Here is a 57,671-nt window from a genome sequence, read left to right as displayed (position 1 = left end):
GAGCAGCGACACCGAGCTTGATCTGCTTCGCCGGGAGATCGTTGCGCAGAAAGAGGCGCTGAGCGTCACGCGGCGCAAGCTGGAAACGCTGACCGATATTGAGCGCCAGCTCTCTTCACGACGCTCGCCGGAGGGGGCTGATAACAGCCATACGGAAAACCACGACGAACAACCTGAAGCGGCGTCGTCAGGCTCCACGACCACAACAGCGGAGAGCCAGCCATGATAAAAAAATCAGCCAGCCTGCTGCTGGTGGATGACGATCCCAGCCTGCTTAAACTGCTGGGAATGCGGCTCACCAGCGAGGGATTCAGCGTGCTGACGGCGGCAAGCGGTCCGGAAGCGCTGAAAACGCTGCTCAGAGAGAAAGTGGATCTGGTGATAAGCGATCTGCGTATGGATGAAATGGACGGGATGGCGCTGTTTAGCGAGATCCAGCAGCAGCAGCCGGGCATGCCCGTCATCATCCTGACCGCGCATGGCTCTATCCCGGATGCCGTCTGGGCCACGCAGCAGGGCGTTTTCAGCTTCCTGACCAAGCCCGTTGACCGGGACGCGCTTTACAACGCGATCGATCAGGCGCTGGCCCACCGTGCGCCGGTCAGTGATGATGCCTGGCGTGAAAGCATCGTTACCCGCAACCCGCTCATGCTTCGTCTGCTGGAACAGGCGCGGATGGTGGCACAATCAGACGTCAGCGTACTGATTAACGGCCAGAGCGGCACCGGTAAAGAGATCCTGGCGCAGGCGATCCATGCTGCCAGCCCGCGCGCCGCCAAACCTTTTATCGCCATCAACTGCGGTGCGCTTCCGGAACAGTTGCTTGAGTCGGAGCTGTTTGGTCATGCCAGAGGCGCCTTTACCGGCGCGGTCAGCAGCCGTGAAGGGCTGTTTCAGGCGGCGGAGGGCGGAACGCTTTTTCTGGATGAAATCGGCGATATGCCGCCGGCGCTCCAGGTAAAACTGCTGAGGGTCCTGCAGGAACGCAAGGTGCGTCCGCTGGGCAGCAACCACGATCGGGAGATCAACGTCAGGATTATTTCGGCCACCCATCGGGATCTGCCTGAAGCGATGGAAAAGCAGGCGTTTCGCGAAGATCTTTTCTACCGGCTTAATGTGGTGAATCTTAAAATTCCCACGCTGCAGCAGCGCGCCGAGGATATTCCGCTGCTGGCAAACCATTTGCTGAAGCAGTCAGCGGAACGTCATAAGCCGTTTGTCCGGCGCTTTTCCACCGATGCGATGAATCGTCTGATGGCGGCGAGCTGGCCGGGCAACGTACGGCAACTGGTTAACGTCATTGAGCAGTGCGTGGCGCTCACCTCCGCGCCGGTGATAAGCGAAGCGCTGGTGGAGCAGGCGCTGGCAGGTGAAAACAGCGTACTGCCCACTTTTGCCGAAGCGCGGAATCAGTTTGAACTGAATTATTTACGTAAACTGCTGCAGATGACCAATGGCAATGTGACGCATGCGGCACGGCTGGCCGGACGTAACCGGACCGAGTTCTATAAGCTGCTTTCCCGCCATGAACTCGATGCCTCAGATTTCAAAGCGTAATTTTCAGTGCCGCTTCGCCGCCGGGATATGATAGCGTAGCAACCTGAAAAAGAGACGGGCCGCGCGGCGTGACCTGTCCGCTGCACTTATACTGAACGCAGGATTACCCTCCACAAGGGGGGAAAGAAAAGGGTCTGACATGAAAAAGATTGATGCAATTATCAAACCATTCAAACTTGATGACGTGCGTGAAGCGCTGGCGGAAGTCGGCATCACAGGCATGACCGTTACCGAAGTGAAAGGTTTTGGCCGTCAGAAAGGTCACACGGAGCTGTACCGCGGCGCGGAATATATGGTGGATTTTCTGCCTAAGGTAAAAATTGAGATCGTCATTTCCGACGATATTGTGGATACCTGCGTGGATACCATTATGCGCACCGCGCAGACCGGCAAAATCGGCGATGGTAAAATTTTCGTTTTCGACGTGGCGCGGGTCGTGCGGATCCGTACCGGCGAGGAAGACGAAGAGGCGATCTGAGTCCGCCTTCCCGCCAGCCACATCGCCGTCTGTTCTGGACGGCGATGGCGTTTTTGCGCGATCAGAGCACTTTGTGTGGTCCGAATACCTCGTAATGAATGCGCGCGTTATCAATGCCCAGTCCAGTAAGCTGCTTTGCGACATATTGCATAAAGGCGACCGGCCCGCAGAGATAATACTGCATGGCAGGGTCGCTCAGCTGACTTTCCAGCGGCGCTAAATTCATCAGGCCGGCGCTGTCATAATGCCCCTCATCCTGCGGCAGCGGCCGGTTATACCAGATATGCTGTGAAAACGCCGCCAGCTTGCTGCCGGATAGCGCCACTTCATCACGGAAGGCGTGGCGCTGACCGTTATCCGCCGCATGAAACCACTGAACGGCGGAAGGGTGTGCCTGAGCCGCCAGCACGTCAAGCATAGCCAGCATCGGCGTCTGCCCGACGCCCGCAGAAATCAGCGTGACCGGCGTTTCGGCAGGAACCTGCAGGAAGAAATCACCCGCCGGGGCCGCCAGCAGGAGCTCATCACCCTGACGGGCGTGCTGATGCAGCCAGCCGGAGACAGTGCCGCCTGGCTCATGGCGCACAGCAATACGGTAATCACGGCCGTTGGGTGCGCGGGTCAGTGAGTACTGACGAATTTCCTGATTGGCGAAGCTTTTATGCTGTACCCAGACGCCGAGATACTGGCCTGGCTGGTAATCCGCTACCGGCTTTCCATCCGTTGGCGTCAGCAGAAAACTTTTGATGATCTCACTTTCCGTAGTGATTTCTGCAATGCGGAAAGCTCTGGGCTTCCGCCAGCCGCCCACCTTATTCTCCGCTTCCTGATAAAGCTGCTCTTCCCGCTGAATAAATACGCCGGCCAGCACGCCATACGCTTTTCCCCACGCATCAAGCACTTCCTGACCCGGACTCAATAGCTCATCAAGGGTTGCCAGCAGGTGCGTCCCGACAATCTGATACTGCGCCGGCTGAATCGCGAAGCTGGTGTGCTTCTGGGCAATTTTTTCAACCGCAGGCAGCAGCGCCGGTAAATTCTCGATGTTTCCCGCATAGGCGCAAATGGCGTTAAACAGCGCCTCGCGCTGGTTGCCGTTGCGCTGATTGCTCATATTGAAAATCTCTTTCAGCTCGGGATTATGGGCAAACATCCGGTCATAAAAGTGGGCGGTCAGGCGCGGGCCGGTTGCCAGCAGGGCAGGGATGGTGGCTTTTACGGTAGCAATAGTCTGGGCGTCAAGCATAGGTGGCTCCTGCAAGGAATGTTATAAGTTGCATTTTAAATGCATCTTATAATTTTCAGCCCGGTTTTGTAAATACACCTTTTTCCAGCAGGGGAATATTTTGCTGTATCGTGCGCGTTAACATGAAGGATCGACAGGCTGGTGATGAAAAAATACCCGGTAAATAATGCATGTTAAAAAGGGAATAAACCCTTGCTGCGTCACAAGCCAATCGTTTGCGTAAAAAGCGCGCGTTGTGGCTATCCCCCGGCGGGTAAAACAGTTTACACTGTGGGTCTTCGCCCAAGCGGGCCGTTCAATGCCGATAGAAGTTAGCTGAGTCAGGAGATGCGGATGTTAAAGCGTGATATGAATATTGCTGATTATGATGCCGAGTTGTGGCAGGCAATGGAACAGGAAAAAGTACGTCAGGAAGAGCATATTGAACTGATTGCTTCTGAAAACTATACCAGTCCGCGTGTCATGCAGGCACAGGGATCTCAGCTGACCAACAAGTATGCGGAAGGCTATCCCGGCAAGCGCTACTATGGCGGCTGCGAATATGTGGATATTGTTGAGCAGCTGGCGATTGACCGGGCAAAAGCGCTGTTCGGTGCCGATTATGCTAACGTCCAGCCTCATTCAGGCTCACAGGCGAACTTCGCCGTTTATACCGCGCTGCTGCAGCCGGGCGATACCATTCTGGGGATGAACCTTGCCCACGGTGGTCACCTGACGCACGGTTCGCCGGTCAACCTTTCCGGTAAGCTTTACAACGTGGTGCCTTATGGCATCGACGCAACCGGCCAGATCGATTACGACGATCTGGCAGCACAGGCTCAGAAACATAAGCCGAAAATGATTATCGGCGGCTTCTCAGCCTACTCCGGTATCTGCGACTGGGCGAAAATGCGTGAAATCGCCGACAGCATCGGCGCTTACCTGTTCGTCGACATGGCGCACGTCGCTGGCCTGATTGCCGCAGGCGTTTACCCTAACCCGGTTCCCCATGCGCATATCGTGACTACCACCACGCATAAAACGCTGGCCGGGCCGCGTGGCGGCCTGATCCTGGCACAGGGTGGCGATGAAGAGCTCTACAAAAAGCTGAACTCTGCGGTCTTCCCTGGCGGCCAGGGCGGCCCGCTGATGCACGTCATTGCCGGTAAAGCGGTGGCGCTGAAAGAAGCGATGGAGCCTGAGTTCAAGATCTACCAGCAGCAGGTGGCGAAAAATGCTAAGGCGATGGTCGAAGTGATCCTGGAGCGTGGCTATAAAATCGTCTCCGGTGGCACCCATAACCACCTGTTCTTAATCGATCTCGTTGACAAAAACCTGACCGGTAAAGAAGCTGACGCTGCGCTGGGCCGTGCCAACATTACCGTGAATAAAAACAGCGTCCCTGACGATCCGAAAAGCCCGTTTGTTACCTCCGGTATTCGCATCGGTACGCCAGCCGTTACCCGCCGCGGCTTCAAAGAAGCGGAAGTGCGTGAGCTGGCTGGCTGGATCTGCGACATCCTGGACAGCATTGGCGACGAAAGCACGCAGGAGCGCGTTAAGAAGCAGGTGCTGGAAATCTGCGCCCGCTACCCTGTCTACGCTTAAGGCGAAATAGCCGCGCTTCATCGCGGTGGAAAGCGGTACGGGAAAAGATTAACGGGACGAATGCGTCCCGTTAATTGATCTTAACCCCATCCTCTGAGAAAGTACGGCACACTTTGTCGGAGGGATCATGGTTATTCGTTCTGCATACTGGCTCGGCCTGGGCTACTTTACCTACTTTTTCGCCTATGGCGTCTGGCTGCCTTTCTGGGCCGTCTGGCTGAAGGGCGCTGGCCTTGAGCCGGAAAAGATAGGTCTGCTGCTGGGCTGCGGTATGATTGCCCGCTTTGCCGGTAGCCTGCTTATTGCCTCCCGCGTGACCCGTCCTTCCCAACTCGTTATCGCACTTCGCCTGCTGGCGCTGCTCTCACTGCTTTTTGTCCTTGGCTTCTGGCTCTCCACCTTCTGGATATGGCTGCTGCTGGTGATGATTGGCTTCAATCTTTTCTTCTCACCGTTAGTGCCGCTCAGCGATGCACTGGCAGCGACATGGCAAAATCAGATTGGCATGCCCTACGGACCGGTCAGGCTGTGGGGATCGCTGGCTTTTGTGATCAGCTCCGCGCTGACGGGTGTACTGGTGAGTGCCTACTCTTTTCAGGCCATATTGTGGATGCTTTGCCTCGGCGTGGCGGCGATGCTGGCGGGTATGCTGCTGCGTCCCGCTGTGATGCCTGAAGGCAGTGCAAAGCAGAGCGATAAGGCGGGCTGGTCGCAGTGGAAACAGCTGCTGCAGGAGAACGCCGTCTGGCGTTTTTTACTCTGTGTAACGCTGATGCAGGGCGCACATGCTGCCTATTACGGCTTCAGCGCCATTTACTGGCAGGAGGCGGGGTATTCCGCCAGCGTAGTGGGCTACCTCTGGTCGCTTGGCGTGGTGGCCGAGATTATCGTCTTTGCCGCCAGTAACCGCTTATTCAGACGCTGGAGCGCGCGCGATCTGTTATTGCTCTCAGGCGTCTGCGCTATCCTGCGCTGGAGCCTGCTCGGTTCAACCACCGCCTTGCCCTGGCTGATTGTGGCGCAAATCCTTCACTGCGGCAGTTTCACCGTTTGCCATCTGGCGGCCATGCGGTTTATTGCGGCGAGGAAAGGCGCAGAAGTTATCCGTCTGCAATCCATCTATTCCGCGCTGGCAATGGGAGGCGGCATTGCACTGATGACGATAGTGTGTGGCGTGCTGTTCCAGCATCTGCAGGGCAATGTCTTCTGGGTAATGGCACTTCTGGTGGTGCCGGCCCTGTTTCTGCGCCCGCGACCGGTTGCTGCGCAGAACCGCGTAACAGACAGCGTCGAGTGAAAGCGACTGACGTCGCCTTCCGCTAAGACTCCAGCAGCGCACGGATGCGCTGCTGCTGGTGCGTCTGCAACGGCAGTTCCGCATGGATCAGCGGAGGGGAATAGAGCGGCAAGGGCGTGGCGTAAGGGGTTATCACCAGGGCAATGCCCTCAGGGGCGCCGTTCACCTGATATTCACTGACGTGCAGATATTTAATATTGAGCGGCAGCAGCGTCAGTTCCCGCAGTTGCTGTTCAACTTGCTGTTCCAGCGCAGGATCGTTGCTGGTCAGCAGCAGCACCTGTTTTTCCTGTAGCGCACTCTCCTGCATCAGCCAGGCGCCAAAAATAATGGCAATCAACCCCATCTCTTCCTGTGAAAAGTGCAGACGATAACGTTGCTCAAAACCGGCAATGGCGGCCTGGGTCGTGCGCAGCAGCCGCGGATAGAGCCGGGCGACCTCATCGGTCAGCGTATTATCGATACCGATACCAAACAGGCTCCGCTCCAGCGCCTGCGCCAGATGGGTATATAACTGCCCGCATATCGCTTCCTCATTACTGAAGTGCATACCGGAAAGGCGCTGAAAGTTTGCCGTCAGCTCTCTGACCGCCTCCAGTAACGCCTGCTCATGCTGGTGGGTCACGCTGGCGGTGGTGGGGGTATATATCTGGCTGAACAGTAAGGATAGAAGATAGACTTCGCTGGGTGCCGGCGGCATTTTGCTGCGTTTCTGCCAGTGACGGATGACTTCTTCGGCTACCCGATGTTCCGCTCTGGCGATCAGCCACTGGCACTGGGATTCAGTGAAATCAGTACAGACCTGGCGGCATAAAGAATATTGCATAAAAAGCTGCAAAAACTGGCAGTCTCTGCCGCTGTAAGAGCGATTAAGCTGATGGCTGCAGTGCTGAACCAGCGCCGCGAGGTTGCGCTCGTCGAAAAGCGCTTTTTCTATCTGTAACGTCTTCAGTTGTTGCTTAACGGCGCTGGCAAACTGGTTCTGTACAAAGTCGGGGGAAAGGCGCAGCGACCGGCGCAGCCAGTGGAGCAGGCAGAGGCGTTGATCCAGTTCTGCGCCGTCGATCCGGTAGCTATCTTCTGCATCCTGAATAAGACGAAGCCGGTGATAGCGCTGGATTTCTGAGCTTACCTCCGCTATATCTTGCCGGGCAATCGCATGACTCACCCTGTTAAGCTGGCAAAGGGTATCGAGTGTGACCACGGCTTCCGGAATATAGAGCAGTAAAAGCAGGTGACAGTGACGCTGTGAACTGGTGAAAACAGAAGGTTCAGGTGAGGGTGAACTCATCGACTGTAATCCCGGTAAAAAAGTGACAAGGGTAAGAATAGCCCGCCGGTTCCCTGACGAAGCGTTGAAGGCCAGTTTTTTTTATAGCTTTAAAGGTGGGTCACAAAATTTTGGTGCGAAAAGAGAAAGGAATTGTAATTGTTACATTATAACGTGTCTGTTAAGGTGGCGCTGCTGTTGGTGGTGCTGTTCACCTCTTTTGCCTGGGCTCATCCGCACAGCTTCATCGATATGCAGGCGACGCTCGTGCATAAAGACGATCGGATCACCGGTTTGAAAATGCACTGGGTGATGGATGAAATTACCTCAGCCGACCTGCTTTATGATGCCGGCGAGTCTAAACCCGATTCTGAAACCTGGAAAAAACTGGCGGCGGAGGTGATGGCGAATGTGCTGGGGCAGCACTACTTTAGCGAATTCTGGCACGAGGGTAAAAAGGTGAAGTTCGGCAACCTTCCGCCGTTCTATCAGCTTTCCCGGCAGGGGCATCGCGCCGTACTCGATTTTATATTACCGCTGGGTGAACCTCAGCCGTTAACGGGGCAGCGTTACGTTTTTTCAACCTTTGATCCGACCTACTTTGTGGATATGTCCTACGTCTCTGAAAAATCACTGCACATTCCCGCTGAACTGGCTGACCGGTGCGCTTTTACCTTAAAAACGCCTACGCCGGACGCCTCCCTGCAGGCCTACGCGCTGTCGCTGGATAAAGCTGATTCGCCTGCGGAGGATCTTGCACTTGGTCAGCAATTTGCCCAGACGGTGACGCTGCAATGTCAGTAAGCGCGATGCCAGCCCGAAAGGGGCGCCGCTGGCTGCACGTCTGGCCGCTTGCCGTGCTGGCGGCGGTTTTTGCGCTGGCCGGGTTTCTCGCCTGGCACTACTGGCCGCAGATCCTGCTGCAAAGCGTGCTGTGGCAAAAATCCCTTCATCAGGAAATGACGGCGCTGCTGCAGCAGGTGGCTGTTCATCCTCATCAGGCAGGCGTGACGCTGATGGGGTTCAGCCTGCTCTATGGCGTGCTGCATGCGCTGGGGCCGGGGCACGGCAAAGTCGTGATAACCACCTTTCTGGCGACGCACCCGACCAAAGTCAGAACCAGCCTCCGCTTAACCCTGGCTGCCTCGCTGCTTCAGGGGGGCGTCGCCATTGCGCTGGTCACGGTGATGCTGGTGATGCTGAAACTTTCCTCGCGCCAGCTTCATCTCAGCAGCTACTGGCTGGAGAAGGGGAGTTATCTGCTGGTCGCCGGACTGGGTGTCTGGCTCTGCTGGCGGGCTGCCGGCAGGATAAGGCGTACGCTTGCCGCGCCTGCCGCACCGGTATTCCGCAGAATTGTTCCTGCCGATCATCACCATCATGCAGCGTGCGGCTGCGGGCATCAGCACGTACCGGATGCGGCTATGCTGGATAAGGCCGTCAGCCTTAGAACTCAGGCGATGGTTGTGCTCTCTATGGGAATGCGTCCCTGCTCGGGCGCGATTATGATGCTGCTGTTTTCAAAGGTTATCGGCGTTTACGGCTGGGGTATTTTTTCAGCGATGGCGATGGCCGCTGGCACGGCGGTTACCGTCTCCGCGATGGCGCTGCTGGTGCAGGTGTCGCGTGCGCTGGCGGTAAAGCTGAGCAGAAATGCGCCTGCAGCGAGCTGGCAAAAAATCGGCTGGTCCTCGCTTTCTCTGGCGGGCGGCATTTTACTGGTGGCGGCGGGTGTGATGCTGTGGCTGAGTGCGCAACCGGCGATGTCCGGCGGCATTCGTCCGCTGTTTCTGCGGTAATTAACGGCCAGGCATGCAGGGCGCATGCCTGGCTGGGTAACTTAGCGCTTCAGCGCTTCGCTCAGCTCTTCACGCATGTTGGACAGCATTGCTTTAACCACGCGTGGATTACCGGCGACGATGTTACCGGAAGTGAGATAACCGTGCGCACCCACAAAGTCCGTCACCAGACCGCCCGCTTCACGCACCAGCAGTTCGCCAGCAGCAAAATCCCACGGCTTAAGGCCAATCTCAAAGTAGCCATCCACGCGGCCTGCCGCGGTGTAAGCCAGATCCAGCGCGGCAGAGCCGGTACGGCGGAAATCGGCGCACAGCGTGAACAGTTTGCCCACGATATTCATGTAAGGTTTGGCGTGCTGCTTCAGTTTGAAAGGGAAACCGGTCGCCAGAATAGTGCCGTCGAGGTCGCGAGCGGTGCCGCCGCGCAGACGGTAACCGTTCAGCTGGGCGCCCTGACCGCGAACGGCGGTGAACAGCTCATTACGCATCGGATCGTAAACCACCGCCACTTCGGTACGGCCTTTAATGCGTACGGCGATAGAGACGGCGAAATGAGGAAGGCGTTTGATAAAGTTAGTGGTGCCATCCAGTGGATCGATAACCCATTGTACATCCTTATCTTCACCGGCCAGCTCACCGCTTTCTTCGGTGATGATAGTGTGCTGCGGATAAGATTTGCGAATCACCTCAATAATCAGGCGCTCAGCGTCGCGATCAACATTGGTAACGAAGTCGTTGCTGCCTTTCTGGCTGGCCTCGACGGCGTCCGGGGTTTCATAGTTCTTGGCAATTAAATTTCCGGCCTTGCGCGCAGCGCGCACGGCGATGTTGAGCATCGGATGCATCGGTATCTCTCACTGGATGTTAAAGAACGGGAAAACGGCGCGGATTATAGCAGGGAGATCGTCAAATGTCCTGAAAATATGTTAGCATCGTCAAATAATCTCACAGGCCTGAATTTCTATGCTGCAAAACATTCGTATCGTGCTGGTGGAAACCTCTCACACCGGCAACATGGGATCCGTCGCCCGCGCGATGAAGACCATGGGCTTAACAAACCTCTATCTCGTTAACCCGCTCGTCAAACCCGATTCCCAGGCCATTGCGCTGGCGGCAGGTGCCAGCGACGTGATTGGCGAAGCGCGCATCGTGGATACCCTGGATGAAGCGCTGACTGGCTGTAGCCTGGTGGTCGGCACCAGTGCCCGCTCCCGTTCACTGCCGTGGCCGATGCTCGATCCCCGCGAATGTGGCATGAAAAGCGTGGCTGAAGGCCAGCAGGCGCCGGTAGCGCTGGTATTTGGTCGCGAGCGCGTCGGCCTGACCAATGAAGAGCTGCAAAAATGCCACTATCATGTGGCGATTGCAGCGAACCCCGATTACAGCTCGCTTAATCTGGCGATGGCAGTACAGATTATCGCTTATGAAGTCCGCATGGCGTATCTGCAGTCGCAGGAAACCGCGCAGCCGGACTATGCGGAGTCGCCTTATCCTCTGGTCGACGATCTTGAGCGCTTTTATCAGCATATGGAACAGATGATGGTCAACAGCGGGTTTATCCGCGAAGGCAATCCGGGTCAGGTGATGAGCAAGATGCGCCGTCTTTATACCCGGGCGCGTCCTGAGCGGGATGAGCTGAATATTCTGCGCGGCATGCTCTCTTCGCTGGAAAAGCCAAAGGGCGAATAGTAAGCCGGTGAGAGGCGGTAAAACGGCATGACGGGGGCCGGAATAGTTGAGTGATTTACCAGGTTAAATACTTGAGTGTTTTACTAGGTTAAATAGTTGACCAAATCACTCAGGAATGTCAGACTTGCGACCATCTACTGTGAAACCCTGACTGGGTACTATTGAGGTCGATTACGCCATGAGACTGACATCCAAAGGCCGTTATGCCGTTACCGCTATGCTTGACGTTGCGCTGCATTCTCACGAAGGCCCGGTGCCTTTAGCGGATATTTCCGAGCGTCAGGGCATCTCTCTCTCCTATCTGGAGCAGCTGTTCTCGCGCCTGCGTAAAAACGGTCTGGTTGCCAGCGTTCGTGGTCCGGGCGGCGGCTATCTGCTAGGAAAAGAGTCCAGCGCCATTGCCGTTGGCGCGGTCATTACTGCCGTCGATGAGTCCGTTGACGCCACCAAGTGTCAGGGTAAAGAAGGGTGCCAGGGCGGTGAACGCTGTCTGACCCACGTTCTGTGGCGCGATCTTAGCGAGCGCATCAGCGACTTCCTGAATAACATTACGCTCGCCGAACTGGTCAATAACCAGGATATCCTGGAAGTGGCTGACCGACAGAATCATACCGAAAAAAATCGCGCGCCAGCAGGCCGCGTGCATGAGACTATCAACGTCAATCTTCGTGCCTGATAGCGTCCGGGTGCGTGCCGCCAGCCTGTAGCTTAAAGCAGGCGGCGGATAACACGCCGGCGTTCTGAAGGCGTTGAGTGACGTATCAGAACGATGTACGGAGCATAAAGAGCAATGAAATTACCGATCTACCTGGATTACTCAGCCACAACGCCTGCCGATCCTCGCGTTGCAGAAAAGATGGTGCAGTATCTGACTAAGGATGGCATCTTCGGTAATCCGGCTTCCCGTTCTCACCGCTTCGGCTGGCAAGCAGAAGAAGCCGTTGATATAGCCCGTAACCAGGTGGCCGATCTTATCGGTGCCGACCCCCGCGAGATCGTCTTTACTTCCGGCGCAACCGAATCCGACAACCTGGCCATCAAAGGCGCTGCTCAGATCTGTCAGGATAAAGGCAGGCACATCATCACCAGCCAGACCGAGCACAAAGCGGTGCTGGATACCTGTCAGCAGCTTGAGAAAGAGGGCTTCGAGGTAACTTACCTTGCGCCACAGCGAAACGGCATCATCGATTTGCAAATGCTGGAAGCCGCCCTGCGTGACGACACTATTCTGGTTTCCATCATGCAGGTGAATAATGAAACCGGTGTGGTCCAGGACATCGCCGCAATCGGTGAACTCTGCCAGGCGCGTGGCATCCTGTTTCACGTGGATGCCACCCAGAGCGTTGGCAAATTGCCGATCGATGTAGCGCATCTTGCTGTTGATCTGATGTCTTTCTCCGCGCATAAAATCTATGGGCCGAAAGGGATTGGCGCGCTTTATGTTCGTCGTAAACCGCGTATCCGCATCGCCGCACAGATTCACGGCGGTGGGCATGAGCGCGGTATGCGTTCGGGAACGCTACCCGTGCATCAGATCGTGGGAATGGGCGAGGCGTGCCGCATCGCAAAAGAGGAAATGGCGCAGGAGATGGCCCGCCTGGGCCAGCTGCGACATCGCTTCTGGGAAGGTATCCGTGATATGGAAGAGGTTTACCTGAACGGCGATTTTGAACAGGGTGCACCGACTATTCTGAATGTCAGCTTTAATCACGTCGATGGTGAGTCCCTGATTATGGCGCTGAAAGATCTCGCTGTCTCAACTGGCTCCGCCTGTACTTCCGCCAGTCTTGAGCCATCCTATGTGCTTCGCGCGCTGGGCCTGCCGGATGAGCTGGCCCACAGTTCCGTGCGTTTTTCGCTGGGGCGTTTCACCACGGAAGAAGAGATCGATTACGCCGTGGCGCTGCTCCATAAGGCGCTCGGACGCCTGCGTGAAGTTTCGCCGCAGTGGGCGGAGTACAAGGCGAACCAGGGTGAACTGCCCGCCCATTAATGCCCTGTGCATCGCCAGAAAGTGCCGTTTTATCCGCGGGCCGAATAGAAAATTCGGCCCGTTTTGCGTTTAATTCTGCGATCGGGTTAGACGAACGCGGAGAAAGGGTTATTGTAGTGACCGACCGTTTTTACGACGGACCAAACTGAACAGTTTATAAGGAGCCATGCGGTGACAACCACGCCAATGAATATCACACTGTCAACGACAGTGGCGGACGAACGCTGGGGCGAGAAAGCGATCCTGACCAGCAATGACAGCGGAATGACCATCCATCTGACCAGCGGCGATGCGCTGGCCACCATTCAGCGTGCGGCGCGTAAAATTGACGCGCAGGGCATCCGCCATGTCAGCCTGAAAGGTGACTGGGATCTGGAAAAAAGCTGGGCTTTCTGGCAGGGATATCGCGGCCCGAAAGGGGAACGCAAAGTGGAATGGGCCACGTTGAAGGCAGAAGACCGTGCAGAATTCGACAACCGCCTGAAAATTATTGACTGGGTACGTCACACCATCAACCTGCCTGCGGAAGAGCTCAGCCCGGAACAGCTGGCTCAGCGGGCGGTTGACCTGCTGAGCGGCCTGGCGGGCGACAGCGTCAGCTACCGCATCACCAAGGGCGAAGATCTCCGTCAGCAGGGCTATATGGGGCTGCATACCGTAGGCCGTGGCTCCACACGCAGCCCGGCGCTGCTGGCACTTGACTACAACCCGACCGGCGATGCCAACGCGCCTGTCTATGCCTGCCTGGTGGGTAAAGGGATCACCTTTGATACCGGCGGCTACAGCCTGAAGCCAAGCGGCTCAATGGATTCCATGAAGTCCGATATGGGCGGCGCCGCCACTTTAAGCGGCTCACTGGCGCTGGCGATCACCCGCGGACTGAAAAAGCGCGTTAAGCTTTATCTCTGCTGCGCGGATAATATGGTGAGCGGTAACGCATTCCGCCTCGGCGATATCATTCGCTACCGCAATGGCAAAACGGTGGAAGTGATGAATACCGATGCCGAAGGGCGTCTGGTACTGGCTGATGGCCTGATTGACGCCAGCGAGCAGGCACCAGAGCTGCTGATTGATGCGGCGACGCTCACTGGCGCGGCGAAAACGGCGCTGGGGAACGACTATCACGCGCTGTTCACCTTTGATGATGCGCTGGCGGCGTCGCTGCTTGAGAGCGCACAAGGTGAAAACGAACCTTTCTGGCGTCTGCCTCTGGCTGAATTCCACCGCAGTTATCTGCCGTCAAATTTTGCCGATCTGAATAACATCGCCGCCCCTGCTCATACCGCAGGGGCGAGTTCCGCCGCCGCGTTCCTCTCCTATTTTGTGAAAAACTATCAGCAAGGCTGGCTGCACATTGACTGTTCAGCCACCTACCGCAAGGGAGGCGTGGAGCAGTGGTCTGCCGGCGCAACAGGGCTGGGTGTACGCACCGTCGCTAACCTGCTGTTAAAATAGCGCTATTTGTCTGACGGCCACGGCGTGTGCCTTTTCGCGCCGGGGATTAGCAAGCGATCTGGCGGGGCGACCTCTGTCAGATCGCGTTTACTGGATTGATGTGATGAACGAAACTAATCAGCGCCTTGAAGAGGTGCTTAAGCTGGCCGCCACCGAGCCGGCACACCGTCCCGAATTTTTCTCTCTGTTGCTGGAGGCCAGCGTCTGGGTGCCGGGTGAAAGCGCCGGCGAACAGGAAAACATCACCGCCACCACGCCGGTCGATCTGCAACACTGGGAAAAAGAAGAGGGGGGCAGCGTCATTCCTTTCTTCACCTCACTCTCAGCGATGGAGCAGGCGATATCCACCGATCAGCCTTTTGTGGTGATGCCGGTACGCACGCTGTTTGAAATGACGCTGGGCGAAACGCTGTTTCTGAATCCGAAGCTGCCTTCAGGAAAGGAGTTCTCGCCACTGGAGATCACCAGCCTGCTGGGCAATGCCGGTAACGCGCTAAGCCAGCAAACCGTACTGGAAGGTGGGCACGCACTGCTGCTTTCGGAAATTGCCGAACCGCCCGCGCAGGTGATTGAATCACTGAGTCAGCTCTTCAGTAAATATAAGCAGGTTCGTCGTGCTTATGTCGCTCATATTAAAGAGTCAGTGGAACAGAGTCCTAATTTGCTGATAGGCATTGAAGCTGACAGCGATATTGATGCCATCATCCAGGCTGCCGGTAGCGTGGCGATGGATACGTTACTGGATGATGAGCCTGTTGATATCTGTGAGGTTGTGGAAAATGAAAAAGGCATCAGCCACTTTTTCACTGCCCACATCCCGCCTTTCTATGAAAGACGCTGGGGCAGCTTCCTGCGCGACTTTAAAACCGTTAACAAGCCTGCTTAGCCAGCGGCCCGCAGGCATTTAGACATTAATCCGTAGTGATGGGGAGATCGTTTCTGCTTCCCCATTCTGACCATGAGCCGTCATACAGGCGCACATCGTTCACCCCCAGGCTGTTCAGCGCCAGAATGACGACCACGGCAGTCACGCCTGAGCCGCAGCTGGTGACGACAGGTTTGGTGAGATCAACGCCCTGCTGCTCAAAAATCGCCTTCAGCGCTTCTGCTGATTTAAGCTCGCCGTTTTCTGTCAGCGCATTCCAGGGCACGTTCAGGCTGCCGGGAATGTGCCCGCGATGCAGGCCTGGCCGCGGCTCATCAACTTCACCTTTAAAACGGTTAGCCGGTCTTGCATCAACCAGCTGTGCGCCACCTTCATGACTAATCAGCAGTACGTCTGTCAGGCGCAGCACCACGTCAGGATCGAAGCTGGCGTCAAATATCCCTTCAGGCAGGCTCACTTCCCCTTGCTCCAGCGGTAGCTCTGCCGCTTTCCAGGCTTGCAGGCCGCCCGCTAAAATGGACACGCGATCCACCCCAAACTGTTTCAGCATCCACCAGGCGCGCGGCGCCGAAAAGAGATTGCCTTCATCATAAACGACAAGGTGTTTATCGCTGCTGACGCCCAGTTCGCGCATGGCAACCGCAAAGTTTTCCGGGCGCGGCAGCATGTGAGGGTAGGGGCTGGTGCGATCGGAGAGCGCCTCGATGTCAAAAAAAGGGGCTGAAGGCAGATGCCCGGCCCGATATTCGGCATGAATGTCACGCACATTTTCCATGCCCGGCGGCAGCATGCGGGCATCAATTACCTGGAGGGTGTCTTCAGAAAGATGTTCTGCCAGCCAGTCGGCAGTCACAAAGAAAGAGCTGGTCATAGCGGCCTCGCTGTAAGTGTGGAGGCGGTCAGTGTCAATCATCTCAGCAGGCTTCACAAGAGGGAGTGGCTGCGCAACCCGGCAATTTCTCCTTTTGAGTGATGGAATTTCTCCTTCTTAAACCCACTGTAGTCCCGATGAGCCAGGGAAAAAATAGCCCCCCGCCGGGTGGCAGACTGGCCTGGATGGTCATGATAAGCAACAAAGCGTAAAAATTGGGCGAAAGGCGTTAAAAAAACAGGGGATTACCGATCGTTTTTTTAATGAATTGTTGATTCTCCGATAGGCAAGCCTGGCGATGCCCCCTATAATCGGCGCCATTTTCCGGACCGGGGAACCTTTTCACCGGCTACACTCGACATCAACAGAGGTCCATATGACTATTGAACGTACTTTTTCCATTGTAAAACCAAACGCGGTGGCAAAAAACGTGATTGGTGCCATCTTTAACCGTTTTGAAAGCGCAGGCTTCAAAATTGTTGGCTGCAAAATGCTGCACCTGAGCAAAGAGCAGGCTGAAGGTTTCTACGCTGAGCACCAGGGCAAGCCTTTCTTTGACGGCCTGGTTGAATTTATGACCTCCGGCCCGGTTGTGGTTTCTGTTCTGGAAGGCGAAAGCGCCGTTCAGCGTCACCGCGATCTGATGGGCGCAACCAACCCGGCTAACGCGCTGGCGGGTACCCTGCGTGCCGATTACGCTGACAGCTTCACCGAAAATGCAACCCACGGTTCAGACTCTGCGGAATCTGCGGCCCGTGAAATCGCCTATTTCTTCGGCGAAGGCGAAATTTGCCCACGCACCCGCTAAGTTTGTTGTATCAGGCGAATCGCGCCGGGCGTTTACAAATTATTTCGGTAACGCGCTTTAACCTGTAGCGACACGCTTGTACAATAATGCGCCCCTGATGAGAGCATACTCAGCAGGGGCGTTTCATTTATAGCCTTTTAGTCTCCGTTTGCAGCGAGCGCGTCAACCGCGCGGCCAGGCTGGATGCGCCCTGTGGCTGCACCATAACCCGGCGTTCTGCAAAAAAAGATCTGAGCGGTATAATTTATCTATCCCCAGCGCCATAACGTGTAATAACGAGGCCAGAGAATATTATGTCTGAACAAAATGTGAATCCGTCATCTGTCGATCCCATCGTCATCGCCACACCTGCAAAAGAAAAAATCAACCTGCTCGATCTCAACCGCCAACAGATGCGGGAATTTTTCGCCAGCCTGGGTGAAAAGCCCTTCAGAGCCGATCAGGTAATGAAGTGGATTTATCACTACTGCTGTGATGATTTCGATCAGATGACCGACATTAACAAAGTCTTTCGCGGCAAGCTGAAAGCGCTGGCGGAAATCCGTGCGCCGGAAGTGGCGGAAGAACAGCGTTCGGCTGATGGCACCATCAAGTGGGCGATCACCGTTGGTGGTCAGCAGGTCGAGACGGTCTACATCCCGGAGAAAGATCGCGCGACGCTGTGCGTTTCCTCTCAGGTGGGTTGTGCGCTGGAATGCAAATTCTGCTCAACGGCCCAGCAGGGCTTTAACCGCAACCTGCGCGTTTCTGAAATCATCGGACAGGTCTGGCGCGCGGCGAAAATCATCGGCGCCTCCAAAGTGACCGGACAGCGTCCGATCACCAATGTGGTGATGATGGGCATGGGCGAACCGCTGCTTAACCTGAACAACGTTGTTCCTGCAATGGAAATTATGCTGGATGACTTCGGCTTCGGGCTCTCCAAACGCCGCGTCACCCTCTCCACCTCAGGCGTGGTGCCGGCGCTGGATAAGCTGGGTGATATGATTGATGTGGCGCTGGCCATCTCGCTGCATGCGCCAAATGACACAATTCGTGACGAAATTGTTCCCATCAATAAAAAGTACAATATTGAGACTTTCCTGGACGCGGTCAGCCGCTATATTGCCAAGTCGAATGCCAATCAGGGCCGGGTAACAATTGAGTACGTTATGCTCGATCATGTCAACGACAGCACGGACAACGCGCATGAGCTGGCTGCCCTGTTGAAGGACACGCCATGCAAAATCAACCTGATCCCCTGGAACCCCTTCCCGGGCGCGCCTTATGGTCGCAGTTCGAACAGTCGCATCGATCGCTTCTCTAAAGTGTTGATGGAATATGGATTTACCACTATTGTGCGTAAGACCCGCGGCGATGACATTGATGCTGCCTGCGGTCAGCTGGCCGGTGAGGTGATTGACCGCACCAAACGCACGCTGCGTAAGAAAATGGCGGGTGAAGCCATTTCTGTGAAAGCGCTCTGAAACTCACGCATCCGCGTTGAGGACGACTGTCAGCCCTGAAATGATTGGCGTACTATTATTCGCCAGTTAACACAGGAGGCAGTATGCACAAGGGATTCGTGCCGGGGGTGATTATGCTGGTACTGACGGGCTGCGGTCCGTCAGCACCGCGCAGCGAACTGGCGCAGACGCGTCTACAGTTAGGTCTCAGCTATCTGGCGCTTGACGAGCTTGCGGCGGCAAAGCGGAATTTGCACCAGGCGGTAGCGCTGGCCCCCGAAGATTATCGTACGCGGCTGGCGATGGCCCGCTATCAACAGCGTACCGGTCAACATGAGGCGGCCAGTGAAAGCTACCGGCTTGCACGCGTTCTTGCACCGCAAAACCGTGACGTTATCAATAATTACGGTGCGTTTCTCTGCGGTTTAAGGCAGTATGATGCGGCTCAGCGTCAGTTCAGTAAAGCCGCTGAAATATCGGGAAAGGGCGGGCGCGGAGATGCGCTTGAAAATGCCGGATACTGTTATCTCAATGCGGGAGAGCAGCAGAAAGCAAAAGCCGCCCTGCTTGAAGCGACAAAGCACGATCCGGACAAGGGCAAGGCGCTGTTGGCCGAAGCCGAAAGGCGATTTGGAAAGAGAGAGTACGCGTCCGCGCGGCTCCTGACAGATGTATATCAACACAACTTTGCTGCCTCGGCAGAAAGTTTGTGGTTAAAGATTCGCTTCGCCGCGCTGGCGCAGCAACCGGTGGCCCTGAAGCTTGCCGGTGAAGCGCTGGCGCGAAATTTTCCACAATCGATACAGTACCTGCATTTTTTAGCTAATGAATACTGAAGCCACCGAAGATAAATCCGCAGTAAATTCAACAGGCGAGCGCCTGCGTGGCGCCCGTGAACAACTGGGCCTCACTCAGCAGAACGTTGCTGAGCGCCTCTGCCTGAAACTTTCCACCGTCCGTGACATTGAAGAGGATAAGTCGCCAGCCGATCTGGCCTCGACCTTCCTGCGGGGTTATATCCGTTCTTACGCGCGTCTGGTGCATGTGCCAGAAGAGGAACTGCTGCCGATGATGGCGAAGCAGGCGCCCGTTCGCGCGGCAAAAGTGGAGCCGATGCAGAGTTATTCCCTGGGAAAAAGGCGCAAAAAACGGGACGGCTGGCTGATGAGTTTCACCTGGCTGGTGCTGTTTGTGGTCGTCGGTCTCACCGGAGCCTGGTGGTGGCAGAATCATAAAGCGGCTCAGGACGATCTGGTCTCAATGGCCGATCAAAATGGCACCGCAGATGATAACAGCCAGTCTATTTCGCTGACGGATAACAGCGCCGCCACCACGGAACCGGCAGAAACGGCACCGGCTCAGGCCGCGCCAGAGCAGGCGCCAGCGGACAATAGCGCCGCTGCGACCAGCCAGCCACTGCCGACCACGCAGCAGCAGCCCGCTGCCGTTTCACCCTCTCAGCCAGCGGCCGATACGGCCACAGCAGGCAACGCTGGTGTACAGATGCCGACCGGTTCGGCCAGCGTCAGTGCGCCGGCAGCCGATGCCAATGCGCTGGTCATGAACTTTACCCAGGACTGCTGGCTTGAAGTGACTGACGCCGCCGGGAAAAAACTCTTCAGCGGGATGCAGCGCAGTGGTGATAAACTCAATCTCACCGGCACAGCCCCCTATCGCCTGAAGATTGGCGCGCCGGGCGCTGTTCAGATCCAGTATCAGGGTCAGCCGGTTGATCTGAGCCGTTTTATCCGTAGCAACCAGGTTGCTCGCCTTTCAGTTGGTGCGCAATAACGCATCTTCCCTGTCGCGAGTAATTGTGGAGAAAGAATATGCATAACGAAGCACCCATTACCCGTCGCAAATCAACGCGCATTTACGTCGGCAAGGTGCCTGTGGGCGACGGTGCGCCGATCGCCGTCCAGTCCATGACCAATACGCGTACCACCGACGTGGACGCGACCGTCAGCCAAATCAGAGCGCTTGAGCGCGTCGGCGTGGACATTGTCCGCGTTTCTGTTCCCACCATGGATGCCGCAGAAGCGTTTCGCCTGATCAAGCAGCAGGTCAACGTTCCGCTGGTAGCCGATATCCACTTCGACTATCGCATCGCCCTTAAAGTGGCTGAATATGGGGTGGACTGCCTGCGCATCAACCCCGGCAATATCGGTAACGAAGAGCGGATCCGTCAGGTTGTTGACTGCGCACGCTATAACAACATTCCTATCCGTATTGGCGTGAACGCCGGCTCGCTGGAGAAGGATCTTCAGGAAAAATATGGCGAACCGACACCGCAGGCTCTGCTGGAGTCGGCGATGCGTCACGTCGATCATCTGGATCGCCTCAATTTCGATCAGTTTAAAGTCAGCGTTAAAGCGTCCGACGTCTTCCTGGCCGTCGAGTCTTATCGTCTGCTGGCGAAACAGATCGATCAGCCACTGCATCTGGGGATCACCGAAGCGGGCGGCGCGCGGGCAGGATCCGTTAAATCCGCTATCGGACTGGGTCTGCTGCTTTCTGAAGGCATTGGCGACACGCTGCGCATTTCACTGGCGGCCGATCCGGTTGAGGAAGTCAAAGTAGGGTTCGATATTCTGAAGTCCCTGCGTATCCGCTCCCGCGGCATCAACTTTATCGCCTGCCCAACCTGTTCCCGTCAGGAATTTGACGTGATCGGCACGGTGAATGCACTGGAGCAGCGTCTGGAAGATATCATCACCCCAATGGATGTCTCTATCATTGGCTGCGTGGTGAACGGACCTGGCGAAGCGCTGGTGTCGACGCTTGGCGTGACCGGCAGTAACAAGAAAAGCGGCTTTTATGAAGACGGCGTGCGCCTGCGCGAGCGGCTGGATAATGATGACATGATTGACCAGCTGGAAGCGCGTATCCGTGCTAAAGCGGCGATGATGGATGAATCCCGCCGTATTAACGTACAGCAGCTGGAAAAGTAACCTGACGCAGCGCGGGGAGGGCAAGCGCCTCCCCGCGAGCATTAACTCTGACGACGCGGGGTTATCCCGGCGTCCATTCCACAGTGTGAGATAAACGTAGTGGCGAAGAATATCCAGGCTATCCGTGGCATGAACGACTACCTGCCAGCGGATACCGTAGTATGGCAACGTATTGAACAGATCCTCAAGCAGGTGCTGGCCGGCTATGGTTACAGTGAAATCCGCCTGCCGATTGTAGAGCAGACCCCGTTATTCAAGCGCGCCATCGGTGAAGTGACCGACGTGGTTGAAAAAGAGATGTACACCTTTGACGATCGTAATGGTGAAAGCCTGACGCTTCGTCCTGAAGGTACCGCTGGCTGCGTACGCGCCGGCATTGAACACGGTCTGCTGTACAATCAGGAACAGCGCCTCTGGTACATCGGTCCGATGTTCCGCTATGAGCGTCCGCAAAAAGGGCGCTACCGTCAGTTCTATCAGATTGGGGCTGAAGTATTTGGCCTCCAGGGGCCGGATATTGATGCCGAGCTGATTATGATGACCGCACGCTGGTGGAAAGCGCTGGGCATCGCCGATCACGTTCGCCTGGAGCTGAACTCTATCGGTTCGCTGGAAGCGCGCGCCAACTACCGCGATGCGCTGGTGGCTTTCCTTGAACAGCATCAAGAGGTGCTGGACGAAGACTGTAAACGACGCATGTACAGCAATCCGCTGCGTGTGCTGGACAGCAAAAACCCGGATGTCCAGCAGCTGCTGAACGAGGCGCCGGTGCTGGGCGACTATCTGGATGCCGAATCCCGTGAGCACTTTGACGGCCTTTGCCAGCTGCTGGATGACGCCGGTATCGCCTACAGTGTGAACCAGCGCCTGGTGCGCGGCCTGGACTACTACAACCGCACCGTGTTTGAATGGGTGACCAGCAGCCTGGGCGCACAGGGTACGGTGTGCGCTGGTGGCCGTTACGATGGCCTGGTCGAACAGCTTGGCGGACGTGCCACGCCGGCGGTCGGTTTTGCTATGGGGCTGGAACGTCTGGTTCTGCTGGTGCAGGCGGTTAATCCGGAATTTGAACCGACGCGCATTGTCGATGTCTACGTTATCGCTTCAGGTCAGGGCGTTCAGTCCGCTGCCATGCAGCTGGCGGAAAAGCTCCGTGATGCCGTGCCGTCCCTGAAGCTGATGACCAACTTTGGCGGCGGTAATTTTAAGAAGCAGTTTGCCCGGGCGGATAAGTGGGGTGCCCGCGTGGCGCTGGTACTGGGTGAAGACGAAGTCGCGAACGGCGAGGTCGTTATTAAAGATTTGCGCAACGGCGAACAACAGACGCTGGCGCAGCGTGATGCTGCAGCGACGCTGACCGCGATGCTGCAACAGCCGATCGCGGGTTAAAGGAGAGGATTTGCGTGGAAGTATACAGCAACGAAAATGAACAGGTTGACGCGGTTCGCCGCTTTTTTGCCCAGAACGGTAAAGCGCTGGTTGTCGGCGTCATCCTCGGCGTGGGCGCGCTCGCGGGCTGGCGCTACTGGAGCAGCCATCAGGACGGCAGCAGCAGAGAAACCTCATCCGCTTACCAGAAGGTCTCATCAGCGCTGGACGTGAGTAAACCGGCAACGCTTGATGCGGCCGCAAAATTTGCCAGTGAAAATAATAATACTTACGGTGCGCTGGTCTCTCTCGATTTAGCGAAGCGCTATATTGATGGCGGTAAGCTTGATAAAGCGGCAGAGCAGTTGAAAAGCGGCCTGCAGGATACCAAAGACGCTAATCTGCAGGCGGTAATGAATCTGCGCCTGGCGCGTATTCAGCTTCAGCAGAAGCAACCGGACGACGTACTGAAAACCCTTGATAGCATCAAAGGTGACGGCTGGGCGGCTATTGTGGCCGATGTGCGCGGCGAAGCGCTGCTTAGCAAGGGTGACGCGAAAGGCGCCCGTGAGGCGTGGAGCAAAGGCATTGCATCTGATGCTTCTCCTGCGCTGAAAGAAATGCTGCAAATGAAAATGAATAATCTGCCGGCCTGAGCCCGGCAGTTAACATTGCCTCAACGGGCTTAAGAGGGATTTCATGGAATTGCGTAAAATACTTCTGCCGGGACTGATTTCAGTTACCTTACTTAGCGGATGTTCATGGTTCAGCGGCGAAGAAGATGTGGTTAAAATGTCGCCGCTGCCGAAGGTGGAAAACCAGTTTACGCCAGAAAAAGTCTGGAGTACGTCCGTGGGCAATGGCGTGGGTGAGTTCTATTCAAACCTGCACCCGGCCTGGGCTGACAACACTGTTTACGCCGCCGATCGTCACGGCATCGTTAAAGCACTCGATGCGGGCGACGGCAGTAAAAAATGGGAAGTGGATCTGGCTGAAAAAACCGGCTTCTTCTCTAAAAATCGTTCCGCGCTGCTTTCCGGAGGCGTTACCGCTGATGGCGGGCACGTTTATCTTGGCAGCGAGCGCGCCCAGGTTTATGCCCTGAACAGCAGTGATGGATCTGTCGCCTGGCAGACCAAAGCCGCAGGCGAAGTGCTTTCCCGTCCGGTCGTCAGCGACGGGCTGGTGCTGGTGCATACCAGTAACGGTATTCTGCAGGGCCTCGATCAGAACAGCGGCGGCGTTAAATGGTCAGTAAATCTTGACGTGCCGGCGCTTTCCCTGCGCGGTGAATCTGCACCAGCCACCGCGTTCGGTGCCGCCATCGTCGGTGGCGATAACGGCCGCGTCAGCGCCGTGATCCTCAATCAGGGCCAGATTATCTGGCAGCAGCGTATCTCTCAGCCGACAGGCGCGACCGAAATCGATCGCCTGGCCGACGTCGATATGACGCCGATTGTTGATAACGGCGTGGTCTATGCGCTGGCGTATAACGGCAACCTGAGCGCGCTCGATCTGCGTTCAGGACAGATTTTATGGAAACGTGAAATCGGCTCGGTAAAAGATATGGTGGTGGATGCCGGACGCATCTATCTGGTCGATCAGGACGATCGCGTGATTGCGCTGAGCACTGAAGGTGGCGTGACCATCTGGCGTCAGAGCGATCTGCTGCACCGTATCCTGACTTCACCGGCGCTCTATAATGGTTATCTGGTTGTTGGCGACAGCGAAGGCTACCTGCACTGGATCAATACCACCGATGGTCGCTTCGTTGCGCAGCAGGAAGTGGACAGCTCCGGCTTCCAGACCGAACCCGTGGTTGCCAGCGATAAACTGTTAATTCAGGCGAAGGGCGGCGAAGTTTACGCGTTTACCCGCTAAATCCGTCATCTTACCTACAGCAGATAACGGCTCCTGATTCGTCAGGGGCCGTTTCGTTTTTCTCAGGGCGTGGTATCCTTTACGCCGTCAGCCTGACCTGTGGCCGTTTTTTTTCTGCCGCAGCTCGTAGATCAGGCGTTTATTTTTGTCATGAGGCTTCAATATGGTACCTGTGGTCGCGCTGGTCGGGCGTCCCAATGTGGGAAAATCCACCCTTTTTAACCGCTTAACCCGCACGCGAGATGCGCTGGTGGCGGATTTCCCGGGCCTGACCCGTGACCGTAAATACGGTCGCGCCGAGGTTGAAGGGCGGGAGTTTATTTGTATCGATACCGGCGGTATTGATGGCAACGAAGAGGGCGTTGAGACGCGCATGGCCGCACAGTCCCTGTTGGCGATCGAAGAAGCTGACGTGGTGCTGTTTATGGTCGATGCCCGTGCCGGTCTGATGCCTGCCGATCAGGCGATCGCCCAGCATCTGCGCAGCCGTCAGAAACCTACCTTTCTGGTGGCCAACAAAACCGATGGCCTGGATCCCGATTCCGCCGTAGTGGATTTCTACTCGCTCGGCCTGGGAGAGATCCATCCTATCGCCGCCTCACATGGACGCGGAGTTACCAGCCTGCTTGAGATGGTTCTGCTGCCCTGGATGGATGATGTCGCACCTGAGGCTCCGCTGACCGAAGAAGAGGAAAACGAAGCCTACTGGGCGGCGCTGGCCGCGCAGGAGAGCGGCGAACTGCCGGAAGAGGAAGAGGATGACTTTAATCCGCTCGATTTGCCGATTAAACTGGCGATTGTCGGACGTCCTAACGTCGGCAAGTCAACGCTGACTAACCGCATTCTGGGTGAAGATCGCGTAGTGGTATTTGACATGCCGGGCACCACCCGTGACAGCATTTATATTCCGATGGAGCGTGATGGTCGTGAATATGTGCTGATCGACACCGCTGGCGTGCGCAAGCGCGGCAAGGTGACCGAAACCGTTGAGAAGTTCTCGGTGATCAAAACGCTTCAGGCGATCGAAGATGCTAACGTGGTAATGCTGGTCATTGACGCGCATGAAGGCATCTCCGATCAAGATCTGTCGCTGCTGGGCTTTATCCTTAACAGTGGTCGCTCGCTGGTGATTGTCGTCAATAAGTGGGATGGTCTGTCGCAGGAAGTGCGTGAAGAAGTGAAAGAGGCGCTGGATTACCGTCTGGGCTTTATCGACTTCGCCCGCGTGCACTTTATTTCCGCGCTGCACGGTAGCGGCGTCGGCAACCTGTTTGAGTCGGTCACGGAGGCTTATGACTGCTCAACGCGCCGCGTGAGTACCTCCCTGCTGACCCGTATCATGAATATGGCGGCTGATGACCATCAGCCTCCGCTGGTGCAGGGGCGCCGCGTTAAGCTGAAGTATGCTCACGCCGGGGGATATAACCCACCGATTGTGGTGATACACGGAAATCAGGTGAAAGACCTGTCGGATTCCTACAAACGCTATCTGATGAATTATTTCCGTCGTTCGCTGGAAATTATGGGAACGCCGATCCGCATCCAGTTTAAGGAAGGCGATAACCCGTTTGCTGGCAAGCGTAATATGCTGACGCCAAATCAGCAGCGCAAGCGCAAGCGGCTGATCAGCCACCTGAAGAAAAACAAACGCTAATCCGAAAGGGGCCTCACCGGCCCCTTTTGTTTTATACTGATGGCAGGTGACACAGGAGAACGCTATGAAAGAATTATGCCCGGAATGCCAGCATGTACTGATTGCCGGCGAGGGCCGTTTCCATTGCGAAGGCTGCCAGCGTAGCTATGGCATGCAGGCGGTCTGCCCCGATTGCCGACAGCCAGTGCAGGTGCTCAAAGCCTGTGGCGCAGTGGACTATTTCTGTACCAACGGCCACGGCTTAATTTCCAAAAAACGGGTAGAATTTGTCCCGCTGGTTGAAACGCTTTAAGGGAGTATTTTCGCCAGAGCCGTTGACGGCGGCTTTTTATCCGAAAATCCTCTGCACAGCCCCCCAGCATTTTAGCTTTGCAGGCGCGAAGCCCATGGCTTTATCGTTTGTTAGTCTCCAGTTCCCAGCTCGTATCACACAACTGACACCCTCAGTCCCTTTCTGCTCAATTCGCGCTCTGTAATATCCACAAATAATGTGTAAAGGTTCCGGGCTAATCCTGAGCCTGAATCATCTCCTTTCTATGCGTTGTATAAGCGCAGTAAGTCTGTTTCTCCTGTTCTTACGTAATCCAGATACACCACATGACCGCAGATGTTTGTTAATTTTATGTTTCATAAATAATGTACCGTATGGTACAATTTTTTCTTCGCTGAATGCGGCCAATCCCGCTTTAATGGATGTGTAGCCGAGGTTTCAGCTGATGAACCCCGGGAGCTTTCCCGGTTGATTTGTTAATGAAAATAAGTGTCTGAAGAATAATGATCATTTCACGCCATACCCGATCTTGCTCAACATTGAGGATGCGAAGAATGGGCATTGTTCTGAAGTCTCGTTTTGTCCAGGAGTAGTAAAGCCATGACTCAAAAAAATACCCGGTCCTCTAAATGGCTGGGTTTGTGGTGCGTTGCGCTGGGGCTGGTTCTGCTGGCTACCGGTCTTTTCTTCGTTATCGGCGGAGGAAAGCTGGTAGCGGTAGGAGGTAGCTGGTATTTCGTGATTGCCGGGATCGTTACCGTGCTCTCTGCGATACAGCTCTTCCGCCGGAAATCGTCCTCCGTTTTCCTTTTCGCCGCGGTATTTGTCGGCTCAGCCATCTGGGCGGTGATGGATGCGGGGATCGATTTCTGGCCGCTGGTGTCACGCCTGATGACGCTGGCTGGCCTGCTGCTGGTGGTCGTCGTTACGCTTCCTGCATTGCGCAGGCACGAAGGAAAAACCGCTGCTGCCAAACCTGCTTATGCAACCGCCGCCGTCGTGGCTGCCGGCATGGTGGTGACTTTTGTACAGATGTTCCAGCCGCATTCGCCGCTAACGAATGACAGCGAGCTACCGCTGAAGCCGGTTGATAAAGCCGCTGAGCAGAAAAACTGGGATAACTATGGCAATACGCCGGGCGGCAGCCGTTTTGTCGCGCTGGATCAGATTACCCGGGATAACATCAAAGACCTTAAAGTGGCCTGGACCTACCGTACGGGCGACATTCCTGAAAGCCCAACCGGCAACGGCGCTGAAGATCAGCAAACGCCGCTGCAGATTGGCGATGTCCTCTACCTCTGTACGCCGCACAACAACGTAATCGCGGTGAATGCGGATACGGGCAAAGAGATCTGGAAGCATGAAGTCAACGCTCAGGCGGAAGTCTGGAACCGCTGCCGTGGACTCGCTTACTTCGATGCCACTAAGCCGCTGACGCAGCCGACTGTGCCTGGCTCCACGCCGGTGTCGCAGGTAACCCTGCCGGCAGGCGACAGCTGCCAGCGCCGTCTGCTGATGAATACCATTGATGCACGTCTGATTGCAGTGAACGCGGATAACGGCGAGCTGTGCCAGCGCTTCGGTAACAATGGCGAGGTCGATCTGAAAGCGGGACTTGGCGATGCGCAGGATCCTAAATATCAGCTGACTTCTGCACCAACGCTGGCGGGAACAACCGTCGTGGTGGGCGGTCGTGTTGCGGATAACGTTCAGACCGATATGCCTGGCGGTGTGATTCGCGGTTTCGATGTTGTGACGGGTCAGATGCGCTGGGCGTTCGATAGCGGCAATGAAAACCCGAATGCGGCATTGCAGTCAGGTCAGCATTATGCCCGCAGTACGCCTAACTCCTGGGCGCCAATGTCCTACGATCCGGCAATGAACACGGTGTTCATCCCGATGGGGAGTTCATCAGTCGATCTGTGGGGCGCGAACCGCAGACCGCTGGACCATAAATATGGTGCCTCGATCCTGGCGGTGGATGCCACAACGGGACAGGAGAAGTGGCTCTATCAGACCGTGCATAACGACCTGTGGGACTTTGACCTGCCGATGCAGCCAAGCCTGATCGACTTCCTACAGAAAGATGGCACGACCACGCCTGCGGTAGTGATCGGGACGAAAGCCGGGCAGATCTACGTGCTCGATCGTCTTACCGGTAAGCCGCTGACGGAAGTGAAAGAAGTTCCGGTTAAAAAAGGCAACATCCCGGGTGAAGCCTATCCTGAGACGCAGCCCAAATCCGTAGGTATGCCGCAGATTGGCGCTGAAACGCTGACAGAATCGGATATGTGGGGCGCGACGCCGTTCGATCAGCTTGCCTGCCGCATCGCCTTTAAATCGATGCGCTATGACGGTCTCTACACCGTGCCGGGTACAGATAAATCGCTGAGCTTCCCGGGTTCGCTGGGGGGTATGAACTGGGGCAGTCTCTCAACTGATCCTAACAACAACCTGATCTTTGTGAACGATATGCGTCTCGGTCTCTGGGTACAGATGATCCCAGCCAATACCGATGCGATTTCACGTGGCAGCAACGGTGGGGAAGCGATTAACACCGGCATGGGCGCGGTTCCGCTTAAGGGGACACCTTATGCGGTCAACAAAAACCGCTTTATGTCACCGCTGGGTATCCCTTGCCAGAAGCCGCCTTTCGGTACGCTTTCTGCCATCGATATGAAAACGCAGAAGCTGGTCTGGCAGGTTCCGGTAGGCACCGTGCAGGATACCGGACCCTTTGGTATCAAAATGCATGCTCAGATGCCGGTCGGTATGCCGACACTAGGCGGCACGCTGGCCACGCAGGGCGGTCTGGTCTTTATCGCCGGTACGCAGGACTACTATCTGCGCGCCTTTGATACCTCAACCGGAAAAGAAGTCTGGAAAGCCCGTCTGCCGGTAGGGAGCCAGGGTGGACCCATGAGCTATAAATCGCCGAAAACCGGTAAGCAGTACATCGTGATTTCAGCCGGTGGCGCACGCCAGTCGCCGGATCGCGGTGACTATGTGATCGCTTTTGCGCTGGATAAGTAAGCTAAAAGCAAACACTGAAATATAAAGACGCTTTTTGCGTCAGACTGCACCCCAAAAGTTGGTTATCCAACTGAGTAAGGTGCAGTTTTTTTGTGATTAAGCCAGTAGATCCGCTACGTTACTGACGTTTTAACCGTTCCACAGAATAGTTTTCCTCAAAGTTACTTCTGAACGGATTGATATCAAGGCCACCTCTGCGCGTATACCGGGCGAAGACTGTCAGTTTGTCGGGCTTACAATAGTGGCTGATATCACAGAAAATACGTTCCACGCACTGTTCATGAAATTCATTATGCGTTCTGAATGAAACGATATAGCGAAGTAACTTCTCACGGTCTATTTTTTTACCTTCATATTTAATAATCACGCTGCCCCAGTCTGGTTGATTTGTTACCAGGCAATTAGATTTCAATAAATTTGAAGAGAGTATTTCCGCTACGGCTTGATCAGATACTGAGTGCTGAAGATGATCGGGATTGAAAGCGTAATTATCAATCAGGATATCTAAATGGTCAATGCATTCACCGGGAAGCGCCGCTGTAATTGCAGGGTAATGTTCGAGATCGGTATAAAGTTTTACCGTTACACTGCCTTTTGCCGCTGACGACAAGTCTCTCTCAAGAGTAGTGATAACGCTTTCAGGTGTAGAAAATTTTGTCTGATTGAAACTGTTGAGGTAAAGCTTAAACGATTTCGATTCGATCAGAGCGAGGCTGGTCGCGGGTATAAAAAATTCCGCAATTGCCACCACCGGCTTACCTTTATCATTCAGCCAGGAAAGTTCAAAACCTGTCCATAGATCGAAACCTGCAAAAGGCAGGCTTTTTGAATTTATTTTTATCTCATCCCGACCACGTGCGCGTGGGAGAGATTCAAGCAATTCTGGGGCGTAATGCTGGACATAATCACTACTTTTCCCTAACAGGGTGATTTCCTTAGTTTCCACAGTTATTCCTTTACTCAGTTAGATTGACTGGCTTGTGTATATATCGTCTGAAAAGCGATCTTGTTGCGTATATAGGTCCTACGCCAATAAGTGCATAGATCAATTTGATGATAAATTGTGAAATGATCATTGCCTTAATGGTATCTGTGCTGAGGACATTATAAAATGCCAGCGTGCAAAATATGATGCTATCAATTGCAGATGCAACTACCGTGCTGGTAATTACGCGGATGAAAAGATACCTTGAGTTAGTTAACTCCTTGATCTTGCACAGGAGCATTGAGTTAATGTTTTCTGATATCAGGTATGCTGAAGATGAAGCGAAAAGTACCGCAATAATACTTTCAACAAATTTGCTGTAGGAGATATCAAGCCCCCATTCTGCCAGTCCAGGCAGAAGGCTTGTCGCCCAAAGGCCTGTTACGAAAAAAATGTTTGAGAGTAATGAAAGAAAGATGGTTCTTCTGGCCATCCTTAAGCCATAAAACTCATTAATAATATCAACAAGAATAAACGAAAGAGGATAGAAAAATATTGCAGGTGGAACGATAAAATGTACTACAGGAATCAGGATAGGCTTTACGCCACTCACCGTGCTGAGAATGTAAATTACAGTTAGTGCGATGCTTATTATCAGATAGGCATACCAGGAGCGTTCATGTCTGTCACTAAGATCGTAAGATGTTACCGTATGTTTGTCCCCGTAAAAGCGACGGTAGAGCGCTTTTAGTTCATTCTTATTGAAGTCATCAGCTATTTCGCTACTTTCAAGATCTTCTAATCCTATACTGATATGTTTCCCGGTAGCAAGAATCATAACATTTGCTGTGATAACATCTGATCGATTAAATCCAATAAGTTTAAATTTTTTATTTCCATCCATGTCTGTATTATCCTTAAATATCTTCCATTTATAAAATTCTACTGAATCCTTTCTTCTATAATCGATCCTATAAAAAGATCATCAGTACAAAGAGTCCTTATTGATTTATCGCCATCCTTTTTTAGGAATAAACCTTTTCCTTCAGAGTGAAACAGTTCCAGCTGTTTGTTAACCGACAATGACTTGCGTTTTATGATCAGTATGTCTCCAGGGAAAAAAAGATTATCTATTTTATTTTCTACCTGCAAAGCAGCCACATTTGATACATCGCCAAAAAACCACGTCACAGGATATTGGGTCACAAGGTTTCCAATTCTGCTTTCGATCTTTGACAAGAAGTCGGATTCTGGGATGATGGGTATGGCGGCAGGGTTTTTATTACCGTCTGGAGAAAGCGTTTTTTCGATCAACTCAATATGTTCTAAATCGTGATTTTCGATAACGTCACACGTAACCCCAAAGAAATCAGCTATACGGGTTATCGTTGAGCGATGGACGTTGTTCACCTTGCCGTCCAGAATTTTGTATAACGTTGCGCGAGTGACGCCAGTCCGATTAGCGAAGGAGACTTTTGTCTCACCTCTACTTTTCATTATGTACTCTATATTATTGATTATATTTTCTTTTCTTTGCGTTCCTGATGCGCTCATTAGCCCGTTATTCCACATATTCTCTTACAGTGAATACTATAAAGAAATTTAACAGGAATCAATGAGCATGTCCCTAAAGTTTACATAAAAAGAGACAAAACGACCGTAAAACTGATCTTGTATAATTTTCATATATAATCAAGTAGTTGCGATAAAAAATCTAAATTAAGATACATTTTAACCTTGTTAATGTATCTTTTTTATTGACTTTACCAGGTTGCCAGGATTAAGTTACTTACATAAGGTGATATTCCACCAATAAAAAATATTAATTATTAAATTTTATCCTTCCAGCACCAGGGAGCCATAGGTTTATATCCAGCAAGTAGCAATATATCCTTCGAATTAACATTCGGTATTATATGGGCATGATGTTGAAATTCATTTTATCCTAATCTGAGTTGGTGTTATCAGGGCGGCGGTTAGGTTCTTCTGCTTACTAATACTTTTGGTTTTTTAAGCTTGTTTTTTACAAGGTATATGGCAATAATTGCCCGTTTTTAAAGGGACGTATTTACTTTATAAAACTAATAGTTTTTCACGATTTTGTCATGGATGACATCAAGTATGAACTTTTACTCACTATCTCACAGTAATAAATATTCTCTGCTGTCGGTTTTTTCAGTTCTGGCACTTTCTGCCATTATCCCTTCGCTCCATGCCGCCCCCGGCGATGAGCAATTTATTCTACAGCAGCAGCGCCAGCAGGCGCTGGAAGAGCAGCTGACACCGCCCGTTCCCGATGTGCGTTTATCCGCGCCAACGGCGGCTTCTGGTCAAATCGCTTTTCCGGCCGAAACACCCTGCTTTCGGATTGATGACGTGACGCTGAGAGGCCAGGAGGCGCTGCCGCACTGGCTGCCATTGCAAAAGCTGGCGGATCAGGCGGTCGGAAAATGCCTTGGTAGCGGGGGAATAAACCTGCTGATGAGTTCGCTGCAAAACCGGATTATTTTCCACGGCTGGACAACCACCCGCGTACTTGCGCCCTCGCAGGATCTGAAAAGCGGACATCTGCAACTGCTCATCCTGCCAGGCAAAATCCGCCACGTGGTCATGACGGCGGACAGCAGCCGCTGGTTCTGGCCCTACAGCGCTTTTCCCGCCCATGACGGCAATCTGCTGGATTTGCGTGATATTGAACAGGGGCTGGAGAACCTGCAGCGCCTGCCAACCGTTCAGACGGAGATGGAAATTGTGCCGGCGGAGCAGCCGGGCGAAAGCGATATTCTTATTTCCCGCCGGCAGAGTAAGTTCTGGCGGCTTGGCCTGTCGCTGGATGACGCCGGTACCATCGCTACCGGGCGCTACCAGGGCGGGCTGACGCTCTCGCTCGATAATCCGCTGGCGCTCAGCGATCTGTTCTGGTTTTCGCTAACCCACGATTTACAACCCGGCGGGGAGAAGAGCAATCAGAACCTTAGTGCCTGGTGGTCTGTACCGGTGGGGTGGTGGTCACTCTCATTGACCGGCAGCGACTATCACTATCACCAGACGGTCGCTGGCCTGACGGAAGATTACCGTTATGCGGGCAAAAGCCAGAGCCTCGGCGCTCAGCTCAGCCGGGTGCTGCACCGTAGCAGCGCGCAAAAAACCACCCTGACTTACGACGTACAAACCCGCACCACCCGCAACTTTATCAACGATACCGAAGTGGAAGTGCAGCGTCGCCACGTCTCCTCATGGAAGGCGGGGTTGCAGCACCGGCACTATATCGGCCCGGCGACGCTGGATGCAGGGATCAGCTATCAGCGCGGTACCCGCTGGTTTGGCGCGCAGCCTGCGCCGGAAGAGCTGTTTGGTGAAGGCACGGCGCTCGGCCGCATTCTGCGTACCGACGCCCGCCTGAGCCTGCCGTTTACGCTGGCTGGCGAGCGCTTTCGCTATGACGTGGCCTGGCAGCGTCAGACCAGCAATACGCCCTTAACTACCCAGGATCAGTTTTCCATTGGTGGCCGCTGGACGGTAAGAGGTTTCGACGGTGAGCGAACCCTTAACGCCGATCGCGGCTGGATGGTGCGCAACGATTTCTCCTGGCAGTTACCACTGGCAGGAAGCGAGTTTTATCTTGCCGCCGATTATGGCGAAGTGGCCGGTAAGGGAACGGAATATCTGGTGGGGAATCATCTGACCGGCGGTGCGGCAGGGCTGCGTGGCAGCCTCTGGAAGGTCAGCTATGACTTCTTTGCTGGCGTGCCCTTTTCCCGGCCGGAAGGGTTCAAAACCAGCCCGGCCACCTTTGGCTTTAGCCTGAATATGGATATCTGACCATGCGTTATGAAGGATTAACGGTACATGCGCCGCTGATGCTGGGTGGAGAAGATGGTGAGGCAGAAATACTGGGCGCTGCCGTCTGGCTGTGGATGCATTCGGATATGCACCGGGATGCGCCGCTGCATGTACTGCCGGTGGTGCTGCTGCCGGTAATCAAACGCCGCCAGTACGTACTGGTACAGGAAGGCGACCGTCCGGTTTTTTTTCTGAGCTGGGCGTGGATGGATGAAAGCGCGGAGCAGCGTTACCTCAGCGGGCAGGTGATCACCCTGCCTGAGGAAGATTGGTGTTGTGGTGAACGGATGTGGTTCCGGGACTTTATTGCTCCGTTCGGCCACGCATCGCAGATGTTTCGTCTGCTGCGCAATGAAATTTTTCCTCATCATATTGCCCGTTCGCTCTGGCACCGGGGCGGGGAGAAGGGCAGGCGTATTAAAACTTTTTATGGCAGTCGGATCACTGTCGATGCGATCCGGCAATGGAAGCAGGCGCATCCTCTGAGCGTTGCCTGACTGCAGAACTGATCACTCCGTATCTGACGATACGTGAGATTGAGAGAGAAAAGGAATTCACCGATGAACCGGCTTTTGTACCGCGTTGTGTTTAACAAGGCCCGTGGCATGCTGATGGTTGTGGCGGATATCGCGCGTGCCCGTTCGGGGGGATCGCCCTCGTCCGGTATTGGCCACACTCACCGCCGGCTGGTGTGTCGTCTCAGCGCCCTGAGCCTCAGCCTGTGGCTGGCGACCGGCGCCGTACAGAGGGCAGACGCTACCATTGTGGCCGATAAATCCGCGCCGGGTAAGCAGCAGCCCACCATTATCGTCAGCGCCAACGGTACGCCGCAGGTTAATATCCAGACGCCGTCCGCAGGAGGCGTCTCCCGCAACACGTACAGCCGCTTCGACGTCGATAAAAAAGGCGTAATCCTGAATAACGCCCGTAAGAATGCCTCCACCCAACTGGGCGGAATGGTCAGCGCCAACCCGTGGCTGGCGAAAGGCGAGGCCAAAATTATTCTCAACGAGGTGAACGCCCGCGATCCCAGCCGCCTGAACGGGTATATCGAGGTGGCTGGCCAGAAAGCACAGGTGGTTATCGCCAGCCCGTCCGGTATTACCTGTAACGGCTGCGGTTTTATCAATGCCGGGCGTGCAACGCTGACCACCGGTACGGCGCAGATGCAGAACGGCAATCTGACCGGCTATCAGGTGGATCGTGGGGAAGTGGTGGTTGAGGGCAACGGGCTTGACACCTCGCGCCAGGATTACACCGATATCATCGCCCGGGCAGTAAAGGTCAACGCCGCGATTAATGCGAAAGACCTGAAAGTGACCGCCGGGCGCAACCAGGTAGATGCGGCGCATGAGACGACGACGGTACAGGCGGATGATGGTTCGGTCAGGCCGCAGCTGGCGGTGGACGTCTCGCAGGTTGGCGGCATGTATGCCGGAAAAATCCGTCTGCGCGCGACGGAGCAGGGCGTCGGGGTACGCAACGCGGGCACTATCGGCAGCGAGGCCGGGCTGGTGACGGTGACCGCCGACGGACGTATTGGCAACAGCGGTGAACTCAGCAGCCAGGGTGCCCTGCAACTGAGTTCAGCCTCCGGCGTCGTCAACAGCGGTAAAATGCTCAGCCAGCAGGGGCTGACAGTAAAAAGCGCAGGGGAAATCAGTAACAGCGGTACCCTCTGGTCATCGGCCAGCGCCACGCTGACAGCCGCTGGCGCATTGCAGAATAGCGGCTCGGTTACCGCCCACAATAACGTCACGCTCTCCGGCTTGACGCTTACCAGCAGCAGTAAAAGCACGCTGGCGGCGGGCGTGCAGTCTGATGGCCGCACCGGCAGCAGTGGGGAACTGGCGCTGAGCGCTTCAGGCAAACTGGCGATGAACGGTCTGAACCTTGCTGGGGGCACTATCCGCGCCTCTGCTCAGGGGCTGGATGCGTCGGGCAGCCGGACGCAGGCGGAAACGATTACCCTTGATGCCAGACAGGGGGATCTCAGTACTGCTTCCGCGCAGGTGATTGCCGACGGTACGCTGAGCGCCAACACTGCCGGAACGCTGAATAATATGGCCGGGAAGCTGGCCGCCGGTAAACTTGCGCTTACCGCCAGACGGCTTAATAACCAGCAGGGACAGCTTATCCAGAGCGGCCCGCAGTCGCTGACGCTTAACCATCAGGATGGCATTGATAACCGGGGCGGAAAAATAGCCACAAACGCTTCCGATCTCACGCTTAAAACCGCTTCGCTGGATAACCGCGCCGGAGAAATTAGCCACGCCGGAAGCGGCACCCTGAAGGTCGATGCCGACGCCTTACAGGGGAGTCACGGCAGCATTATCTCTTCCGGGACGCTGGCGCTGAGCAGTGAAAAACTGGTGCTGGATGGAACCACCACGTCGGCAAACCGTATCCGCGTTGATGCCGGAAATCTGTCGAACCGCGACGGAAAGCTGGTGCAGAGCGGAGAGGGCGAGATGACGCTGAACGTCCGGGAGAATACCGATAACCAGGACGGGCTGATAGCGGCTAACGGCGCGGTAACGCTGAATACCACCAACCTTGCGAACAGCGGCGGCCAGATGCTGGCGGCGGAAAACGGTAGCCTGGCGGTGACGGCTTCCGGAGAGACCGATAATCATAACGGGGTACTGGCGGCGAACAACGGCCTGACCCTTACCACCGATCGACTCAACAACGACGGCGGGCAGATTACCGCCGCACAGGATCTACAGATTACCGCCGCACAGGATCTACAGATTACGGCGGAAGGGCTGGACTCCCGTCAGGGGCAGCTATCGGGAGATAACGTATCCCTGGCGCTGGGCGAAAAAGCCCTCAATAACCAGGGTGGGATGATTGCGGCGCAGAAAGTCCTCACCCTCAGCAGTGGCGAACTGAACAACACTTCCGGCCTGCTACAGTCCGGAACGGACATGCAGATTGACACTCACGGCTATGCGCTCAGCAACCGCCAGACCAGCGAGAGTGGTGGTATACAGGCCGCAGGCTTGCTGGGGATGAACAGCGGCAGCCTTGATAACGCGCAGGGTAAGGTGGTGGCAGGCGATAACGCCGTACTGACCACCGGCTGGTTTGACAATCAGAACGGGGTGCTGGCTGCCGGGCAGCAGATGACAGTCTCAACTACTGGGGCAGTGAATAACGACCGCGGGCTGATCCAGTCCGGCGGCGATATGCGCCTGGATGCGCAGCAGAATGCGCTCAGTAACCGCGACACGCAGGCCAGCGGCGGCATTATCAGCTTCGGCAATCTGGACGTCAGCGCCGGCGCGGTCAGTAACCAGAACGGAATGCTGGCCGGGTCCGGGGCCAGCCATGTTCAGGCAACGGACGTGGATAACAGCGGGGGGATGCTCGCCTCAGAGTCAGGCCTGCAGCTGAACGCGCAGTCGCTGAATAATCAGAATGGTGCGCTTAGCGCCGGGCTGGAAATGGCGCTGACGCTTGCCGGGATGCTTGATAACAGCGCGGGCAAGGTCAGCTCCGGCGGTACCCTGAATGCCGTTGCCGGAGAGATTGAAAATGCTCAGGGTGTGGTGGTGGCCAGTGCTGATGCGTTGCTGAACGCCGTGAACACCATCAATAACCGCCAGGGGCAGCTCGCCGCACAGGGCGACTTTACGCTGCATGCAGCAACGCTGAATAACGACGCCGGGCTGGTGCAGGGCGGCAAGGCGATGACCCTGACCGCCGGGCAAATCAGCAACCAGAACAGCGGCGATACCGGCGGCATTACCAGCCAGGGCGATATGCAGATCGATGCACTTACGCTGAATAACGACAGCGGTGTCGTGATTGCCGGAAAAGCGGCGGGCGTGGATGCCGCAACGTTCAGCAATATTGCCGGTACGCTGGTGGCGCTGGATACCCTGAAGCTCAACCTGCAGAGTGAGACGGATAACCGCCAGGGACTACTTCAGGGCAAGGGTATTGTGCTGGATACCCAGGGTCACCTGCTGGATAACCGGGAAGGCACGGTTAACAGCCTGGCTACTATGCAGCTGGCGAGTGGCGGACTGAACAACCAGAGCGGTACGCTGGGCGCGAAGGGCGACATCAGCCTACAGGCGGACCGGCTGGATAACGGCCAGGGCGGGCGCGTGGTCGGCGAGCGCGGTGCCGTTCTCACCCTGGCGCAGCTGCTTAATAACGGCGGGCAGATACAGATCGTCGGCAGCCTGCTGATCGGCGCCGCACAGGGCGTGATTGATAACACGCTGGGGCTGATACGCAGCGGCGAAACCGCGACACTCAACGCCGCATCGCTGAGTAACCGCGACACGCTCAAGGCCGCAAAGGGCATTGAAGGTCGGGATATCGTTATCAACAGCGATAAGCTGGATAACACCACCGGCAGCGTGCTGGCCGGGCAGGATCTCTCCATCATCAATAGCGGAGCGCTTGATAACACGGGCGGCCAACTGGCAGCGGACAAAGCGCTGTCGCTCAGCGGTGCGGCCCTGAATCTGCTGAACCGCGCCGGGGTGGTCAAAGCGGGCCAGCAGCTGACCGTGCAGGCCGACCGCCTGGGCGGTGACGGACAGCTGCTTTCGCTCGGTGATATGACGCTGGGCAGCCACAACGACATCACTAATAGCGGTGAAATGATTGCTAATGGCCGTTTCACTCTGACCACGCCAGGAGCGGTCACCAATGCCGGTAAGCTGCTGGCGGGAGCGAAACTCGATCTGACTTCGGGCAGCCTGCTTAACGCCGCCACGGGTGAAATCGCCGCCAGTAACACCTGGCTGACGGTGGCTGGCACGCTGACTAACCAGGGCCTGATTGACGGCAGCGGGACGCGGCTGGTGGCCGGTACGCTGACCAACAAAGGCACTGGCCGGATTTATGGCGACTATCTGGGCATCCAGGCGGGCACGTTAAATAACCTCGCGGCGGACGGCGTGGCGGCAACGATTGCCGGACGCGAGCGTCTGGATATTGGCGCGGGAACGATTAATAACCTCGACCATGCGTTGATTTACAGCGGTGGCGGGCTGGCACTGGGCAGCACGCTTGATGAAAACGGCAGGGCGACCGGTCAGGCGGGAGTGCTGAACAACCACAGCTCGACGATAGAATCCGCCGGAGATATGGCGCTGTCGGTGGGGCAGCTTAACAATATCAACGATCGTTTCACTACCGACATGGTGCAGGTTTCCAGCGAACAGATAACCGAATATCAGCACAGCGGCTCCCCAACACGCTGGTCGGCGGACGAGGAAGGTGTGTTTGTCGACCGTAACTCGGCGGATAACCTGCGGAACCTCAATACCCCAGATGATACCGGCAGTAACAACGACAACTTCTACCAGTACGACTACACCCGCACCACGGAAGAAGAGGTGATTAAGGAAAGCGACCCCGGAAAAATCCTGTCGGGCGGAAACCTCTCCATCCGCGCGGATCAGGTGCTGAACGATAAAAGTCAGATTGTGGCGGGCGGCACATTAGGGATAGTGGCAGAGAGCGTAAACAACGTAATGCCGCAAGGCAGTCGCCGGATAACGGACGAAGGCTCGGTCATCCACTACTCCCGCAAGACGCACAAAGGGGGAGACGAACAGGGGAAAAGCACCTCGGCGTATGTGCCGCCGGCGGTGATTCAGTCCATCACCCTGAAGCCGGGCAGGCTGGAGGGCAACAGTCAGCCGGAGGGCAGCGGTCTGACGATTGCGGCGGCGGCAGCGCAGAAAACGGACGCCACAATAGGCGCCACTGGCAGCGTGTCGGCGGCGGTGACGGGGAGCGATATCCGTCCCGGATTGAAGAATATTGCCGGGGTGGAGGTTCCGGCAGCCGGACAGATCGCTGCGGTCACGCCGGTGGTGCTGAAGCCGGGACAGCAGTATGAAGTGCCGGTCAGCAACGGGGCGATGGTAGTGCGCGTCAGCGGGGCGGACATCCGACTGCCGGATAACAGCCTGTTTAAGACACTCCCGACACCGGAGGCGGGCTATCTGGTGGAAACCGACCCGCGCTTCACCAATAACAAACGCTGGCTGGGCAGTGATTATATGCAGGACGCCTTCTCACTGAGCGGAGACAACCTGCATAAACGCCTGGGCGACGGCTATTACGAGCAGCGCCTGATACGCGAGCAGGTTATCGCCCTGACCGGCGGGCGCTATCTGGCCGACTATCGCGACGACGAAGCACAGTTTAAAGGGCTGATGGACGCTGGCATTGCCTTCGGTAAGGACTATAACCTGATACCCGGCGTGGCGCTGAGCGCGGAACAGATGAGCCTGCTGACGGAAGATATCGTCTGGCTGGTAAATACCGATGTAACTCTGGCTGACGGTACGCGTCAGACGGTGATGGTGCCGCAGGTGTATGCGCGGGTAAAAGCGGGCGATATCGACGGCTCAGGCGCGCTGCTGGGTGGGCAGAGCGTGGTGATGAACCTGAACAGCGATCTGCTGAACAGCGGCGCGATAAGCGGGCGGGAGGCGGTGCAGCTCACCGCGGAGAATATCACCAACCGGGCGGGGGCGGTCCAGGGCGCGGACGTGAGCCTGCTGGCGCGCACGGATATTAATAATATCGCGGGCGTTATCGCGGGGAATAACTCGGTGCTGGCAGGAGCCGGTCGCGATATCACTATTATGTCCACGACGCGCAGCGCGCAGAGCAGCGCCGGGGAGAACCGTTTTACGCGCACGACGCTCGACCGGGTGGGCGGGATTTACGTGCAGGGTGAAGACGGCAGGCTGTCGCTCAGCGCCGGACGGGATCTCACCCTGAGCGGGGGCCAGGTGGTCAACAGCGGCAGCCAGAGCCAGACGGTACTGAACACCGGACGTGACCTGAACCTTAACGCGGTGGCAACCTCCGCCAGTGACAGCCTGATATGGGACCGGGATAACTGGCTGAATCAGTCAGTCACCCAGCAGACAGGCAGCGAAGTATCCGGGGCGGGTTCCGTGCTGCTGGCTGCCGGTCAGGATGTGAAGGCGCAGGCCGCTACGGTCAACGCGGGCGAGAGCCTGGGCGTGACGGCGGGGCGGGATATCAGCATCACCGCCATGACGGCGAAGAGTGATTTTGAGTCGCACCACAAATCCACCGGCAGCAACGGGGCCTTCTCAAAAAGCACCATCACCACCCATGATGTGGTGAACAGGGAAACGGCGCAGGGTTCCGCGTTCAGCGGTGATTCGGTAACGATGCAGGCGGGTCACAATCTGCTGATCCAGGGCAGCGGCGTGGCGGGAACGCAGGATGTGGCGCTCTACGGTGGACAGGATGTGACGATAAAGGCTGCGGAGGAGAGCAGCCAGACGCTGCACCTGAAGCAGGAGAAAAAATCGGGCCTGTCGGGTACGGGCGGTATCGGATTCAGCTACGGCACGAAGGACCTGAAAGTCACCGACACGCTGGCGGAAACGACGCACCGGGGCAGCACGGTCGGCAGTGCAAAAGGCAATCTCACCGTCAGCGCAGGCAGCGGCCTGAGCGTTGAAGGTTCAGACCTGATAGCCGGAAACGATATGCTGCTGGCGGGGAAAAATGTCGCCATTTTATCCGCGCAGGACAACAGCACGCAGATCCATAAAGTTGAGCAGAAGCAGAGCGGGCTGACGCTGGCGCTGTCCGGCACGGCGGGCAGCGCGCTGAACACGGCGGTGACCACGGGCCGGGATGCAAAAAACGAAAGTAACGACCGCCTTGCCGCGCTTCAGGGAGTGAAGGCGCTGCTGAGCGGCGTGCAGGCGGGCCAGGCGGTGGCGGTGGACGGCGCCCAGGGCGGTAATCCGGACAACAGTAACACCATCGGGGTGATGCTCTCTTACGGCAGCCAGTCGTCAAAATCGGAGCAGACGCAGAGGCAGAGCACCTCTCAGGGCAGCAGCGTGATGGCGGGCAGGGACCTGAGCATCCGGGCCACTGACGGGGACATCAGCGTCCGTGGCAGTAAGCTCCAGGCGGGGAATGATGCGCAGCTGGACGCCAGCCGGGACATCATCATGAGCTCCGCAGAGAACAGCTCCTCCCTGAGCGGGAAGAACGAGAGCAAAGGCGGCACGGTGGGAGTGGGTATCGGCGCGGGTTCAGGCGGCTGGGGCATTCAGGTGTCGGCCAGTCTGAACAAAGCCAGCGGCAGGGAGCGCGGTAACGGCACCACGCATACGGAGAGCATGCTGACCGCCGGTAATAACGTCACGCTGAAAAGCGGCCGCGACACGACGCTGACCGGCGCGCAGGTGAGCGGGGAGAAAATCACCGCCGGCGTGGGGCGCAACCTGACGCTGACCAGCGAGCAGGACAGCAACACCTACGACAGCAAACAGCAGAGCGCCAGCGCGGGCGGGACGTTTAACATCGGCTCAATGAGCGGGTCGGGTAGTCTCAGTCTGAGCAGGGATAAGCTGCACTCAGACTATGCGTCGGTGCAGGAGCAGACAGGGCTGTTTGCGGGCAGGGGCGGGTTTGATATCACGGTGGGTGACCACACGCAGCTGGACGGTGCGGTTATCGGGTCGACGGCAGCGGCGGACAGGAATAAACTCGATACCGGCTCGCTGGGATTCAGCGATATCCATAACAGCGCGGAATATAAAGCTGAACACCAGAGTGTGGGTATCAGTTCGGGCGGTAGCATTGGCGGAGAGTTCACCGGGAATATGGCGAACGGCCTGCTGGCGGGGCTGAACGACTCCGGCAGTGCCAGCTCCACGACAAAAGCAGCGGTGTCGGAAGGCACGATAGTTATCCGTGACAAGACGGAGCAGCAGCAGGATATTGCCGGGCTGAGCCGCGATGTGGAGCATGCCAACCAGACACTGAACCCGATCTTTGACAAAGAGAAAGAGCAGAACCGACTTCGTGAGGCGCAGCTGATAGCGGAGATTGGGTCGCAGGCTGGAGATATCGCGCGGACGGAAGGGCAAATCCGGGCCACAAAGGCGGGTAAAGCGGAGCTGGCGGCGAAAGGGATAAGCGAACCCGGCACAGATGCCACGAAGAAAGCGTGGGAGGCCTACAACAGCCAGCTGGCGGCCACAGAGAGCTACAAAGCGGTCCAGAAGCAGTGGGGAACGGGCAGCGCCATCCAGCAGGGTATTCAGGCGGCCACCGCCGCGATACAGGGCCTGGCTGGCGGAAATATGGCGCAGGCGGTGACAGGCGCGGCGGCACCGTACCTGGCGGAAGTCATTCACGATATGACTACTATTGCCCCTCCTGCCAGAGTGCTACCAGTTCCGGCGGCGCTGCATCTTCCGGGATCAGCAGAACGATATTGCCTGTGTGATGCGAAGTGGCGTAGCTGATTTCAATCCGGTAAAAACGCTGGTCGCCCCGACCGGCAGGGTTTTGCTCACCGGGCGGTTCGCCAAGGGGTAAGGCATGGCGAAGCACGCTGCAAACGTGCTCACGCTGCGGCGGGCTTAGTTGTGCCAGCGCAATGCGGCGCGGCCCGGCGAGTTTAGGGATATAAGCAAAGCCGCCTTCACGCGCCATCACGATGACGGCATCATCGCTCAGTTCGGGAAGTCTGTCTGTCATGATACGCCCACCTGTTTCCACGCCTCTTCAATCGCCTGGCCAACCGATTTGTTAAAGCGTTTCTGACCATGGCGCACCGTAAACTGCGCAAAGGTGCTGAAGTCAGCATCCTGGGGCAGGCTCCGGTCGCAGAGCGCATCATACCAGGCGTATCCGGCCTGCTCCCACGCGTAGCCACCCAGCGCGATGGCCGCCAGGTAAAATGCCCGGTTAGGAATTCCAGAGTTCAGATGGACGCCGCCATTGTCCTCCCGGGTCTGAATATACTCCTGCATATCGGCGGGCTGGGGGTCTTTTCCCAGCAACGGATCGTCATAGGCCGTACCGGGAGCTGACATGGAACGTAAGCCCTTACCATTGATGCCCTCCGCCAGCAGCCCTTCGCCGATTATCCAGTCAGCCTGATCCGCCGTCTGCTTAAGGTGAAACTGTTTTACCAGCGAACCGAAGACGTCAGACAGCGATTCATTCAGCGCACCCGCCTGTTCAAAGTAGATCAGGCCTGCTTCCGTCTCCGTCACGCCATGCGCCAGCTCATGCCCTATGATGTCGAGTGCGATAGTAAAGCGGTTGAATATTTCGCCGTCGCCATCGCCGAAGACCATTTGCTGGCCATTCCAGAACGCATTCTGATATTCCTTGCCGTAATGCACGGTGCCTTTTAGCGTCAGTCCCTGATTATCCAGCGAATTGCGCTGATAAGCCTGCCAGAAAAAGTCATAGGTCACGCCCAGATAATCATAGGCTTCGTTGGTTGCAAGATCGTCGTTGGAGGGCTGACCTTCGCTGCGCACCAGCTGGCCAGGCAGATTCTGCGTCTGCTGTGCATCGTAAATCTCCCGCTCCACGTTGCCCGGCATGCTGGTCTGTGGGCCAGCGGGATGGGGAAAGTGTTCAGCCATCAGAGTCTGAACGTGCATCAGCGTATGACGGGCATAATTCTGTTGCGGTCCTGAACCGTTATCAATGATTTTACGCAGAATATAGGGAGGAATGACGCCATAGTGCATACCCGGCTCCTTGGTCAGACAATGTATGTCTGAAAAGTATAGTCGCCAGGCGATTCAGCGGCAGAAAGCGGGCGCAAAAGGGGGCTTACGGCGCGCCAGTCGCCTCTCAGAGCGGCTTTTTACGGCTGCGGGATTTCTTCTCTGGCGTGATGAGCGTGACCTCGCTTTCCACCCAGCCATCGTCCAGGCGGGTTTTCAGCAGATCGCCGGGATGGAGCTGGCGCGTCTGTTTGATCACTTCCCCCTCAGAAGAGGTGGTGACGCTGAACCCCCTGGCCAGTGTCGCCAGCGGACTGACGCCCTCAAGCTGTGCGGCAAGCGTGGCGAAACGCTGCTTATCTCCGTTTAGCTGCTGCTGCATCGCCTGCTGAAGGCGATACTGCCACTGCTGAAATTGCTGCTGGAGACGATGAAGGCGATGCTGCGGCTGAAAGGCGCTCAGACGCTGCTCAATCTGTTCTAAGCGACGGTCTGCCTGACGCAGATGGATTTGCATCACGTCGTCCAGACGGCGCTGGAGTTTCATCAGGGCGGTCTGCTGGCGTGCCAGGCGTAGCTGAGGGTGCTGCTGCTGAAGCTGGTGATGCAGGCGGGAAAAACGACGGTTTTTTTGCGCCAGAAAATAGTCCATCGCCATTTCCAGCCGCTGCTGCTGGTTTTGCAGCTGGCGCAGCAGTTCAATCTGATTGCGGCTGACCAGTTCCGCCGCCGCTGACGGCGTTGGCGCACGCAAATCGGCCACAAAGTCCGCGATGGTCACATCCGTTTCATGGCCTACGGCGCTGACGATCGGGATCAGGCTGGCGAAAATGGCGCGTGCGACCCGCTCATCGTTAAAGCTCCACAAATCTTCAAGAGATCCGCCGCCGCGTCCCACAATCAGCACATCACATTCGCCTCGCTGATTGGCCACTTCGATCGCACGCACAATGCTGGCTGGCGCATCCACGCCCTGTACCGGCGTCGGGTAGATGATCACGGGCAGCGAAGGGTCGCGGCGGTGCAGAATGCGCAGGACATCATGCAGCGCCGCGCCGGTGGAGGAGGTGATTACCCCAACCTGATGCGCCGGCTCAGGCAGCGGCTGTTTATGTTGCTGCTCAAATAATCCTTCCGCCGCCAGCTTCTGCTTAAGCTGCTCAAACTGCTGTTGCAGCACTCCTTCACCGGCAGGCTGCATGCTTTCCGCAATGAGCTGGTAGTCGCCGCGTGGCTCATACAGCGTAATGGTGGCCCTGACCAGCACCTGCTGTCCATGCTGCGGACGAAACGTCACCCGGCGGTTGCTGTTACGGAACATCGCGCAGCGCACCTGAGCACCATCATCTTTCAGGGTGAAGTACCAGTGGCCGGAAGAGGGCTGGGAAAAGTTTGAGATCTCAGCACTCAGCCAGATCTGGCCCATCTCCATCTCCAGCAGCTTACGCACTGTGGTATTGAGACGGCTGACGGTAAAAACAGTGGCGGACGGTGGTAGCGACATGTGATGAAGATCAAACTTTAAATCAGGAGGTTAATCATCCGATACTACATGCCTGAAACAGGGGATCAAGCATTTTAAGTAAATAATGCTGGAGGCAATCGATTACGCCCTGTATAATGCCGCGGCAATATTTTACAAGTTCTCATTCACCCTGAGGTTGAGATATTGCCATGCTAAGAATCGCTAAAGAAGCCCTGACATTTGACGACGTTCTGCTCGTTCCCGCTCATTCGACTGTATTGCCTAACACGGCCGACCTCAGCACCCAGCTTACCAAAACCATCCGCCTGAACATCCCTATGCTTTCCGCCGCTATGGATACCGTTACCGAAGCGGGCCTGGCTATTGCGCTGGCGCAGGAAGGCGGTCTGGGTTTTATCCATAAAAACATGTCCATCGAGCGCCAGGCGGAAGAAGTCCGCAAGGTGAAGAAACATGAAAGCGGCGTGGTGACCGATCCGCAAACCGTGCTGCCCACTACCGCGCTGAGCGACGTGAAAGCGCTGACCGAGCGCAACGGCTTCGCGGGCTATCCCGTGGTTAACGGCGACAACGAACTGGTGGGCATCATCACCGGTCGTGACGTCCGTTTTGTTACCGATATGAGCCTGCCGGTTTCTGCAGTGATGACGCCGAAAGATCGTCTGGTCACCGTACGCGAAGGTGAAGCGCGCGAAGTGGTGCTGCAAAAGATGCATGAAAAACGCATCGAAAAAGCGCTGGTGGTGGATGACGCTTTCCATCTGCTGGGCATGATTACCGTGAAAGATTTCCAGAAAGCCGAACGTAAGCCTAACGCCTGTAAAGATCAGGAAGGCCGCCTGCGCGTCGGTGCAGCGGTAGGTGCTGGTGCGGGTAACGAAGAGCGGATCGACGCGCTGGTCGCGGCTGGGGTTGACGTGCTGCTGATTGACTCCTCGCACGGCCACTCTGAAGGTGTTTTACAGCGTATCCGTGAAACCCGTGCCAAGTACCCTGACCTGCAAATTCTTGGTGGCAACGTGGCCACCGGCGCTGGCGCGCTGGCGCTGGTTGAAGCGGGCGTCAGCGCGGTGAAAGTGGGGATCGGCCCTGGCTCAATCTGCACCACCCGTATCGTTACCGGCGTCGGCGTGCCACAGATCACGGCGGTTTCTGACGCGGTTGCCGCGCTGGAAGGCACCGGTATCCCTGTTATCGCTGATGGCGGTATCCGTTTCTCCGGCGACATCGCCAAGGCGATTGCGGCTGGCGCCAGCGCGGTCATGGTTGGCTCTATGCTGGCGGGCACCGAAGAGTCGCCGGGCGAAATCGAACTCTATCAGGGCCGCTCGTTTAAATCCTATCGCGGCATGGGCTCGCTGGGCGCGATGTCCAAAGGCTCTTCCGATCGTTACTTCCAGACCGACAACGCGGCGGATAAGCTGGTGCCGGAAGGCATTGAAGGCCGCGTCGCCTATAAAGGCCGTCTGAAAGAGATCGTTCATCAGCAGATGGGCGGCCTGCGCTCCTGTATGGGCCTGACCGGCTGCGGTACTATCGAAGCGCTGCGTACCAAAGCGGAATTTGTCCGCATCAGCGGCGCAGGCATTACCGAAAGTCACGTGCATGACGTGACTATCACCAAAGAGTCGCCAAACTACCGCATGGGTTCCTGATAACCCGGCCTGATGCCCGGCGCTGACCGGGCATTTACTTTATCCCTGTATTTGTTCATCGCTCTGGAATAGCCCAATGACCACGGAAAATATCCACAAACACCGCATCCTGATCCTTGATTTCGGCTCGCAGTATACGCAGCTGGTTGCCCGCCGCGTGCGCGAACTGGGCGTATACTGCGAACTCTGGGCGTGGGACGTCACCGAAGAGCAGATCCGCCAGTTTAATCCAAACGGCATCATTCTTTCCGGCGGCCCGGAAAGCACCACCGAGCACAACAGCCCGCGCGCGCCGGAATATGTGTTCAACGCGGGCGTGCCGGTCTTCGGCGTCTGCTACGGTATGCAGACGATGGCACAGCAGCTTGGTGGCAAGGTGGAAGGCTCCAGCGAGCGTGAGTTCGGCTACGCGCAGGTTGAAGTCCTCGTCAACAGTGCGCTGACACGTGGCATCGAAGACTCGCTGAGCGCGGATGGCAAGCCGCTGCTGGATGTCTGGATGAGCCACGGCGATAAAGTGACGGCGATTCCGTCCGACTTTGTGACCGTTGCCAGCACCGAAAGCTGCCCGTTCGCGATTATGGCGAACGAAGAGAAGCGTTTTTACGGCGTCCAGTTCCACCCGGAAGTGACGCATACCCGTCAGGGCCTGCGCCTGCTGGAACGTTTTGTGCTGGATATCTGCCAGTGTGAGGCGCTCTGGACTCCGGCCAAAATCATTGAAGATGCCGTTGAGCGCCTGCGCGAGCAGGTCGGCAACGATAAAGTGATCCTCGGCCTGTCCGGCGGCGTCGACTCTTCCGTGACCGCGATGCTGCTGCACCGCGCCATTGGCGATCGCCTGACCTGTGTCTTTGTCGACAACGGCCTGCTGCGCCTGAACGAAGCGGAGCAGGTAATGGATATGTTTGGTGACCATTTCGGCCTGAACATTATCCATGTGGAAGGGGAAAAACGTTTCCTCGATGCGCTGGCGGGCACGGATGAGCCGGAAGCCAAGCGCAAGATCATCGGCCGCGTTTTCGTGGAAGTGTTTGATGAACAGGCGCTGAAGCTGCAGGACGTTAAGTGGCTGGCGCAGGGAACCATCTACCCGGATGTGATTGAATCCGCCGCTTCGGCCACCGGCAAGGCGCACGTGATTAAATCTCACCACAACGTTGGCGGCCTGCCGAAAGAGATGAAGATGGGCCTGGTGGAACCACTGCGTGAGCTGTTCAAAGATGAAGTGCGCAAAATTGGTCTGGAGCTGGGCCTGCCGTACGATATGCTTTACCGCCATCCTTTCCCGGGACCGGGTCTGGGCGTGCGCGTACTGGGTGAAGTGAAGAAAGAGTATTGCGACCTGCTGCGCCGTGCCGATGCAATCTTTATCGAAGAGCTGCATAAGGCCGATCTCTATAACAAAGTCAGCCAGGCATTCACGGTATTCCTGCCGGTCCGCTCCGTCGGCGTGATGGGCGATGGTCGTAAATATGACTGGGTCGTCTCGCTGCGTGCAGTTGAAACCATCGACTTTATGACCGCGCACTGGGCGCATCTGCCTTATGAATTCCTGGGCCGCGTCTCCAACCGCATCATCAACGAAATCGACGGCATCTCCCGCGTGGTCTACGACATCTCCGGTAAGCCGCCTGCGACGATTGAGTGGGAATGATTTCGCGTCTGGCAACAGCCTGCACGTAAAAGCAGTAAAACATCTCTAAGCCCGCGTAACTGCGGGCTTTATTGTTTCTGCGCTTTCCGCTGCAAAGGGCGATCGGTCCGTATGACGGTATGATTGCAGCGCATGTCTGCTCGCTCGCACTGGTTCTGGTTACAAACAACACCCGTGAGTTTGAACGTGTTAGTGGATTACGTCTGGAAAACGGGAGCGTCAGATAAAAAGTTTTCTGTCTCCTGTAGCTGAATGATGCAGGCATCCGCATCATTCAGCTCGCTATTTACCCTTTATCTTGCGTTAAATCTCACTCCAGGTCCTTATCGCAGAAACAGATGCGGCTCATTTAAATATGCGGCGAATCTTTAGCCATCAGCAGAACGTCCTCATACCGGCCATTTCTGAAGGCGGCACCTTTCTTTAAACCCTCTTCCCGGAAACCAAACTTCTTATAGAGCCCAATGGCGACTTCATTGTCATGAAAAACTTCCAGCTCAATTTTTCTTACGGCCAGCCAGTTGAAGGCGTAGGTGAGGCAGAATTTCATTAACGCTGAGCCAACACCTTGCCCGGCAAAAGCGGGATCAACGCCGATGCCGAAGCTGACCACATGACTTATCCGGGCATTCTGCTGGGTATAAATTGTCAGTTCGCCGGCAACGATTCCGTCAACCAGCGCCACAAAACGCAACTTGCCCTGTTTAGCACAGACAGAAAGTTTCTCTTTCCAGTATTCAAGTGAAGAAGAGGGGAGCTGTAAGGTATTTGCCTGCACCGGGCTTTGACTGTATATGCGCTGATAATGTTCTGCATCAGAAGGCTCTGCACTGCGAATTTCCACCTGCATCAAATAACTCCTTTTCAGTGATATAAGCCGCTTTCTCTTTATCCTGATACTGCATCTCATCGCGCCCGGTGACAAGGTTATCTCAACAAGTCCCGGATTTGCTGATGAAACTATCCAGAAAAGAGTGGGCCAGTTGCCTGTTCCGCCAGGCCGTTTCCTGCGCTATTGATCATCTGATAAGAGGTTTCTCCGTAATAAAACGTGGTGTTTACTCGCTGATAGCTGTGGCTAATAGAGTGAAGGAAATAATGCGCTTTATAGTTACAACATACTAAATTGGGCTAAAAAGGCCGCCATCTGTGTGCGACCTGTGAAGGTTTACAGCGCTGACACGGACTCAACAACGTGCTGGAAAACATAAGGGTCGGACAGTAATTCAAACTGCTCATCGTCAGCATAGGTAACGGCAACCTGATAAGCCTCGCCGGCAAAGGCTTTTATCGCCGCAAGATCTTCCCAGTAAGTCGCCAGAAAGAAATGTTCCCATTCGCCCTGCGTCTCCCGGCGAACAAAAGCCCCCCGATTTCCCGGCGTGCGTTCAGCATGCTCCACACCCGTTTTCTGCAGATGCCTGGCAAATCCTTCCGCGTGTTTCAGTGGAACGCAGCCGTGCCATGTTCTGACAATCATTAATTCATCCATATGTTATGCAAACAAAATCAACCCTAACACGATCTACAGGAGCCTTGAGGTATCCGTACGGGATCACCTGCACACCGCAAGCAATAAAAAAGGCTGCCCACAGGGCAGCCTCAGAGCTTAGCGTAGATGTCGGACTTACTTAATCAGTTCGGCAGAGACGTAGGCGCGGTTATCAACACGGGCGCCCGTGATTTTATAAGCTGCGCCAGCCTGCTGAGCCTGGTCGGCAATCTGCGCTTCAGCCGCATCAAGTGTGGAAGCGGAGGCGGTAACGCTCTGCGCGAAGCTGCCGAAAGAGATTAGTGAAAGCACGGTAACTGCAACGAAAGTTTTGATGTTTTTCATGGTCATTTCCTGAGTGATTTTTATCAGTTGTAAGGCGTTCTGCCTTGATGTGTTAGATAATAGCCCTGACCATGACTGAGTGAAAGCTGAACTATTTGCTGTAATTAATCATAAAATTTGAATGATATTTCTGCGGGCCGAAGCACTGGTGAAGCGACCTCAATAAAGAGGTCTCGCGGCTACTTATCCAGTACAGCCGTATTGGCGGGTTACCTGTCCGTTTGCCAGAAAGCGAAAATGCGCCTGATTCGCTTTGCCGCCAACCGGGCAGGAGCTCAAACCCTGCCTGATACGGTTTCTGTGCTTCAGGCGTCCTGTTTGCTGACAGAAAAGAGGCTGTGAAAGAGCTCGTGGATACGCTGGCGATCGGAGGGAATGTAGTTCTCCCGCTCAATATAGTGCAGGACTTCTGTCGCATGTGCCGTGGCACTATTGCGATAGTGTTCTGGCCAGCCTTCAACCAGCATGGCCAGCGCTTTTAGGAGCCGGATTTGCACTTCCCGCATGGCGGCGCCATCCCGGGCAACGGGCGAGAAGAAGTCATCAAAGAGACTGTCGGTGCAGATCGGGGCAATATGGATCATCGGATAGCGTACTTCGCTGGTTGGCGAAAGATGGCTGCCATAGGCAGATAAGATCCTGACGGCGCGGCCAATCACATCAATGGCGGTGCCGGGATCGTTGACGGCAGGTGAGAGCGCCCGGCAGGCGATCTCCGCCATCACGCATAAACAGAAGCGCGGATCCTGACTGAAGGAGCGGGTATCGGCAATGCTGTAAGCGGCGAGGAGCTGCTGGCTCAGTTCGGGCGTCACGTTGCCGGTAATATAGATCGCTGGTCGGGCGGTATGTATAAAGCTGCCAGGCTGGGCGACAAGATAAATATGCTCTGGACGCTCCGTGAGCAAGGCGGCCAGTCTGCCGATATCAATATGTTCGACATAGCCGATTTGCTGCGGATAGATAGCCCTGGTGCCGGCAGGCTGGCGGTCTGCCTCAAGCCACGGATAGCCGCCAAGGCAAGGGTCTTTCGCTCTGGCGATAAAGGTTTTCATCGCCGCGCTTTCAACCGTCGCCGTCGTCTCGCCCACCCGGCCAAGCGCGGTAAGATGTTGTATCCAGCGTAACAGCGTGATTAAAATCAGCGCGATCACCACCAGCGTCACCGCAAACAAAATCACCCGACCCTGGCTGCCATAGACCTCCATATTCAGCGCGATAATGCCCACCAGGCTGAAGAGGAAGGAGCCGATAAAGGTGGCCAGCACATTCTGGGTCGTCACATCCTCGACAACCAGACGGGTGGCGCGCGGCGTGACATTGGTGGTGGCGGAACCGTAGGCCGAAACCACAATGCTCAGTGAAAAGGTGGTGACGGCCAGCATGCTGGAAGCAAGAATGTTCAGGATGTGGTCGACGGCCTCAGCGCCGACCTTCACCGAAAAGGAGAGCGGGATCATTGACTTAAAAACGACAGAAACCAGCGCCGTGATCACCGCCGCGATAGCGAACAGCGTGGCGCGGAACCAGAGTTTCTTGAAAATTTGTCCCAGAAGCCATCGCCAGCGAGAGATCATCATTATTCCCTTTATCGGGCGGTCAGTGAGAAACAGAAAAAATCCATGCAGACCGCGTTTCTGTTAACAGCGACCCGTCAGGCGGGTCATACTGAACCTTGTGCTTTCAGTGCAGCAGAAACAGAGTCGCCAGCCCCAGAAAGATAAAAAAGCCGCCGGTATCCGTCAGCGCGGTAATCAGTACGCTGGAGCCAACGGCCGGATCGCGTTTCATTTTGATCATAAAGAGCGGGATCAGCACCCCCATCAGCGCGGCCAGTAATAAATTCAGCACCATCGCCAGCATCATCACGCCGCCCAGTTCGATATTGCCATACATCGCCCAGGTCACGCCGCCCATGATGCCGCCCCAGAACAACCCGTTGATTAACGCCACGCCCAGCTCACGCCCAATCAGGAATTTGAAGTTGCCCGGCTCTACCTGGTGCAGCGCCAGCGCCCGGACGATCATGGTGATGGTCTGATTCCCGGTATTGCCGCCAATTCCCGCGACGATGGGCATCAGCGTGGCCAGCGCGACCAGTTGGGAAATCGTGTCTTCAAACAGGCCGATGACCCGCGAGGCGACAAAGGCGGTGCAGAGATTAAGCGCAAGCCAGGTCCAGCGGGTTCGTACAGCTTTTCTGACCGGGGCGAACACATCTTCGTCCGGATTAACACCCCCCATCTTACGGATATTGCTGTCGTTGGCTTCATTGACCAGGTCCATCACATCCTCGATGGTGACACGGCCTATCAGCTTGCCTTTTGCATCAATGACCGCCGCAGAGATCAGGTTATAACGTTCAAATGCGCCAGCGGCATCTTCAGCCTTATCATCAATCAGAAAGGTCGTGGGGCGATCGTTCATTACCTTCATCACCGGCGTGTCCGGCTTATTGAGCAGGATGGCGGTCAGCGGCAGCTCGCCGAGCAATCTGTTCTTTTTGTCGGTAATAAAAATCTTATCCGTGCCCTCGGGAATGGCTTTATTGCGCCGAAGAAAACGTTGTACGGCTGCCAGCGTGACGTCTGCCCGTACGGTAATCAGCTTAAAGTCCATGATGCGGCCAACGCGGTCGCGATCGAAATGCACGGTTTCCAGCACGCGCGAACGCAGCGCCGGATCGAGTGAGGTGAGCAGGCGACCGGTTAAGTCACGGGAAAGATATTTGGCAAGATAAACCTGATCGTCAATATCCAGCGGGGCGATGGCGCGGAGCAGATCGCGGTCGCTCATCTCCTCAATCAGGCTTTCCCAGACGCTTTCCGAAGCCTCAACCAGCACCGTCCCGCGTCGTTCGGTGCCTATCAGTTGCCATAACGCCAGGCGTTCGTCTTCGGGCAGCGCTTCGAGTAAGTCGGCGAGGTCGGCGGCGTGAAGCAGCGGAATATATTGCCTGATCTCTTCCGCCTGCTCCTCATGTGCGATGGCCTCGGCGGGCGTCTCTTTCAGGGGACGGCCAAGCAGGGTATCGACAAGGTCGTTATCGTTAAGCAGAAGATTGAGGATACGGTGACGAATCTCAGAGAGTTGCTGAGCATGAGATAAAGCGACAGACATAAAAATTCCCTTGGGCCTGGCAAAAACGGGCTAAGCAATAAGTATTGCTTAAAACGGAGATAAGCGGCGAAAAAGTCGAAATTATTCAGGCAATTTTATGCAGGGAAAACCGCGGGCCAGGGCTATTTCGCTATGGCGGCCGGTACGGGAGCGTCCTGTTTTTTTTGCTGATGGTGCTCAATGGCACCGGGGACGACAAAGAGTAACCTGCCGGCGAGAATGATAAAGCTGACAAGCAGTACGATTCGGGTCATCTGGCTGGTTTTTTTACGTTTGAATAGTGGCATAGCGCTGTTCACGCGGTGTTCCTGAGGTAAGCCCGAAGGCGATAGTGCAATTTACGCACAGCCGCGTGACAAGGTCAACGTTTTGGCGGCTGAAGTCATACAAGGCAATAAGCCACGAGTGTGACGGCCTGAGACTAACGCTTTCCTGAACGAGATTTCCGTTAAGGGCAAAAGCGGCCTGATTTTTGTCCTGGATCAATTACTGCCCGCCGGTTATGCATACTATTGCGGCAAAATGATTCATCACCTTTGCCGGAGAGCCGCTTCAGGAATGTTATTCAGGACCGGATTACATGAAAATTACCGCCTGGCTTAAACGCTTTAGTAAGCACACCTGGGGGCTACCTCTCTTTCTGCCTCTGACCTTAATGCCGCTTTCCGTTCTGCTCTCTGTCCGGCTCTGGATGCCTGAAGGTTACGTCTATCTGATCTATCTGCCGCTGGCGATGTTGGTTGCGATGCTGCTTGTTTATGACTGGCGCGCGTTTCCGGGCATCGTGCTGGCGCTTATCGTCTACTTTTTTCATCGCTATCCGCCGGGTACGGCGACGCTGATAATCGGTGTGTACCTGTTCGTACTGGTCAGCGGCTGGGGCGGATACAGGATGCAGTCAGGACGCCGCTGGTGCGTTGATTACGGCGAGCTGAAGCTGATGCCGGTGCGTCTGTTCTGGCTGGCTTTTCTCATCCCGACGCTGCTGACGCTACTTTTGCAGCTCCTTGCCGCTGTCGGGCTGCTGCCGCTCAGCCGTTCGGTATTTTTCCGCAACGCTTTTTCGCTTTCCATGCTGCTCAACTACCAGTCTGTGCTGCTCTCCTGCCTGACCATGATTCAGCTCTGCTATTTTGTGATCCGCTGCCTGCGCAACCCCGGTTTCCTGCAGGTCATTTATGTCCGGATCAGAAAGCAGCTGGCGCTGGAAGTCCGGGGGCATGAATTTATTGTCTGGGGCTGCCTGGTCATTTTTTTGCTGGGCTTGCTGCTCCAGTTTGATGACGGTGAGCAAAGTCTGCTGGCGACGGATTATGGTTTGCCGCTGCTGCTGCCGCTGATGCTCTGGTCAGCTCTGCGCTTTGGCTATCTCTTTACCTCGATCAGCTGGGCGCTGCTTCTGCTGCTGCTTTATCAGCTGCGCGATCGCTTCCTTAGTCCGGTCACCGATCCCTATCATCTCGCGGTGATGTCAGCAAATCTGCTGGTGTTCACCCTGACCATTTTGCTGATGGCCTCCATCAGCACGCGTCAGCGTCATGCGCTCAGCAAAGCGAAAAGGATGGCGCTGATCGATCCGGTGATGGGGTTGCCCAATCTGCGTGCGCTGAAACAGGCGCTGGCGCAGGCTTCACCGTCCACGCTCTGTTTTCTCAGCATACCTGAACTGGATCGCCTGAGCAGAACCTACGGTCTGCAAATGCGTATTCAGTACGAACGCAGCCTGGCGAGCCATTTGGTGCCCGATCTTCTGCCTGGCGAGAAGGTCTATCAGCTCCCGGGCGTCGATCTGGTGATAAGGCTTGATCATGAGGGACATCTGGCAAGGATTGACAGAATAGCCGTGCGGCTGAGAGATTTTCATCTTACCTGGGACGGACTTCCGATCCATCCGGCGGTGGGAATAAGCTACTGCGGTGTGCGGCCACCGTTTAACCACCTGCATGAGCTGCTCGGCGAGTTGGGTACCCTGGCTGAAAATGCCCTCAGAAGCGGGCAGGTGGAACATCTTCAGCAGAATAATCCCAGGCTGGTGCAGCGCCAGGTTAACGACAAAATTGCGCTGCTTAATGAGATCCAGCGCGCGCTGCGCCATGACGGTTTTCATCTGTTGGCGCAGGAAATCCGTGGCCTTCGCGGAGACGACTATTATGAAATCCTGCTGCGTATGGAAAACAGCGACGGCGAATGGGTAAAACCCGCCGGCTTTGTACCTGTCGTCAATGAGTTTGGGCTGACATGGGAGCTTGATCGCTGGGTTATCCAGCATAGCCTGGCCTTTATCGATCGCCACCGGGAAACGCTGCCTGGCGTCAGGATCGCCATCAATCTGTTTGCCGCCAGCCTCTGCCGCCCACAGCTGGTGAGAGAGATTGAGGACTTTTTGCGGGCCTATAATATTGAGCCGTGGCAGCTGATTATCGAGCTGGAAGAATCGCCCGTACTGACGGACTCCCGTTGGGTAAATAGCGCGATTGCCCAGCTGCGCGCGCTGGGCTGTAAGGTGGCGATTGATGATTTTGGCCGCGGCTACGCCAGCTATACCAGGCTGAAAGAAATTCAGGTCGATATGCTGAAGATAGACGGAGAATTCGTGCGCAATATGCTCGATAACAGCCTGGATTATCAGATTATTGAATCGATCTGTGCGATTGCCAGACTAAAGCGGATGCAGATTATCGCCAAAAGCGTGGAGACGGCGGAAGCGGAAGCACAGTTGCGGAAGTTTGGCGTGGATTACCTGCAGGGATTTCATATCGGTGAACCCCGTTCGCTGGATGCGCTGCTAAGGTTCAGGGAAAAAGAGGCCGGTAAACCGGCCTCTGCGGTCAGGCTTTGATCTGCTCTTTCTGTGCCAGCAGCGTGGCAAAACGCAGGGGGATGCGGTTGCCCTGCGCATCGGTGCGATGCAGCTGGCCGACATGCTCGTTGTACTTAATGATGTGCCATTTGCGGTAATAATCACTGAGCTCACCAGACTTGAAGGCGAAGGGAAAACCCTGATCGCAGGGATAATCTTCAGTGTCCATCGCCGCGACGATCAGGTTATAGCCGCCTCTTACCGTACTTGCCTGCATATCAGCAATCAGCTG

46 protein-coding genes and 1 pseudogene (2 of these 47 running past the window's edge) are annotated in these 57,671 nt (G+C 55.8%); 30 read left to right on the top strand and 17 right to left on the bottom strand.

Features of this window, described 5'->3' with window-relative positions; translation table 11 throughout:
* The 3 genes from qseG to glnB all read left to right on the top strand — a co-directional run.
* Positions 1-226, top strand: the 3' portion of a protein-coding gene (qseG, locus tag EA20_RS0102895) for a two-component system QseEF-associated lipoprotein QseG (RefSeq protein WP_024965402.1). 515 nt of this gene lie to the left of the window's left edge; the window shows 226 of its 741 coding nt (coding positions 516-741); the start codon falls outside the window, past its left edge; it ends in the stop codon at positions 224-226.
* The gene (glrR, locus tag EA20_RS0102890; RefSeq protein ID WP_024965401.1) at positions 223-1,557 is read left to right on the top strand and encodes a two-component system response regulator GlrR; all 1,335 of its coding nucleotides are present in this window, start codon (positions 223-225) and stop codon (positions 1,555-1,557) included. Before qseG ends, glrR begins: the two co-directional genes overlap by 4 nt.
* A 139-nt stretch (positions 1,558-1,696) precedes the next feature.
* Entirely contained in the window at positions 1,697-2,035 is a 339-nt protein-coding gene (gene glnB, locus EA20_RS0102885; RefSeq protein ID WP_024965400.1) for a nitrogen regulatory protein P-II, read from the top strand.
* A gap of 61 nt (positions 2,036-2,096) precedes the next feature.
* Here the strand turns inward: glnB and hmpA are convergent, their stop codons facing one another.
* Entirely contained in the window at positions 2,097-3,281 is a 1,185-nt protein-coding gene (gene hmpA / locus EA20_RS0102880) for an NO-inducible flavohemoprotein (RefSeq protein WP_024965399.1), read from the bottom strand.
* A 333-nt stretch (positions 3,282-3,614) separates the two neighbouring features.
* Between hmpA and glyA the strand changes: the two genes are divergently transcribed.
* Both glyA and EA20_RS0102870 read left to right on the top strand, forming a co-directional pair.
* Entirely contained in the window at positions 3,615-4,868 is a 1,254-nt protein-coding gene (gene glyA / locus EA20_RS0102875) for a serine hydroxymethyltransferase (protein ID WP_024965398.1), read from the top strand.
* A gap of 127 nt (positions 4,869-4,995) precedes the next feature.
* Complete coding sequence (locus EA20_RS0102870) at positions 4,996-6,165, top strand: 3-phenylpropionate MFS transporter (RefSeq protein WP_024965397.1); 1,170 nt, start codon at positions 4,996-4,998, stop codon at positions 6,163-6,165.
* Positions 6,166-6,187: 22 nt separating this feature from the next.
* Here EA20_RS0102870 and csiE read toward each other — a convergent pair whose 3' ends face one another.
* Positions 6,188-7,456, bottom strand: coding sequence for a stationary phase inducible protein CsiE (gene csiE, locus EA20_RS0102865; protein WP_024965396.1), 1,269 nt, complete (start codon positions 7,454-7,456; stop codon positions 6,188-6,190).
* A gap of 138 nt (positions 7,457-7,594) precedes the next feature.
* Here csiE and EA20_RS0102860 point away from each other — a divergent pair, with 138 nt between their 5' ends.
* Together EA20_RS0102860 and EA20_RS0102855 are read left to right on the top strand one after the other, a co-directional pair.
* On the top strand, positions 7,595-8,239 hold the full coding sequence (locus tag EA20_RS0102860; protein ID WP_024965395.1) for a DUF1007 family protein: 645 nt from the start codon (positions 7,595-7,597) through the stop codon (positions 8,237-8,239).
* Positions 8,230-9,234 carry a nickel/cobalt transporter gene (locus EA20_RS0102855; protein ID WP_024965394.1) on the top strand — a complete coding sequence of 335 codons (1,005 nt, stop codon included), beginning with the start codon at positions 8,230-8,232 and terminating at the stop codon, positions 9,232-9,234. The genes EA20_RS0102860 and EA20_RS0102855 overlap by 10 nt, the downstream gene beginning before the upstream one ends.
* 41 nt (positions 9,235-9,275) lie before the next feature.
* Here EA20_RS0102855 and suhB read toward each other — a convergent pair whose 3' ends face one another.
* The gene (gene suhB, locus EA20_RS0102850; RefSeq protein ID WP_024965393.1) at positions 9,276-10,079 is read right to left on the bottom strand and encodes an inositol-1-monophosphatase; all 804 of its coding nucleotides are present in this window, start codon (positions 10,077-10,079) and stop codon (positions 9,276-9,278) included.
* Positions 10,080-10,197: 118 nt separating this feature from the next.
* Here suhB and trmJ point away from each other — a divergent pair, with 118 nt between their 5' ends.
* The 5 genes from trmJ (at position 10,198) to sseB (ending at position 15,257) form a co-directional block, all read left to right on the top strand.
* The gene (gene trmJ, locus EA20_RS0102845; RefSeq protein ID WP_024965392.1) at positions 10,198-10,923 is read left to right on the top strand and encodes a tRNA (cytosine(32)/uridine(32)-2'-O)-methyltransferase TrmJ; all 726 of its coding nucleotides are present in this window, start codon (positions 10,198-10,200) and stop codon (positions 10,921-10,923) included.
* A 178-nt stretch (positions 10,924-11,101) separates the two neighbouring features.
* Complete coding sequence (gene iscR, locus EA20_RS0102840) at positions 11,102-11,599, top strand: Fe-S cluster assembly transcriptional regulator IscR (RefSeq protein WP_024965391.1); 498 nt, start codon at positions 11,102-11,104, stop codon at positions 11,597-11,599.
* 114 nt (positions 11,600-11,713) lie between these two features.
* Positions 11,714-12,916, top strand: a complete 1,203-nt coding sequence (locus EA20_RS0102835; RefSeq protein ID WP_024965390.1) for an IscS subfamily cysteine desulfurase — start codon at positions 11,714-11,716, stop codon at positions 12,914-12,916.
* A 171-nt stretch (positions 12,917-13,087) separates the two neighbouring features.
* A complete protein-coding gene (gene pepB, locus EA20_RS0102830) occupies positions 13,088-14,371 on the top strand; it encodes an aminopeptidase PepB (protein ID WP_024965389.1) in 1,284 nt (427 codons plus the stop codon).
* A gap of 103 nt (positions 14,372-14,474) precedes the next feature.
* A complete protein-coding gene (gene sseB / locus EA20_RS0102825; protein WP_024965388.1) occupies positions 14,475-15,257 on the top strand; it encodes an enhanced serine sensitivity protein SseB in 783 nt (260 codons plus the stop codon).
* A gap of 25 nt (positions 15,258-15,282) precedes the next feature.
* On the opposite strand, the gene sseA is transcribed toward sseB, so the two are convergent.
* Complete coding sequence (gene sseA / locus EA20_RS0102820; RefSeq protein WP_024965387.1) at positions 15,283-16,128, bottom strand: 3-mercaptopyruvate sulfurtransferase; 846 nt, start codon at positions 16,126-16,128, stop codon at positions 15,283-15,285.
* 376 nt (positions 16,129-16,504) lie between these two features.
* Here sseA and ndk point away from each other — a divergent pair, with 376 nt between their 5' ends.
* The 11 genes from ndk to EA20_RS0102765 all read left to right on the top strand — a co-directional run bounded on the left by ndk (position 16,505) and on the right by EA20_RS0102765 (position 29,539).
* Positions 16,505-16,936 (top strand): nucleoside-diphosphate kinase, encoded by a 432-nt coding sequence (gene ndk / locus EA20_RS0102815; protein ID WP_024965386.1) that lies wholly within the window; start codon positions 16,505-16,507, stop codon positions 16,934-16,936.
* A gap of 293 nt (positions 16,937-17,229) precedes the next feature.
* On the top strand, positions 17,230-18,402 hold the full coding sequence (locus EA20_RS0102810; protein ID WP_024965385.1) for a bifunctional tRNA (adenosine(37)-C2)-methyltransferase TrmG/ribosomal RNA large subunit methyltransferase RlmN: 1,173 nt from the start codon (positions 17,230-17,232) through the stop codon (positions 18,400-18,402).
* An 83-nt stretch (positions 18,403-18,485) separates the two neighbouring features.
* A complete protein-coding gene (gene pilW / locus EA20_RS0102805; protein ID WP_024965384.1) occupies positions 18,486-19,217 on the top strand; it encodes a type IV pilus biogenesis/stability protein PilW in 732 nt (243 codons plus the stop codon).
* Complete coding sequence (gene rodZ, locus EA20_RS0102800; protein ID WP_024965383.1) at positions 19,207-20,172, top strand: cytoskeleton protein RodZ; 966 nt, start codon at positions 19,207-19,209, stop codon at positions 20,170-20,172. The genes pilW and rodZ overlap by 11 nt, the downstream gene beginning before the upstream one ends.
* Before the next feature lie 38 nt (positions 20,173-20,210).
* Positions 20,211-21,332, top strand: coding sequence for a flavodoxin-dependent (E)-4-hydroxy-3-methylbut-2-enyl-diphosphate synthase (gene ispG / locus EA20_RS0102795; protein WP_024965382.1), 1,122 nt, complete (start codon positions 20,211-20,213; stop codon positions 21,330-21,332).
* 99 nt (positions 21,333-21,431) lie between these two features.
* Positions 21,432-22,721 (top strand): histidine--tRNA ligase, encoded by a 1,290-nt coding sequence (hisS, locus tag EA20_RS0102790; RefSeq protein WP_024965381.1) that lies wholly within the window; start codon positions 21,432-21,434, stop codon positions 22,719-22,721.
* 14 nt (positions 22,722-22,735) lie between these two features.
* The gene (locus tag EA20_RS0102785) at positions 22,736-23,356 is read left to right on the top strand and encodes a YfgM family protein (RefSeq protein ID WP_024965380.1); all 621 of its coding nucleotides are present in this window, start codon (positions 22,736-22,738) and stop codon (positions 23,354-23,356) included.
* Positions 23,357-23,399: 43 nt separating this feature from the next.
* Positions 23,400-24,581 carry an outer membrane protein assembly factor BamB gene (bamB, locus tag EA20_RS0102780; protein WP_024965379.1) on the top strand — a complete coding sequence of 394 codons (1,182 nt, stop codon included), beginning with the start codon at positions 23,400-23,402 and terminating at the stop codon, positions 24,579-24,581.
* Positions 24,582-24,744: 163 nt separating this feature from the next.
* On the top strand, positions 24,745-26,235 hold the full coding sequence (gene der, locus EA20_RS0102775; RefSeq protein ID WP_024965378.1) for a ribosome biogenesis GTPase Der: 1,491 nt from the start codon (positions 24,745-24,747) through the stop codon (positions 26,233-26,235).
* 64 nt (positions 26,236-26,299) lie between these two features.
* On the top strand, positions 26,300-26,527 hold the full coding sequence (locus EA20_RS0102770; RefSeq protein ID WP_024965377.1) for a zinc ribbon domain-containing protein: 228 nt from the start codon (positions 26,300-26,302) through the stop codon (positions 26,525-26,527).
* A 579-nt stretch (positions 26,528-27,106) separates the two neighbouring features.
* Entirely contained in the window at positions 27,107-29,539 is a 2,433-nt protein-coding gene (locus EA20_RS0102765; RefSeq protein ID WP_024965376.1) for a membrane-bound PQQ-dependent dehydrogenase, glucose/quinate/shikimate family, read from the top strand.
* A 118-nt stretch (positions 29,540-29,657) separates the two neighbouring features.
* Here EA20_RS0102765 and queF read toward each other — a convergent pair whose 3' ends face one another.
* From queF to EA20_RS0102750, 3 genes are read right to left on the bottom strand one after another with little or no spacing between them, the layout of a single operon-like run.
* Entirely contained in the window at positions 29,658-30,485 is an 828-nt protein-coding gene (queF, locus tag EA20_RS0102760; protein WP_369699773.1) for an NADPH-dependent 7-cyano-7-deazaguanine reductase QueF, read from the bottom strand.
* A 10-nt stretch (positions 30,486-30,495) separates the two neighbouring features.
* On the bottom strand, positions 30,496-31,368 hold the full coding sequence (locus tag EA20_RS0102755) for a queuosine precursor transporter (RefSeq protein WP_024965374.1): 873 nt from the start codon (positions 31,366-31,368) through the stop codon (positions 30,496-30,498).
* A gap of 38 nt (positions 31,369-31,406) precedes the next feature.
* Positions 31,407-32,018, bottom strand: coding sequence for a helix-turn-helix transcriptional regulator (locus EA20_RS0102750; RefSeq protein WP_024965373.1), 612 nt, complete (start codon positions 32,016-32,018; stop codon positions 31,407-31,409).
* Between the two features lie 567 nt (positions 32,019-32,585).
* Here EA20_RS0102750 and EA20_RS0102745 point away from each other — a divergent pair.
* The 3 genes from EA20_RS0102745 to EA20_RS0102735 all read left to right on the top strand — a co-directional run bounded on the left by EA20_RS0102745 (position 32,586) and on the right by EA20_RS0102735 (position 43,600).
* Positions 32,586-34,286, top strand: a complete 1,701-nt coding sequence (locus EA20_RS0102745; protein ID WP_024965372.1) for a ShlB/FhaC/HecB family hemolysin secretion/activation protein — start codon at positions 32,586-32,588, stop codon at positions 34,284-34,286.
* Between the two features lie 2 nt (positions 34,287-34,288).
* Entirely contained in the window at positions 34,289-34,804 is a 516-nt protein-coding gene (locus EA20_RS0102740) for a toxin-activating lysine-acyltransferase (protein WP_024965371.1), read from the top strand.
* A gap of 63 nt (positions 34,805-34,867) precedes the next feature.
* On the top strand, positions 34,868-43,600 hold the full coding sequence (locus EA20_RS0102735) for a hemagglutinin repeat-containing protein (protein WP_024965370.1): 8,733 nt from the start codon (positions 34,868-34,870) through the stop codon (positions 43,598-43,600).
* On the opposite strand, the gene EA20_RS20055 is transcribed toward EA20_RS0102735, so the two are convergent.
* From EA20_RS20055 to xseA, 3 genes are all read right to left on the bottom strand, one after another.
* Positions 43,500-43,835, bottom strand: a complete 336-nt coding sequence (locus EA20_RS20055) for a protealysin inhibitor emfourin (protein ID WP_024965369.1) — start codon at positions 43,833-43,835, stop codon at positions 43,500-43,502. The genes EA20_RS0102735 and EA20_RS20055 overlap by 101 nt on opposite strands.
* Positions 43,832-44,845, bottom strand: coding sequence for a M4 family metallopeptidase (locus EA20_RS0102725; RefSeq protein WP_024965368.1), 1,014 nt, complete (start codon positions 44,843-44,845; stop codon positions 43,832-43,834). The genes EA20_RS20055 and EA20_RS0102725 overlap by 4 nt, the downstream gene beginning before the upstream one ends.
* 106 nt (positions 44,846-44,951) lie before the next feature.
* Positions 44,952-46,328 (bottom strand): exodeoxyribonuclease VII large subunit, encoded by a 1,377-nt coding sequence (xseA, locus tag EA20_RS0102720; protein WP_024965367.1) that lies wholly within the window; start codon positions 46,326-46,328, stop codon positions 44,952-44,954.
* Between the two features lie 170 nt (positions 46,329-46,498).
* On the opposite strand from xseA, the gene guaB reads away from it, so the two are divergent.
* From guaB to EA20_RS21055, 3 genes and pseudogenes are all read left to right on the top strand, one after another.
* A complete protein-coding gene (gene guaB, locus EA20_RS0102715) occupies positions 46,499-47,965 on the top strand; it encodes an IMP dehydrogenase (protein ID WP_024965366.1) in 1,467 nt (488 codons plus the stop codon).
* Between the two features lie 76 nt (positions 47,966-48,041).
* Positions 48,042-49,622 carry a glutamine-hydrolyzing GMP synthase gene (guaA, locus tag EA20_RS0102710; RefSeq protein WP_024965365.1) on the top strand — a complete coding sequence of 527 codons (1,581 nt, stop codon included), beginning with the start codon at positions 48,042-48,044 and terminating at the stop codon, positions 49,620-49,622.
* A gap of 95 nt (positions 49,623-49,717) precedes the next feature.
* A pseudogene (locus EA20_RS21055) lies at positions 49,718-49,849 on the top strand (VapC toxin family PIN domain ribonuclease); the annotation flags it as partial.
* Positions 49,850-49,971: 122 nt separating this feature from the next.
* Here the strand turns inward: EA20_RS21055 and EA20_RS0102705 are convergent.
* From EA20_RS0102705 to EA20_RS20045, 6 genes are all read right to left on the bottom strand, one after another.
* Positions 49,972-50,472, bottom strand: a complete 501-nt coding sequence (locus EA20_RS0102705) for a GNAT family N-acetyltransferase (RefSeq protein ID WP_024965364.1) — start codon at positions 50,470-50,472, stop codon at positions 49,972-49,974.
* Positions 50,473-50,790: 318 nt separating this feature from the next.
* The gene (locus EA20_RS0102700; RefSeq protein WP_024965363.1) at positions 50,791-51,102 is read right to left on the bottom strand and encodes an antibiotic biosynthesis monooxygenase; all 312 of its coding nucleotides are present in this window, start codon (positions 51,100-51,102) and stop codon (positions 50,791-50,793) included.
* A 147-nt stretch (positions 51,103-51,249) separates the two neighbouring features.
* On the bottom strand, positions 51,250-51,459 hold the full coding sequence (locus tag EA20_RS0102695; protein WP_024965362.1) for a YdgH/BhsA/McbA-like domain containing protein: 210 nt from the start codon (positions 51,457-51,459) through the stop codon (positions 51,250-51,252).
* 305 nt (positions 51,460-51,764) lie between these two features.
* Positions 51,765-53,036, bottom strand: coding sequence for a DUF2254 domain-containing protein (locus tag EA20_RS0102690; protein WP_024965361.1), 1,272 nt, complete (start codon positions 53,034-53,036; stop codon positions 51,765-51,767).
* 106 nt (positions 53,037-53,142) lie between these two features.
* Positions 53,143-54,579: a magnesium transporter gene (gene mgtE / locus EA20_RS0102685; RefSeq protein WP_024965360.1), complete on the bottom strand. Its 1,437-nt coding sequence runs from the start codon at positions 54,577-54,579 to the stop codon at positions 53,143-53,145.
* A 122-nt stretch (positions 54,580-54,701) separates the two neighbouring features.
* On the bottom strand, positions 54,702-54,878 hold the full coding sequence (locus tag EA20_RS20045; RefSeq protein WP_071995370.1) for a YfgG family protein: 177 nt from the start codon (positions 54,876-54,878) through the stop codon (positions 54,702-54,704).
* Positions 54,879-55,159: 281 nt separating this feature from the next.
* On the opposite strand from EA20_RS20045, the gene EA20_RS0102675 reads away from it, so the two are divergent.
* Positions 55,160-57,418, top strand: a complete 2,259-nt coding sequence (locus EA20_RS0102675; protein WP_024965359.1) for an EAL domain-containing protein — start codon at positions 55,160-55,162, stop codon at positions 57,416-57,418.
* On the opposite strand, the gene tehB is transcribed toward EA20_RS0102675, so the two are convergent.
* Positions 57,408-57,671, bottom strand: partial view of a tellurite resistance methyltransferase TehB gene (tehB, locus tag EA20_RS0102670; RefSeq protein ID WP_024965358.1) — the final stretch only. 345 nt of this gene lie beyond the right edge of the window; the window shows 264 of its 609 coding nt (coding positions 346-609); the start codon falls outside the window, past its right edge — the gene reads right to left on this strand; it ends in the stop codon at positions 57,408-57,410. The two genes, EA20_RS0102675 and tehB, sit on opposite strands and share 11 nt — an antisense overlap.

Source organism: Pantoea sp. IMH, from assembly GCF_000599885.1.
Taxonomy (GTDB): Bacteria; Pseudomonadota; Gammaproteobacteria; order Enterobacterales; family Enterobacteriaceae; genus Erwinia.
The sequence above is the reverse complement of the archived record's forward strand: the minus strand, read 5'-3'. Positions and strand labels throughout refer to the sequence as shown.

Coding starts and splice junctions, on each gene's coding strand:
- EA20_RS0102690 (WP_024965361.1), bottom strand. CDS start 53,036: ATGATCTCTCGCTGGCGATGGCTTCTGGGACAAATTTTCAAGAAACTC.
- EA20_RS0102725 (WP_024965368.1), bottom strand. CDS start 44,845: ATGCACTATGGCGTCATTCCTCCCTATATTCTGCGTAAAATCATTGAT.
- suhB (WP_024965393.1), bottom strand. CDS start 10,079: ATGCATCCGATGCTCAACATCGCCGTGCGCGCTGCGCGCAAGGCCGGA.
- ispG (WP_024965382.1), top strand. CDS start 20,211: ATGCATAACGAAGCACCCATTACCCGTCGCAAATCAACGCGCATTTAC.
- guaB (WP_024965366.1), top strand. CDS start 46,499: ATGCTAAGAATCGCTAAAGAAGCCCTGACATTTGACGACGTTCTGCTC.
- EA20_RS20055 (WP_024965369.1), bottom strand. CDS start 43,835: ATGACAGACAGACTTCCCGAACTGAGCGATGATGCCGTCATCGTGATG.
- rodZ (WP_024965383.1), top strand. CDS start 19,207: ATGAATACTGAAGCCACCGAAGATAAATCCGCAGTAAATTCAACAGGC.
- EA20_RS0102700 (WP_024965363.1), bottom strand. CDS start 51,102: ATGATTGTCAGAACATGGCACGGCTGCGTTCCACTGAAACACGCGGAA.
- EA20_RS0102765 (WP_024965376.1), top strand. CDS start 27,107: ATGACTCAAAAAAATACCCGGTCCTCTAAATGGCTGGGTTTGTGGTGC.
- EA20_RS0102745 (WP_024965372.1), top strand. CDS start 32,586: ATGAACTTTTACTCACTATCTCACAGTAATAAATATTCTCTGCTGTCG.
- pilW (WP_024965384.1), top strand. CDS start 18,486: ATGCACAAGGGATTCGTGCCGGGGGTGATTATGCTGGTACTGACGGGC.
- glyA (WP_024965398.1), top strand. CDS start 3,615: ATGTTAAAGCGTGATATGAATATTGCTGATTATGATGCCGAGTTGTGG.
- iscR (WP_024965391.1), top strand. CDS start 11,102: ATGAGACTGACATCCAAAGGCCGTTATGCCGTTACCGCTATGCTTGAC.
- EA20_RS0102740 (WP_024965371.1), top strand. CDS start 34,289: ATGCGTTATGAAGGATTAACGGTACATGCGCCGCTGATGCTGGGTGGA.
- xseA (WP_024965367.1), bottom strand. CDS start 46,328: ATGTCGCTACCACCGTCCGCCACTGTTTTTACCGTCAGCCGTCTCAAT.
- csiE (WP_024965396.1), bottom strand. CDS start 7,456: ATGAGTTCACCCTCACCTGAACCTTCTGTTTTCACCAGTTCACAGCGT.
- bamB (WP_024965379.1), top strand. CDS start 23,400: ATGGAATTGCGTAAAATACTTCTGCCGGGACTGATTTCAGTTACCTTA.
- EA20_RS0102755 (WP_024965374.1), bottom strand. CDS start 31,368: ATGGATGGAAATAAAAAATTTAAACTTATTGGATTTAATCGATCAGAT.
- sseB (WP_024965388.1), top strand. CDS start 14,475: ATGAACGAAACTAATCAGCGCCTTGAAGAGGTGCTTAAGCTGGCCGCC.
- EA20_RS0102810 (WP_024965385.1), top strand. CDS start 17,230: ATGTCTGAACAAAATGTGAATCCGTCATCTGTCGATCCCATCGTCATC.
- EA20_RS0102735 (WP_024965370.1), top strand. CDS start 34,868: ATGAACCGGCTTTTGTACCGCGTTGTGTTTAACAAGGCCCGTGGCATG.
- hmpA (WP_024965399.1), bottom strand. CDS start 3,281: ATGCTTGACGCCCAGACTATTGCTACCGTAAAAGCCACCATCCCTGCC.
- glnB (WP_024965400.1), top strand. CDS start 1,697: ATGAAAAAGATTGATGCAATTATCAAACCATTCAAACTTGATGACGTG.
- glrR (WP_024965401.1), top strand. CDS start 223: ATGATAAAAAAATCAGCCAGCCTGCTGCTGGTGGATGACGATCCCAGC.
- EA20_RS0102705 (WP_024965364.1), bottom strand. CDS start 50,472: ATGCAGGTGGAAATTCGCAGTGCAGAGCCTTCTGATGCAGAACATTAT.
- mgtE (WP_024965360.1), bottom strand. CDS start 54,579: ATGTCTGTCGCTTTATCTCATGCTCAGCAACTCTCTGAGATTCGTCAC.
- trmJ (WP_024965392.1), top strand. CDS start 10,198: ATGCTGCAAAACATTCGTATCGTGCTGGTGGAAACCTCTCACACCGGC.
- EA20_RS0102770 (WP_024965377.1), top strand. CDS start 26,300: ATGAAAGAATTATGCCCGGAATGCCAGCATGTACTGATTGCCGGCGAG.
- sseA (WP_024965387.1), bottom strand. CDS start 16,128: ATGACCAGCTCTTTCTTTGTGACTGCCGACTGGCTGGCAGAACATCTT.
- EA20_RS0102750 (WP_024965373.1), bottom strand. CDS start 32,018: ATGAGCGCATCAGGAACGCAAAGAAAAGAAAATATAATCAATAATATA.
- EA20_RS0102695 (WP_024965362.1), bottom strand. CDS start 51,459: ATGAAAAACATCAAAACTTTCGTTGCAGTTACCGTGCTTTCACTAATC.
- EA20_RS0102675 (WP_024965359.1), top strand. CDS start 55,160: ATGAAAATTACCGCCTGGCTTAAACGCTTTAGTAAGCACACCTGGGGG.
- der (WP_024965378.1), top strand. CDS start 24,745: ATGGTACCTGTGGTCGCGCTGGTCGGGCGTCCCAATGTGGGAAAATCC.
- EA20_RS0102835 (WP_024965390.1), top strand. CDS start 11,714: ATGAAATTACCGATCTACCTGGATTACTCAGCCACAACGCCTGCCGAT.
- guaA (WP_024965365.1), top strand. CDS start 48,042: ATGACCACGGAAAATATCCACAAACACCGCATCCTGATCCTTGATTTC.
- EA20_RS0102855 (WP_024965394.1), top strand. CDS start 8,230: ATGTCAGTAAGCGCGATGCCAGCCCGAAAGGGGCGCCGCTGGCTGCAC.
- ndk (WP_024965386.1), top strand. CDS start 16,505: ATGACTATTGAACGTACTTTTTCCATTGTAAAACCAAACGCGGTGGCA.
- EA20_RS0102870 (WP_024965397.1), top strand. CDS start 4,996: ATGGTTATTCGTTCTGCATACTGGCTCGGCCTGGGCTACTTTACCTAC.